Annotated in this window: 49 protein-coding genes and 2 pseudogenes (2 of these 51 running past the window's edge); 21 read left to right on the top strand and 30 right to left on the bottom strand. The window is 72.2% G+C overall.

Annotation, left to right across the window (positions count from 1 at the left end; all coding sequences use genetic code 11):
- A protein-coding gene (locus IPG65_RS05790; protein ID WP_293188303.1) for an acetoacetate--CoA ligase crosses the window boundary here: on the bottom strand, positions 1-1,791 show its 5' portion. 312 nt of this gene lie to the left of the window's left edge; the window shows 1,791 of its 2,103 coding nt (coding positions 1-1,791); its start codon is at positions 1,789-1,791; its stop codon lies beyond the left edge, outside the window.
- A gap of 93 nt (positions 1,792-1,884) precedes the next feature.
- Between IPG65_RS05790 and IPG65_RS05785 the strand changes: the two genes are divergently transcribed.
- From IPG65_RS05785 to fahA, 4 genes are all read left to right on the top strand, one after another.
- A complete protein-coding gene (locus tag IPG65_RS05785; protein WP_293188302.1) occupies positions 1,885-2,577 on the top strand; it encodes a TetR/AcrR family transcriptional regulator in 693 nt (230 codons plus the stop codon).
- Between the two features lie 106 nt (positions 2,578-2,683).
- Entirely contained in the window at positions 2,684-3,844 is a 1,161-nt protein-coding gene (locus IPG65_RS05780) for a tripartite tricarboxylate transporter substrate binding protein (RefSeq protein WP_293188301.1), read from the top strand.
- A gap of 28 nt (positions 3,845-3,872) precedes the next feature.
- Positions 3,873-4,682, top strand: coding sequence for a cyclase family protein (locus IPG65_RS05775; protein WP_293188300.1), 810 nt, complete (start codon positions 3,873-3,875; stop codon positions 4,680-4,682).
- 73 nt (positions 4,683-4,755) lie between these two features.
- Positions 4,756-6,087 (top strand): fumarylacetoacetase, encoded by a 1,332-nt coding sequence (gene fahA, locus IPG65_RS05770; RefSeq protein ID WP_293188299.1) that lies wholly within the window; start codon positions 4,756-4,758, stop codon positions 6,085-6,087.
- 74 nt (positions 6,088-6,161) lie between these two features.
- Here the strand turns inward: fahA and IPG65_RS19320 are convergent, their stop codons facing one another.
- The gene (locus IPG65_RS19320) at positions 6,162-6,371 is read right to left on the bottom strand and encodes a hypothetical protein (RefSeq protein WP_366820167.1); all 210 of its coding nucleotides are present in this window, start codon (positions 6,369-6,371) and stop codon (positions 6,162-6,164) included.
- A gap of 48 nt (positions 6,372-6,419) precedes the next feature.
- On the opposite strand from IPG65_RS19320, the gene IPG65_RS19315 reads away from it, so the two are divergent.
- The 3 genes from IPG65_RS19315 to IPG65_RS05755 all read left to right on the top strand — a co-directional run bounded on the left by IPG65_RS19315 (position 6,420) and on the right by IPG65_RS05755 (position 8,815).
- Positions 6,420-6,596 (top strand): hypothetical protein, encoded by a 177-nt coding sequence (locus IPG65_RS19315; protein WP_366820165.1) that lies wholly within the window; start codon positions 6,420-6,422, stop codon positions 6,594-6,596.
- 342 nt (positions 6,597-6,938) lie between these two features.
- On the top strand, positions 6,939-7,652 hold the full coding sequence (locus IPG65_RS05760; protein WP_293188298.1) for a 16S rRNA (uracil(1498)-N(3))-methyltransferase: 714 nt from the start codon (positions 6,939-6,941) through the stop codon (positions 7,650-7,652).
- The gene (locus IPG65_RS05755) at positions 7,649-8,815 is read left to right on the top strand and encodes an MFS transporter (RefSeq protein ID WP_293188297.1); all 1,167 of its coding nucleotides are present in this window, start codon (positions 7,649-7,651) and stop codon (positions 8,813-8,815) included. Before IPG65_RS05760 ends, IPG65_RS05755 begins: the two co-directional genes overlap by 4 nt.
- A 58-nt stretch (positions 8,816-8,873) precedes the next feature.
- Here the strand turns inward: IPG65_RS05755 and IPG65_RS05750 are convergent, their stop codons facing one another.
- Together IPG65_RS05750 and IPG65_RS05745 are read right to left on the bottom strand one after the other, a co-directional pair.
- Complete coding sequence (locus tag IPG65_RS05750; protein WP_293188296.1) at positions 8,874-9,764, bottom strand: alpha/beta hydrolase; 891 nt, start codon at positions 9,762-9,764, stop codon at positions 8,874-8,876.
- Between the two features lie 16 nt (positions 9,765-9,780).
- Positions 9,781-11,250 carry a M20 family metallopeptidase gene (locus tag IPG65_RS05745; RefSeq protein WP_293188295.1) on the bottom strand — a complete coding sequence of 490 codons (1,470 nt, stop codon included), beginning with the start codon at positions 11,248-11,250 and terminating at the stop codon, positions 9,781-9,783.
- Between the two features lie 98 nt (positions 11,251-11,348).
- Between IPG65_RS05745 and IPG65_RS05740 the strand changes: the two genes are divergently transcribed.
- Positions 11,349-12,053: a glutathione S-transferase N-terminal domain-containing protein gene (locus tag IPG65_RS05740; RefSeq protein ID WP_293188294.1), complete on the top strand. Its 705-nt coding sequence runs from the start codon at positions 11,349-11,351 to the stop codon at positions 12,051-12,053.
- Positions 12,054-12,156: 103 nt separating this feature from the next.
- Here IPG65_RS05740 and IPG65_RS05735 read toward each other — a convergent pair whose 3' ends face one another.
- The 9 genes and pseudogenes from IPG65_RS05735 to IPG65_RS05695 all read right to left on the bottom strand — a co-directional run bounded on the left by IPG65_RS05735 (position 12,157) and on the right by IPG65_RS05695 (position 22,563).
- Complete coding sequence (locus IPG65_RS05735) at positions 12,157-14,391, bottom strand: NADP-dependent isocitrate dehydrogenase (RefSeq protein WP_293188293.1); 2,235 nt, start codon at positions 14,389-14,391, stop codon at positions 12,157-12,159.
- A 194-nt stretch (positions 14,392-14,585) separates the two neighbouring features.
- Positions 14,586-15,203, bottom strand: a complete 618-nt coding sequence (locus IPG65_RS05730; RefSeq protein WP_293188292.1) for a DUF1439 domain-containing protein — start codon at positions 15,201-15,203, stop codon at positions 14,586-14,588.
- Positions 15,203-15,484 (bottom strand): DUF427 domain-containing protein, encoded by a 282-nt coding sequence (locus IPG65_RS05725; protein WP_293188291.1) that lies wholly within the window; start codon positions 15,482-15,484, stop codon positions 15,203-15,205. The genes IPG65_RS05730 and IPG65_RS05725 overlap by 1 nt, the downstream gene beginning before the upstream one ends.
- A 22-nt stretch (positions 15,485-15,506) precedes the next feature.
- Positions 15,507-16,477, bottom strand: a pseudogene (gene egtD / locus IPG65_RS05720) (L-histidine N(alpha)-methyltransferase).
- Complete coding sequence (gene egtB / locus IPG65_RS05715; RefSeq protein ID WP_293188290.1) at positions 16,474-17,736, bottom strand: ergothioneine biosynthesis protein EgtB; 1,263 nt, start codon at positions 17,734-17,736, stop codon at positions 16,474-16,476. The pseudogene egtD and the gene egtB overlap by 4 nt, the downstream one beginning before the upstream one ends.
- 81 nt (positions 17,737-17,817) lie before the next feature.
- The gene (gene otnI / locus IPG65_RS05710; protein WP_293188289.1) at positions 17,818-18,681 is read right to left on the bottom strand and encodes a 2-oxo-tetronate isomerase; all 864 of its coding nucleotides are present in this window, start codon (positions 18,679-18,681) and stop codon (positions 17,818-17,820) included.
- Positions 18,657-20,012: a UDP-glucose/GDP-mannose dehydrogenase family protein gene (locus IPG65_RS05705; protein ID WP_293188288.1), complete on the bottom strand. Its 1,356-nt coding sequence runs from the start codon at positions 20,010-20,012 to the stop codon at positions 18,657-18,659. The genes otnI and IPG65_RS05705 overlap by 25 nt, the downstream gene beginning before the upstream one ends.
- Complete coding sequence (locus IPG65_RS05700; protein WP_293188287.1) at positions 20,009-21,052, bottom strand: NAD-dependent epimerase; 1,044 nt, start codon at positions 21,050-21,052, stop codon at positions 20,009-20,011. The genes IPG65_RS05705 and IPG65_RS05700 overlap by 4 nt, the downstream gene beginning before the upstream one ends.
- On the bottom strand, positions 21,049-22,563 hold the full coding sequence (locus IPG65_RS05695; protein WP_293188286.1) for a glycosyltransferase family 39 protein: 1,515 nt from the start codon (positions 22,561-22,563) through the stop codon (positions 21,049-21,051). The genes IPG65_RS05700 and IPG65_RS05695 overlap by 4 nt, the downstream gene beginning before the upstream one ends.
- A gap of 90 nt (positions 22,564-22,653) precedes the next feature.
- On the opposite strand from IPG65_RS05695, the gene IPG65_RS05690 reads away from it, so the two are divergent.
- The gene (locus IPG65_RS05690; protein WP_293188285.1) at positions 22,654-23,688 is read left to right on the top strand and encodes a glycosyltransferase family 2 protein; all 1,035 of its coding nucleotides are present in this window, start codon (positions 22,654-22,656) and stop codon (positions 23,686-23,688) included.
- Positions 23,685-24,608 (top strand): lysylphosphatidylglycerol synthase transmembrane domain-containing protein, encoded by a 924-nt coding sequence (locus tag IPG65_RS05685; RefSeq protein ID WP_293188284.1) that lies wholly within the window; start codon positions 23,685-23,687, stop codon positions 24,606-24,608. Before IPG65_RS05690 ends, IPG65_RS05685 begins: the two co-directional genes overlap by 4 nt.
- A 69-nt stretch (positions 24,609-24,677) precedes the next feature.
- On the opposite strand, the gene hppD is transcribed toward IPG65_RS05685, so the two are convergent.
- The gene (hppD, locus tag IPG65_RS05680) at positions 24,678-25,811 is read right to left on the bottom strand and encodes a 4-hydroxyphenylpyruvate dioxygenase (RefSeq protein ID WP_293188283.1); all 1,134 of its coding nucleotides are present in this window, start codon (positions 25,809-25,811) and stop codon (positions 24,678-24,680) included.
- 242 nt (positions 25,812-26,053) lie between these two features.
- Here hppD and IPG65_RS05675 point away from each other — a divergent pair, with 242 nt between their 5' ends.
- Positions 26,054-26,632, top strand: coding sequence for a hemerythrin domain-containing protein (locus IPG65_RS05675; protein ID WP_293188282.1), 579 nt, complete (start codon positions 26,054-26,056; stop codon positions 26,630-26,632).
- Positions 26,633-26,645: 13 nt separating this feature from the next.
- Here the strand turns inward: IPG65_RS05675 and pdeM are convergent, their stop codons facing one another.
- The 6 genes from pdeM to IPG65_RS05645 all read right to left on the bottom strand — a co-directional run bounded on the left by pdeM (position 26,646) and on the right by IPG65_RS05645 (position 35,136).
- Complete coding sequence (pdeM, locus tag IPG65_RS05670; RefSeq protein ID WP_293188281.1) at positions 26,646-27,335, bottom strand: ligase-associated DNA damage response endonuclease PdeM; 690 nt, start codon at positions 27,333-27,335, stop codon at positions 26,646-26,648.
- Positions 27,336-27,369: 34 nt separating this feature from the next.
- On the bottom strand, positions 27,370-29,997 hold the full coding sequence (locus IPG65_RS05665) for a ligase-associated DNA damage response DEXH box helicase (protein WP_293188280.1): 2,628 nt from the start codon (positions 29,995-29,997) through the stop codon (positions 27,370-27,372).
- On the bottom strand, positions 29,994-31,640 hold the full coding sequence (locus IPG65_RS05660) for an ATP-dependent DNA ligase (RefSeq protein ID WP_293188279.1): 1,647 nt from the start codon (positions 31,638-31,640) through the stop codon (positions 29,994-29,996). The genes IPG65_RS05665 and IPG65_RS05660 overlap by 4 nt, the downstream gene beginning before the upstream one ends.
- Entirely contained in the window at positions 31,637-32,698 is a 1,062-nt protein-coding gene (locus IPG65_RS05655) for a ligase-associated DNA damage response exonuclease (protein ID WP_293188278.1), read from the bottom strand. The genes IPG65_RS05660 and IPG65_RS05655 overlap by 4 nt, the downstream gene beginning before the upstream one ends.
- 220 nt (positions 32,699-32,918) lie before the next feature.
- Positions 32,919-34,370: a sensor histidine kinase gene (locus IPG65_RS05650; protein ID WP_293188277.1), complete on the bottom strand. Its 1,452-nt coding sequence runs from the start codon at positions 34,368-34,370 to the stop codon at positions 32,919-32,921.
- Between the two features lie 58 nt (positions 34,371-34,428).
- A complete protein-coding gene (locus IPG65_RS05645) occupies positions 34,429-35,136 on the bottom strand; it encodes a response regulator transcription factor (protein WP_293188276.1) in 708 nt (235 codons plus the stop codon).
- A gap of 84 nt (positions 35,137-35,220) precedes the next feature.
- On the opposite strand from IPG65_RS05645, the gene IPG65_RS05640 reads away from it, so the two are divergent.
- From IPG65_RS05640 to fghA, 6 genes are all read left to right on the top strand, one after another.
- Positions 35,221-36,519 (top strand): TolC family protein, encoded by a 1,299-nt coding sequence (locus tag IPG65_RS05640; RefSeq protein WP_293188275.1) that lies wholly within the window; start codon positions 35,221-35,223, stop codon positions 36,517-36,519.
- Positions 36,516-37,724, top strand: a complete 1,209-nt coding sequence (locus tag IPG65_RS05635) for an efflux RND transporter periplasmic adaptor subunit (protein ID WP_293188274.1) — start codon at positions 36,516-36,518, stop codon at positions 37,722-37,724. Before IPG65_RS05640 ends, IPG65_RS05635 begins: the two co-directional genes overlap by 4 nt.
- Complete coding sequence (locus IPG65_RS05630) at positions 37,721-40,810, top strand: CusA/CzcA family heavy metal efflux RND transporter (RefSeq protein ID WP_293188273.1); 3,090 nt, start codon at positions 37,721-37,723, stop codon at positions 40,808-40,810. Before IPG65_RS05635 ends, IPG65_RS05630 begins: the two co-directional genes overlap by 4 nt.
- A 192-nt stretch (positions 40,811-41,002) precedes the next feature.
- A complete protein-coding gene (locus IPG65_RS05625; protein WP_293188272.1) occupies positions 41,003-42,112 on the top strand; it encodes an S-(hydroxymethyl)glutathione dehydrogenase/class III alcohol dehydrogenase in 1,110 nt (369 codons plus the stop codon).
- Positions 42,113-42,120: 8 nt separating this feature from the next.
- Entirely contained in the window at positions 42,121-42,804 is a 684-nt protein-coding gene (locus tag IPG65_RS05620; protein WP_293188271.1) for a nucleoside-diphosphate sugar epimerase, read from the top strand.
- 16 nt (positions 42,805-42,820) lie between these two features.
- Complete coding sequence (fghA, locus tag IPG65_RS05615; RefSeq protein ID WP_293188270.1) at positions 42,821-43,657, top strand: S-formylglutathione hydrolase; 837 nt, start codon at positions 42,821-42,823, stop codon at positions 43,655-43,657.
- Between the two features lie 81 nt (positions 43,658-43,738).
- On the opposite strand, the gene IPG65_RS05610 is transcribed toward fghA, so the two are convergent.
- Entirely contained in the window at positions 43,739-44,866 is a 1,128-nt protein-coding gene (locus IPG65_RS05610; protein ID WP_293188269.1) for an alkene reductase, read from the bottom strand.
- An 84-nt stretch (positions 44,867-44,950) separates the two neighbouring features.
- On the opposite strand from IPG65_RS05610, the gene IPG65_RS05605 reads away from it, so the two are divergent.
- The gene (locus tag IPG65_RS05605; protein WP_293188268.1) at positions 44,951-46,168 is read left to right on the top strand and encodes a YbfB/YjiJ family MFS transporter; all 1,218 of its coding nucleotides are present in this window, start codon (positions 44,951-44,953) and stop codon (positions 46,166-46,168) included.
- A gap of 70 nt (positions 46,169-46,238) precedes the next feature.
- Here the strand turns inward: IPG65_RS05605 and gstA are convergent, their stop codons facing one another.
- Entirely contained in the window at positions 46,239-46,844 is a 606-nt protein-coding gene (gene gstA, locus IPG65_RS05600; protein WP_293188267.1) for a glutathione transferase GstA, read from the bottom strand.
- Between the two features lie 246 nt (positions 46,845-47,090).
- Here gstA and IPG65_RS05595 point away from each other — a divergent pair, with 246 nt between their 5' ends.
- Both IPG65_RS05595 and infA read left to right on the top strand, forming a co-directional pair.
- Positions 47,091-47,261, top strand: coding sequence for a DUF1328 family protein (locus tag IPG65_RS05595; protein WP_293188266.1), 171 nt, complete (start codon positions 47,091-47,093; stop codon positions 47,259-47,261).
- A 361-nt stretch (positions 47,262-47,622) separates the two neighbouring features.
- Positions 47,623-47,886 (top strand): translation initiation factor IF-1, encoded by a 264-nt coding sequence (infA, locus tag IPG65_RS05590; protein WP_293188265.1) that lies wholly within the window; start codon positions 47,623-47,625, stop codon positions 47,884-47,886.
- 72 nt (positions 47,887-47,958) lie between these two features.
- Here the strand turns inward: infA and IPG65_RS05585 are convergent, their stop codons facing one another.
- From IPG65_RS05585 to IPG65_RS05575, 3 genes are all read right to left on the bottom strand, one after another.
- A complete protein-coding gene (locus tag IPG65_RS05585; protein ID WP_293188264.1) occupies positions 47,959-49,059 on the bottom strand; it encodes a 3-deoxy-7-phosphoheptulonate synthase in 1,101 nt (366 codons plus the stop codon).
- A gap of 12 nt (positions 49,060-49,071) precedes the next feature.
- Positions 49,072-49,308: a 4Fe-4S dicluster-binding protein gene (locus IPG65_RS05580; RefSeq protein WP_293188263.1), complete on the bottom strand. Its 237-nt coding sequence runs from the start codon at positions 49,306-49,308 to the stop codon at positions 49,072-49,074.
- 77 nt (positions 49,309-49,385) lie between these two features.
- Positions 49,386-49,973, bottom strand: a complete 588-nt coding sequence (locus tag IPG65_RS05575; protein WP_293188262.1) for an NnrU family protein — start codon at positions 49,971-49,973, stop codon at positions 49,386-49,388.
- Positions 49,974-50,084: 111 nt separating this feature from the next.
- Here IPG65_RS05575 and rocF point away from each other — a divergent pair, with 111 nt between their 5' ends.
- Positions 50,085-51,017, top strand: a complete 933-nt coding sequence (gene rocF / locus IPG65_RS05570) for an arginase (protein WP_293188261.1) — start codon at positions 50,085-50,087, stop codon at positions 51,015-51,017.
- A 176-nt stretch (positions 51,018-51,193) separates the two neighbouring features.
- Here the strand turns inward: rocF and IPG65_RS05565 are convergent, their stop codons facing one another.
- The 5 genes and pseudogenes from IPG65_RS05565 to IPG65_RS05545 form a co-directional block, all read right to left on the bottom strand.
- The gene (locus tag IPG65_RS05565; RefSeq protein WP_293188260.1) at positions 51,194-52,684 is read right to left on the bottom strand and encodes a wax ester/triacylglycerol synthase family O-acyltransferase; all 1,491 of its coding nucleotides are present in this window, start codon (positions 52,682-52,684) and stop codon (positions 51,194-51,196) included.
- A gap of 45 nt (positions 52,685-52,729) precedes the next feature.
- Positions 52,730-53,512 carry an alpha/beta hydrolase gene (locus IPG65_RS05560; RefSeq protein WP_293188259.1) on the bottom strand — a complete coding sequence of 261 codons (783 nt, stop codon included), beginning with the start codon at positions 53,510-53,512 and terminating at the stop codon, positions 52,730-52,732.
- 13 nt (positions 53,513-53,525) lie between these two features.
- A complete protein-coding gene (locus IPG65_RS05555; protein WP_293188258.1) occupies positions 53,526-54,512 on the bottom strand; it encodes a tripartite tricarboxylate transporter substrate binding protein in 987 nt (328 codons plus the stop codon).
- 34 nt (positions 54,513-54,546) lie between these two features.
- Positions 54,547-55,796: pseudogene (locus IPG65_RS05550) on the bottom strand (branched-chain amino acid ABC transporter substrate-binding protein).
- 43 nt (positions 55,797-55,839) lie between these two features.
- Positions 55,840-56,062, bottom strand: partial view of a TetR/AcrR family transcriptional regulator gene (locus IPG65_RS05545; RefSeq protein ID WP_293188257.1) — the 3' portion only. Its footprint extends 440 nt past the window's final position; the window shows 223 of its 663 coding nt (coding positions 441-663); its start codon lies beyond the right edge, outside the window; it ends in the stop codon at positions 55,840-55,842.

Raw genomic sequence — 56,062 nt, 5'->3', positions numbered from 1 at the left:
GTCGCGGTCCAGGTATTCGAGGTCCACCACCATCGAGTCCAGCACCTCGGGGATGCCCTCGACGGCGCTGTAGATCTCGCTGGTGCCCATGCGCAGGCCCTGGCGGTTGATGGTGGCGTCGCTGCGGCCGTAGATCACGCACCATTCGCCCTGGCCGTCTTCGCCCCCGATGCGCAGCCAGTCGCCGTGGCGCCAGACGCCGCCCGCGCTGGCATCGAGGTCGCCGCCGCCGGGCTTGCGGCCCACGCCGGCGGGGTACATCTCGAAGTAGCTGGCCAGGTAGCGGGCGTTGCCGGGGTCGCCCCAGAAGTGCAGCGGCATGGACGGGATGGGCTGGGTGCACACCAGCTCGCCCACCTGGCCCACCACGGGCTCGCCGGTGTCGCTCCAGGCCTCCACCGCCGCGCCCAGCATGCGGCACTGCATCACGCCGGGCTGCTGCGGCAGGTCTCGATTTCCCGCAATGAAACCGCCCGCGAAGTCGGTGCCGCCCGAGACGTTGTACCACCAGATATCTTCCTGGGCTTTCGATCTGGCGATGCGCTGGAACTGCTTGGTGCCCCACTGCTGCACCTCGGCCGACAGGGGCGAGCCGGTGCTGCCCAGCGCGCGCACGGCCGACAGGTCGCCGCATTGCGCCAGATCGACGCCGGCCTTCATGCAGCCGGCGTAGAAGGCGGCGCCGGAGCCCAGATACGTCACGCCGTGCCTCGCCGCGAAGCGCCACAGCGTGGTCCAGTCCGGCGCGTCGCGCGGGCCGCCGGGGCTGCCGTCGAAGATGACGCAGGTGGTGCCGCCCAGCAGGCCGGCGACCTGGGCGTTCCACATCACCCAGCCGGTGGAGCTGAACCAGTGGAAGCGCTCGCCGAAGCTGTTGGCCTCGTAGCTGCAGCCCACGTCGGTTTGCAGTCCGCTGGCCATGGCCACCACCACGATGCCGCCGTGCGAGTGCACGATGGGCTTGGGCAGGCCGGTGGTGCCGCTGGAGTAGACGATCCACAGCGGGTGGTCGAACGGCAGCCACTGCGGCTCGAAAGACGCGGTTTCAGCATCATTTCGGCCGGTAGCCAGCGTGAAATCTACGCTGTCCGCTATTGTTTCAGGAGTGCCCAGGTTGCGCAGCACGATCAGGTGCCGCACGCTGGGCAGGCCCGCGCGCAGTTCGCGCACCACGTCGCCGCGGTCGATGTCGCGCCCCGCCCAGGTCACGCCGTCCACGGCGATCAGCACCTTGGGCTCGATCTGCCTGAAGCGGTCGAGCACGGCGTGGGTGCCCATGTCGGGCGCGCACACGCTCCACACCGCGCCCACGCTGGCGGCGGCCAGGAAGGCGACGACGGTCTCGGGCACGTTGGGCAGGTAGGCGGCCACGCGGTCGCCGGGCTGCACGCCCTGCGCCTTCAGGTGCAACGCCAGCGCGGCGACCTGGCGCCGCAGCTCGGGCCAGTTCAGCTCGCGCACCTGGCCTTTCTCGTTCTCGCTGATGAGGGCCGGCAGGCCGGCGGCGTGGGCGGCCTCCACGTGCCGCAACACCTGCTGCGTGTAGTTGACCCGCGCGCCAGGGAACCACTCGGCGCCCGGCATCACGTTGCGGCCCAGCGCGGCGCTGTGCGGCATGGGCGAGCGCAGGTCGAAGTAGTCCCAGATGCTTTGCCAGAAGGCGTTTAGGTCGGTGATGGACCACTGCCAGAGCGCGCGGTAGTCGGCAAACTGCAGGCCGCGCTGATCGCGCAGCCAGTCCTGATAGAGGCGGATCTGGGGAACGTTGGGGGGCGTGGCGGTGGTGGTCATGCGGCCGATTATTGGGCCATCGGGGCACGGCTCGCCGTCAGGGTTGACCCCCGGATGACGCGGCCCGGCGCCGGTGGTGATTACCATCGCGGCATGGAAATCAAACGCACGTTCGACCTCTCTAACGACACGAAGGCCCGAGTCATCGCGGCCGCCACGCGCCTGTTCGCCGAGAAGGGCATGGAGAAAGTCGTCCTGCGCGAGCTGACCAGCGCGGCCGGCGTCAACCTGGCGGCGGTCAACTACCACTTCGGCTCGAAGGAGGCCCTGTGCGAGGCGGTGCTCGACAGTCTCTCCGAGCGCGTCAACGCGCGGCGGCTGGCCCACCTTCGCCAAGTGCTGGACGAAGCGCGGCGCGCCGGGCAGCGCCCCGCCCTGCGCGCCGTGCTGGACACCTTCATCGCGCCCTACCTGGACGCCGACGAGGCAGGCGAGGGCGCGGTGCTGGTGCAGCTGCTCATCAAGGACCGCGTCAGCCCCAGCGAGATGACGGCCCGCATCATCCGCAAGCATTTCGATCCCCTGGCCAGGGAATACATCGCCGCGTTTGCCCTGGCTTGCCCGGACGTGAGCCCGGACGATTTCTACTGGCGCTACGCCTTCACCTACTGCGCGGTGATCCTCACGGCCAGTGACCGCAGCAAGACCAACCGCATCTCGACGATGTCGATGGGGCGCTTCGACGGGGCGGACCGGGTCGCGCGGCGCGAGGCCCTGCTGGACTATCTGGTCGCCGCCATCGGCGCGCCCAGCCGCACGCCACCGCCCGGTTTGGCGCGGCGCTGATCCGCCAAAACCAGGGTAATCCCTGATTGGCTTCGATGGCTGGGTTTCGTATGCTTCGTTTCATACAACTGTTTGAAACCACTGTTTTCCTCTCTCCGATCACGCCATGACCCCAGCCAATCCCCTCGACCGCTTCGTCGTCGACCGCGCGAACGTTCGCCACGACCTGCAGCGCCCGAGTGCATCCTGGCCTGCCGATGGTTCACTGGCCAGTCGCTTCCTGAGCCCCTACCTGCACCACCCCAAGGAGACCACGATGAACTTTGCCCTTTCCCTTCGTGCCGCTGCTCTCGATGCGGCTTCGCCCCGGCGGCGCGCGCTCGCGGCCATCGCCGCAGGCGCGGCCCTGCTCATGCCGCTGGCCGCGCCGGCCCAGGGCGCCTTCCCGAGCAAGCCCATCCGCATCGTTGTGCCCTTCGGCGCCGGTGGATCGCCCGACGTCATCCTGCGCCTGATGAGCGAGCCGATGTCCAAGGCCCTGGGCCAGCCGGTGGTGGTCGACAACAAGGCCGGCGCCAGCACCATCATCGGCGCCCAGGCCGTGGCGACGGCGCCGGGCGACGGCCACACGCTGCTCTACACCGTCAACAACACCACGTCGATCAACCCTTACGTGTACAAGGCCCTGCCCTACAAGGCGGAGGACTTCGTACCGGTCATCCGGGTGCTCTCGGTGCCCTACGTGCTGGTCACGTCCGTCCAGTCTCCCTACAAGACGCTGGCCGACCTGCTGGCGGCGGCCAAGGCCAGCCCCGGCAAGCTGAGCTACGCCAGCTACGGCATCGGCCAGGGCACGCACGTGGCCATGGTCCGGCTGCTGAACGCCGCTGGCGCCGATATGCTCCACGTGCCCTACAAGGCCAGCGCCACGACCGACCTGATGGCCGGCCTGATCACCACGGTGCTGGAGCCGACCACCACGGCGATCCCCAACATCCAGGCCGGCAAGATGCGCGCCTTGGCCGTCACCGGGCCCCAGCGGGCCGAGGCGCTGCCCGACGTGCCGGCGGTGAACGAGACCTTCAAGGGCTTCGTGGGCGACTCCTGGCACGGCCTGCTGGCGCCCAAGGGCACGCCCCCGGCGGTGGTGGCGAGGATCAACGACGTGGCCCAGAAGATCATCGCCACCACCGACTTCCAGCGCCGCCTGAAGGACCTGGGGCTGGTGCCGGCCGGCGGCACGCCGGCGGACTTCCAGAAGTTCCTGAAGGACGACGCCCAGGCCTGGGCCAAAGTGGTGCGCGACAACCACATCACCGCCGATTGAACGCCTCGATAACCCCAAGGAGAAACCCATGCCCCGCCGATTCGTCGACTTGTCGATCTTTCTGGAAAACGACGTGGTGAGCGACCCGCCCGCCTTCGCGCCCAGGATCCAGTACTTCACGCACGAGCACACCTTCGAGCAGATCGCGCCTTTCTTCCCCGGCCTGAAAAAAGAGGACCTGCCCGACGGCGAAGGCTGGGCGGTGGAGCGGGTGCAGCTGTCCACCCACAACGGCACGCACCTCGACGCGCCCTACCACTTCCACTCCACCATGGACGCAAAAAGCGGGCAGAAGAAGCCCGCCATCGCCATCGACCAGGTGCCGCTGGAGTGGTGCTTCCAGCCCGGCGTGAAGCTGGACTTCCGCCACTTCGCCGACGGCTACGTGGTGACCGCCGCCGATGTGGAAGCCGAGTTGAAGCGCATCGACCATGAATTGAAGCCGCTGGAGATCGTGGTGGTCAACACCCGCGCCGGCAGCCGCTACGGCCACGACGACTTCGTGTCGGCCGGCTGCGGCATGGGCTACGAAGCGACCATGTACCTGCTGGAGCGCGGCGTGCGCCTGACGGGCACCGACGCCTGGAGCTGGGATGCGCCTTTCGTCCACACCGCGCAGAAGTACGCTGAATCGAAGGACGCCGGCCTGATCTGGGAAGGCCACAAGGCCGGCCGCGACATCGGCTACTGCCACATCGAGAAGCTGCACAACCTGGAGGCGCTGCCGGCCACGGGCTTCATCGTCAGCTGCTTTCCGCACAAGATCCGCGGCGCCTCGGCCGGCTGGACGCGCGCGGTGGCCATCTTCGACGACGCGCTGCTGCCGCAGCCGGCCTGAGCGGTTTTTCAAGCCTTTTTGGCCGTACGCCGGCGTGAAAATTACGCTTATAGCTACTTAAATAATAGCAACCATGACCCTCCTCGATGCCACCCACGACCCCGCCGCGCGCAGCTGGCTGGCCAGCGCCCAGGCCGCCGGCTGCGACTTCCCCATCCAGAACCTGCCCTTCGCCGTGCTGCGCCCGCGCGGCGGCGGCGCGCCCTGGCGCGGCGCCGTGGCCATCGGCGACCAGGCGCTGGACCTGGCCGCGCTGGCCGCCACCGGCCTGGTGACGGGCGCGGCGGCCGAGGCGCTGGCGCTGGCGGCCGAGCCCGCGCTGAACCGCTTCATGGGCGCCGGCCCCGCCGCCTGGCGCGCGCTGCGCCAGGCGCTGTTCGCGCTGCTGGCCGAAGGCGCCAGCGCCGACGCGCAGCGCCGGGTGCGCGCCTGCCTGATTCCGCTGGCCGAGGTGGAATACACCCTGCCCGCGCGCATCGGCGACTACACCGACTTCTACACCTCGCTCGACCACGCGCTCAACTGCATGCGCATCATGCGCCCCGGCGCCGACGTGACGCCCAACTTCCGCTGGCTGCCGCAGGCCTACCACGGGCGCGTGTCCACCCTGGGCGTGAGCGGCCAGCAGTTCCACCGGCCGCGGGGCCAGTGGGTGCCGCCGGGCGCCGGCGCGCCGGTGTTCCAGCCCTGCGTCCGCATGGACTACGAGCTGGAGCTGGGCGTCTGGGTCGGCCCCGGCAACGCCGCTGGCCGCCGCATCCCGCTGGAACAGGCCGACGCCCACATCTTCGGCATCAGCCTGCTCAACGACTGGTCGGCGCGCGACATCCAGGTGTGGGAGATGACGCCGCTGGGGCCCTTCCACGCCAAGAACTTCGCCACCACCGTGGCGCCCTGGATCGTGACGCTGGACGCGCTGGCGCCCTACCGCACGGCCTGGACGCGGCCGGCCGCCGACCCGCAGCCGCTGGCCTACCTTGAATCGGCGGCCAACCGCGCGGCCGGCGCCTTCGATGTCCAGTTGGAAGTCTGGCTGGAGAGCGAGGCCGCGCGGCGCGCGGGGCGCGGCCCGGCGCGGCTGTCGGGCACGAGCTTTCGGCACCAGTACTGGAGCATCGGCCAGATGGTGGCGCACCACACGGCCGGCGGCTGCAGCCTGCAGCCCGGCGACCTGATCGGCAGCGGCACCATCTCCGGCCCCGGGCCCGGCGAGGCCGGTGCCATGATCGAGCTGGCCCACGGCGGGCAGCGGCCGGTCGAGGTGGGCGGCGGCGAGCAGCGCGGCTTTCTGCAGGACGGCGACAGCGTGATCCTGCGCGGCTGGTGCGAAAAGCCCGGCGCCGCGCGCATCGGCTTCGGCGAATGCCGGGGCACGGTGCTGCCGGCGGTGGCCGAAGGCGGTTGAGCGTCGCCGGTTTCAAGCCGAATCGGGCCTCAGCCGGCTTCCATATTGGACCAATAGCTATTGAATATGCAGCGCTACCGGCGCGCCAACCAGTCCCACACCAGGTCCAGCCCCGCGGTCCACAGGTCGCCGCCACTGGCGGGCGTGGTGCCCTGCCGGCGCTCCTTCCGCGCCTCGCGTCGGGAGCGTTCCAGGCTGACCAGGGCATCGGCCAGGTCGGCGGGGCGCGGGCCGGCGTCGGCGCGCCGGGCCTGCGCGCCGTAGCCGGCCAGGGCGCGCTCCACCGCCTTCGGGTCCAGCAGCGAGAACGCCGCGCGGCAGTAGGGGCAGGCGTGGTCCTGGCGCAGGTCGACCGGGCACCGCAGCTGCCGCAGTGGATGACGCGCAGGCGCTCGGCCAAGTCGGCGATCTCGGGCGCGGTGAGCTGGCGCACGAAGCCCTTCTCGATCATGAACGACGAGAAAGTCGAGAAGTGCCCGTGCCGCTGCGGACAGCGGTACGTGATGTAGCGGCCCGAGCGCACCAGGTCCACCCCCTCGGCCAGCTCGCGCCGGCAGCGCGGGCAGGCCATGCGCCGGGCCAGCGGCGCCTGCGGGCCGTGGCGGTGCGCGTGCAGCTGGCGGAACAGCTCCACCACGCCGGCCGGGGCGATGCGCAGGTTTTCGTTGCCGTCGAACCACGGGCCGTGGCGGCGTGGCACAGGTCCAGTTCCACCGTGGCGCCGTTGTGGCTGGGCACGGTGCGCACGTCCATCGGCGCGCGGCAGGACGGGCAGGCGGTGGCGCTGGGGGCGAGGCGCTGGACCATGGCAGCGCAGCGTACCATCGGCGTGCCCCAGAATCGCCGCCGATATGCCCCGCTTCCACGTCTCCTTCGATCTCGTCGCCGGCGCCCGGCTGGCGCTGCCGCCCGGCGCCGCGCGCCACGCCCAGGTGCTGCGGCTGCAGCCGGGGCACGCGGTCACGCTGTTCGACGGGCGCGGCGGCGAGTGGGGCGCCACCATCGCCCGCATGGGCCGCAGCGAGGTCGAGGTGACCGTGGGCACGCACGATGGCGTCGAGCGCGAGGCCGCGCGCGCCGTGCACCTGGCCGTGGGGCTGATGGCGGCCGAGCGCATGGACTGGCTGGTGGAGAAGGCGACCGAGCTGGGCGCCGCCAGCCTGACGCCGGTGCTGACGGCGCGCAGCAGCCTGCGCCTGGCCGGTGAGCGCGCCGCCAGGAAGCGCGCGCACTGGCAGGCCGTCGCCGTGGCGGCGTGCGAGCAAAGCGGGCGCAACCGATTGCTGGACGTGCGCGAGCAGCTCTCATTTCAGGCGTATTTGAAGGACCATGAAGACGGCGCGCGCTGGCTGCTGTCGCTCGACGCGGCGGCGCCCGGCCTGCGCGCCGCCGCGGCGCCGCCGGGGCAGGCCGCGACCCTGCTGTCCGGCCCCGAGGGCGGCCTGGACGCGGCAGAGCAAGCCGCCGCGCGCGCCGCCGGCTTCGCTCCCGCCTGCCTGGGGCCGCGCGTGCTGCGGGCCGAAACCGCGCCGCTGGCGGCGCTGGCGCTGCTGACCGCGCCATGAACCGCCGCTTGCTGCTGCTGGCCCTGGCCCAGGGCCTGTTCCTGGTCAACAACATCACCTTCATCGCCATCAACGGGCTGGTGGGGCTGCAACTGGCGCCCTACGGCTGGATGGCGACGCTGCCGGTGATGGGCTACGTGGTGGGCGGGGCGCTGGCGGCGCCGCTGGTGGCGCGCTCGCAGGCGCGCTTCGGGCGGCGGGGGTCGTTCCAGATCGGGCTGGCGGTGGCGCTGGGTTCGGCGCTGCTGGCGGCGCTGGCGGCGCAGTGGCGGCACTTTCCGCTGCTGGTGCTGGCCACGGTGGTGGCGGGCTACTACAACGCCAACGGGCAACTCTACCGCTTCGCCGCGGCCGAGCTGGCGGCCCCGGCCTGGCGCGAGAAGGCCGTGTCGCTGGTGCTGGCCGGCGGGCTGCTGGGCGCGGCCATCGGCCCCAATCTGGCGGCGTGGACGCGCACCCTGCTGCCCACGCCCTTCGTCGGCGCGTACCTGGCGCTGGCGGCGGTGGCGCTGGCCGGCATGGCGGTGATGGCGCGCATCGATTTCCCGCGCGCGCCGGCGCCCGCCGCGGGAGCGCCAGCGGGGCGGCCGCTGGGCCAGATCATGCGCCAGCCGGTCTTCGTGGTGGCCACGGCCGCCGCGGCGCTGGGCTACGGGGTGATGAACCTGCTGATGGCGGCCACGCCGCTGGCCATGCAGGCGTGCGGCTTCGGCTTTGGCGACACGGCGTGGGTGCTGCAGTGGCACGTGATTGGCATGTTCGCGCCGGGCTTCGCCACTGGGCACCTGATCCGCCGCTTCGGCGTGCTGCCGGTGATGGGTGTGGGCGTGGCGCTGAATGCGCTGTGCGTGGCCATCGCGCTGTCGGGCGTGGCGCTGCACCAGTTCGTGGCGGCGCTGCTGGTGCTGGGCGTGGGCTGGAACTTCCTGTTCACCGGCAGCACGGCGCTGGCGCTCACCGCCTACCGGCCCGAGGAGAAGGACCGCGCGCAGGCGGCCATCAACTTCTGCGTGTTCGCCACCATGGCGCTGACTTCGTTCGCCTCGGGCGCGCTGGTCACGACCCAGGGCTGGGCCTGGCTGAACCTGGGCGCGCTGCCCGCGCTGGCGCTGGTGGCGGCGGCGCTGCTGTGGCTGGGCCCGCGGCGCCGCGCGGCAGCCTGATGCTACTATTTAGATAGCTTATAGCGCAATATCAGCACGGGCTTGCGGTCGATTTGATTCAAATCCGGCCGGCCAGCAGCGGCTCGCCCGTGAACGCCCGCAGGATCGGCGGAAAACGCGCCACCAGCCAGTCGTGCAGGACGTCGAACACCGGCTCGCGCTCCAGCTCGTTGAACAGCTCGTGGAAGTGCAGCGGAAAGGCGTGCGCCGTTACCCATTCGACCGGAGCGGCGGCGGTGAAGTCGCGGCTGCCGCCGGGGTCGATCAGCCGGTCCTGCCCGCCGTAGAGCACCAGGGTTGGCAGCCGCCAGCGCGGCGCGCACGCCAGCACGGCGGGGCCGGCGCCGAGGACGAAGTATCCCAGCCGCGCGCTGACGAGGCCGTGTGCCAGCGGGTCGCGGCGGAAGGCGTCGACCACGGCCTGGTCGTGCGTCAGGTAGCGCCGCCGCAGGCCGCTGGCCAGCCGCACCCGCGGCGCTACGCGGTGCAGCACGCGCACCAGCATCCGGCGTACCCAGGGCAGGTTCACCCGCAGCGCGGGCGAGGCCATCACCAGGCCCTCGGCGCGGCGCATCTTCAGCGTCACCAGGCGCGCCGCCACCAGGGCGCCGACCGAGTGGCCCATCAGGATCAGCGGCAGCCGGTCGTCCATGCGCATGCGCGTGTCGTCGATGACGGCGGCCAGGTCGGCCAGCAGCCGGTCGTCGGCCGGCAGGTCGCCGCGCACGCCCACCGATTCGCCGTGGCCGTACTGGTCGTAGCCGCGCACCGAGAAGCCCCACTGGTTCAGCCGCCTGGCCACGTCCTCGTAGCGCGCCGCGTGCTCGCCCACGCTGTGCAGCACCACCACCACGCCGCGGATCGGCGCGCCCAGGGGCACCGGCCAGTCGTGCATCGCCAGCGCGTCGCCCTGCGTGCTGGCGATGCTGGTCAGCGTCGGGTCGGCCATGCGGGCGCCTGTTCCTTCAGGGCATGCGGGCGATCACCTCGGCCACGGCGGCGGTCAGGCGCTTGGCATAGGGCACGTGCAGGAACTCGTTGGGGCCGTGGGCGTTGCTCTGGGGACCGAGCACGCCGCAAACCATCATCTGCGCGGCGGGAAAGCCCTGGCTGAGCTGGTTCATCAGCGGGATGGTGCCGCCCTGGCCGATGTAGCCGCAGGGCGCGCCGAAGTGGGCGCGGGACGCCGCGTCCAGCGCCTGCCCGAACCATGGCGCGAGGCCGGGCGCGTTCCAGCCGGTGGCGCCGCCTTCGCCGTCGAAGGTCACGCGCGCCTGGTAGGGCGCGTTGTCTTCCAGCAGGCGCTTCAACTCCTGCACGGCCTGCGCGGCATCGACCAGCGGCGGCAGGCGCAGGCTGAGCTTGAAGGCGGTGTAGGGCCGCAGCACGTTGCCGGCGTCGCGCAGCGCCGGCAGGCCCTCGGCGCCGGTGACGCTGAGCGTGGGCTGCCAGGTGCGCCGCAGCAGCGCCTGTACCGGGTCGGTGGTGGTGGGCAGGGTGAAGACGGTGCTGCCGCCGCAGTCGTGGTGCGCCCACGGGAAGCGCCGGTACACCTCGTCGCCCAGGATGGCGGCGGTGGCCTGGGCCTGCGCCAGGCGTTCGGCCGGCACTTCGCAATGGAAGCTGGCGGGCAGCAGGCGGCCGGTGGCGCTGTCCTCCAGCCGGTCGAGCAGCTGGCGCAGGATGCGGAAGCTGCTGGGCACCACGCCCGAGGCGTCGCCCGAGTGCACGCCTTCGGTCAGCACCTCCACCTTCAGCACGCCGGCGGCCATGCCGCGCAGGCTGGTGGTGAGCCACAGCTGGTCGTAGTTGCCGGCGCCCGAGTCCAGGCACACCACCAGGCCCACTTGCCCCAAGCGGCTTTTCAGCGCGTCGATGTAGGGCAGCAGGTCGGGCGAGCCGCTTTCCTCGCTGGCCTCGATCAGGCCGACGATGCGCGGGTGCGGCAGGTTCTGCGCCTTGACCGCCTGCACGGCGGCGATGGCGGCGTACACCGCGTAGCCGTCGTCGGCGCCGCCGCGGCCGTAGAGCTTGCCGTCCAGGTACTTGGGCGTCCAGGGCCCCAGGCCCGCGCGCCAGCCGGAGAACTCGGGCTGCTTGTCCAGGTGGCCGTACATCAGCGCCGTCTGGGTGCTGCCGGCCTTGGTGCCCGCGATCTCGAAGAAGATCACCGGCGTGCGGCCCTCCAGGCGCACCACTTCCAGCGTCAGGCCGGGCACCTTCCGCGCCTCGACCCACTGCGCGGCGCTTTGCACCACGCGGTCGATGTAGCCGTGCGCGGCCCAGTCGGGGTCGAACCCGGGCGACTTGGCGGGGATGGCGATGTAGTCGGTGAGTTGGCGCAGGATGTCGCCTTCCCAGGCCTGGTCGATCTGCCGGCGCGCGGCGGTGGCGTCCAGCACGGCGGGCAGGTCACGGTGCAAGGGGGCGTTCATGGTGGGCGGGGCCTCGGTGGGCGGGCGTGGGATCGATGAAAAGGGACTTTACGCCCATCGCCGCGATCGCGCACCCGCCGGTGGCTATAGTGCGCCGCATGAATGACCTCGGCACCTTCCCCATCACCCGCAAATGGCCCGCGCGCCACCCCGACCGGCTGCAGCTCTATTCGCTGCCCACGCCCAATGGCGTCAAGGTCTCGATCATGCTGGAGGAAACCGGCCTGCCCTACGAGGCGCACCGCGTCAGCTTCGACACGCAGGACCAGTTCTCGGCCGGGTTCCTCTCGCTCAGCCCCAACAACAAGATCCCCGCCATCCTCGACCCGCAGGGGCCGGGCGGCCGGCCGCTGGCGCTGTTCGAGTCGGGCGCGATCCTGGTCTACCTGGCCGACAAGACCGGCCAGTTGCTGCCCCGGGACCCCGCCGCGCGCTACCAGGCGCTGCAGTGGCTGATGTTCCAGATGGGCGGCGTCGGGCCGATGTTCGGCCAGCTCGGCTTCTTCCACAAGTTCGCCGGCAAGGACATCGAGGACAAGCGTCCGCTGGAGCGCTACGCCGCCGAGAGCGCGCGCCTGCTGGACGTGCTGGACCGCCACCTGAAGGGCCGCGCCTGGATGATGGGCGACGACTACACCATCGCCGACGTCGCCATCTTTCCGTGGGTGCGCAACCTGGTCGGCTTCTACGGCGCGGGCGAGCTGGTGCACTTCGAGGACTTCGCCGAAGTGCACCGCGTGCTCGACGCCTTCGCCGCGCGGCTGGCGGTGCAGCGTGGGCTGCAGGTGCCGGCCGCGCCGTGATTTCAAGCCGGATCGGGCGCTTGCCCGCGTCCCGATTTCGGCATCAGCTATCTTTTGAATAGCTATCCAGCCCGGATGGCGGCGAGGCCATCCGGGCTGGACCTCAACCCGCCGCCGCCAGCGCGTCGTTGAAGGTCTTGCTCGGGCGCATCACCGCCTTGGTCTTGGCGGGGTCGGCCTTGTAGTAGCCGCCGATGTCGGCCGGCTTGCCCTGCACCGCGGCCAGTTCCTCGACGATCTTCGGCTCGCCCGCGGCCAGCGCGTCGGCCAGCGGCTGGAAGCGCGCCGCCAGCTCCTTGTCCTCGGTCTGCGCCGCCAGCGCCTGCGCCCAGTACAGCGCCAGGTAGAAGTGGCTGCCGCGGTTGTCGAGCTGGCCGGTCTTGGGGCTGGGGCCTTTGTTGTTGTCCAGCAGCTTGCCGGTGGCGGCGTCCAGCGTCTTGGCCAGGATGGTGGCCTTGGCGTTGCCATACTTCAGCCCCAGGTCCTCCAGGCTCACCGCCAGCGCCAGGAACTCGCCCAGCGAGTCCCAGCGCAGATGGTTTTCCTCCACGAGCTGCTGCACGTGCTTGGGCGCCGAGCCGCCGGCGCCCGTCTCGTACATGCCGCCGCCGGCCATCAGCGGCACGATGGACAGCATCTTGGCGCTGGTGCCCAGCTCCATGATGGGGAACAGGTCGGTCAGGTAGTCGCGCAGGATGTTGCCGGTGGCGCTGATGGTGTCCAGCCCGCGCACCACGCGTTCCAGCGTGTAGCGCATGGCGCGCACCTGGCTCATGATCTCGATGTGCAGGCCGGTGGTGTCGTGCTCGTGTAGGTACATCTTGACCTTGGTGATCAGCTGCGCCTCGTGCGGGCGGTACGGGTCGAGCCAGAAGACCACCGGCGTGCCCGAGTTGCGCGCCCGCGTGACGGCCAGCTTGACCCAGTCGCGGATCGGCGCGTCCTTGACCTGGCACATGCGCCAGATGTCGCCCTGCTCCACGTTCTGGCTCATCAGCACCTCGCCGGTGGCCAGGTCGGTGATGTTGGCCACGCCGTCCTCGGTGATCTCGAAGGTCTTGTCGTGCGAGCCGTATTCCTCGGCCTGCTGCGCCATCAGGCCCACGTTGGGCACGGTGCCCATGGTCTTGGGGTCGAACGCGCCGTGCCACTTGCAGAAGTTGATCATCTCCTGGTAGATGCGGGCGAAGGTCGATTCGGGCATCACGGCCTTGACGTCCTTCAGGCGGCCGTCGGCGCCCCACATCTTGCCGCCGTTGCGGATCATGGCCGGCATCGACGCATCGACGATGACGTCGTTGGGCGAGTGGAAGTTGGTGATGCCCTTGGCCGAATCGACCATGGCCAGCTCGGGCCGGTGCTCGTGGCAGGCGTGCAGGTCGCGCTTGATCTCGTCCTGCGTGCTCTGCGGCAGGGCGGCGATCTTGTTGTACAGGTCGACCATGCCGTTGTTGACGTTGACGCCCAGCTCCTCGAACAGCTTGGCGTGCTTCTCGAACGCCTCCTTGTAGAAGATCTTCACGCAGTGGCCGAACACGATCGGGTGCGACACTTTCATCATGGTCGCCTTCACGTGCAGCGAGAACATCACGCCCGTCTTGTGCGCGTCCTCGATCTCCTTCTCGTAGAAGGCCACCAGCGCCTTCTTGCTCATGAACATGGAGTCGATGACTTCGCGGTCCTGCAGCGCCACCTTGGGCTTGAGCACGATGGTCTTGCCGCTCTTGGTGATCAGCTCCATCTTCACGTCGCGCGCCTTGTCCAGCGTCATCGACTTCTCGCCGTGGTAAAAGTCGCCGTGGTGCATGTGCGAGACGTGCGAGCGCGAGGCCTGGCTCCAGTCGGCCATGCTGTGCGGGTTCTTGCGCGCGTATTCCTTCACCGCCCTGGGCGCACGGCGGTCGGAGTTGCCCTCGCGCAGCACCGGGTTCACCGCGCTGCCGATGCACTTGTTGTAGCGCGCGCGGATGTCTTTTTCCTCGTCCGTCTGCGGGTTCTCGGGGAAGTCGGGGAGCTTGTAGCCCTTGTCCTGCAGTTCCTTGACGGCGGCCTTGAGCTGCGCCACCGACGCACTGATGTTGGGCAGCTTGATGATGTTGGCCTCGGGCGTCAGCGTCAGCCGGCCCAGCTCGCCCAGGGTATCGGGGACGCGCTGCGCCTCGCTCAACGCCTCCGGAAACAGGGCCAGCACGCGCGCCGCCACCGAGATGTCGCTGGTCTTCACGTTGACGTCGGCGGCCTTGGCGAAGGTGCGCACGATGGGCAGCAGCGAGGCCGTGGCCAACGCGGGCGCCTCGTCGGTCAGGGTGTAGATGATGGTTGGAGACGTCGTGCTCATGCGCGGATTTCCTTCAGGTGGTGGAGTGGGGTCGCTGGCGATTGTGGGGGTGCGCGGCCAATTGCGGCGCGCGCTTGAATGTTACGCGGTGCCGAGAGGATTGCTGAAGCTATTCTTCCAATAGCTGTTGGCGCAGCGTGAACGCCAGCCAGTGGCCGATTTGGCACTTAAAAAGCCGAAGGAGGCCCGGCGCCTCAGCGCAGCCCTTGCGGCACCAGGTCGATGCGCAGCCCCTCGGGCAGCACGCGCAGCGCGCCCACGCCCAGGCCCAGGTCGCGCGCCAGCGCCAGCTGCTCGGCCGGCAGGCGGTACAGCACCAGGTCGGCCAGCAACTGCTCGGCCACGCGCGGGGCGTATTGCGCCACCAGGGCGCGCTGCGTTGGCGGCAGGGGGTCGATGTCCAGCCGGTTCACGCGCACGTCGGCCATGCGGATGGCGCCCTGCTGGGCGTCGAAGCGCAGGCCGTAGTCCAGGTCCATGCCGCCGCCGAAGCGTCCGCCGGTGACGCGCTCGGCCAGCACCACGTCCAGCGCGGTGCCCAGGCGGTTGCTCTCGGGCAGCAGGCGCAGCCGGGGCGACTGCAGCGTCAGGTCGGCCAGGCCGGAGAAGCCGCGCGTGTACGGGAAGCTGCGCGCCAGCAGTTCGTTCAGCCGCTGCCGCGACAAGGTGATGCCGCGCATGCCGGCGGGGGCGGCGCAGGCGGCCAGCGCCGGCAGCAGGCTTGCCAGCAGCGCGCCGCCGGCCAGCACGCGGCGGCGGCTTGGTGCCGGGCGGGTGCCCGGCGCGGGATGGGGGCAGGCCGCGCCGCGCATCAGGGCCCGACCCTCACGCCCTTCCAGAACGCCACGCGGCCGCGCACCATCTCGGCCTCGGGCTTCGGGTCGGGGTAGTACCACGCGGCCTCGGGGTTGAGGTCGCCGTCGACCAGCAGCGACCAGTAGCTGGCCGTGCCCTTCCATGGGCAGACGGTGTGGTGGTTGCTGAAGGTGACGTATTCCCGCCGCAGCGACTCGACCGGGAAGTAGTGGTTGCCCTCGACGAGCACGGTGTCGTCGCTCTCGGCGATGGTCGCGCCGTTCCAGATGGCTTTCATGGCGGGGTCTCCTGGGAAGCGCCTATTGTGCGGCGGGCAGCCAGTGCACGCTGAACAGGCGCTCGGCGTCGGTCCACACCGGCCCGATGCCGAAGCCCGCGCGCGCCGCCAGCGCGCGCAGGCCGTCGATGGTGTACTTGTGCGAGGACTCGGTGTGCAGCGCCTCGCCTTCGTCGAACCCGAAGCGGCGGCCGCGCACCGTCACGGCCTGGGCGCGGCGGCTGACCAGGTGCATCTCGACGCGCTGCAGCGGCGCGTTGTAGAAGGCCGCGTGGTCGAAGCCCCCAGGTCGAAGTCGGTGCCCAGCTCGGCGTTGGCGCGCGCCAGCAGGTTGAGGTTGAAGGCGGCGGTGACGCCCTGCGCGTCGTTGTAGGCCGCGTGCAGGATTGGCGGCGGCTTGACCAGGTCCACCCCCAGCAGCAGCCCGCCGCCGGCCAGCAGCCGCGCGGCCCGCCGCAGGAAGGCCAGCGCCTCGGGCGGATCGAAGTTGCCCAGCGTGGAGCCGGGGAAGAAGCCGACGCGGCGGCGCGATCCCGCCAGCGGCGCGGGCTGCGCGAAGGCGCGCGTGTAGTCGGCCACGATGGGCTGCACCGCCAGGCCGGGGTACTCGGCGCGCAGCGCGCGGGCGGCGCCTTCCAGGTGCTCGCCCGAGATGTCGATGGGCAGGTAACGCCGCGGCGCGCGCAGCGCCTGCAGCAGCCGCCGCACCTTGACCAGCGAGCCGGCGCCGAACTCGACGATCTCCGCGTCCGGCCCGACGTGCCGCGCGATCTCGCCGGCGCGCGCGCGCAGGATGCCCAGCTCGGTGCGCGTGGGGTAGTACTCGGGCAGCGCGCCGATGCGGTCGAACAGCCGCGAGCCGCGCGCGTCGTAGAACCACTTGGGCGAGATGCCGCGCGGGCGCCGCGCCAGCGCCTGCAGCAGCTCGCGGGCGAAGTCGCCGGCGGCGTCCTGGCCGGCGGCGGCGTCGGGCGGGCGGGCCGGCGCGGTCACGGCAGGTCCCGGGCCAGCCGCAGGCCGCTGAACTGCCAGCGCGCGGCCGGCGGGAAGAAGTTGCGGTAGGTGGGCCGCGCGTGGCCCGGCGGGGTGGCCAGGCTGCCGCCGCGCAGCACGATCTGGCCGACCATGAACTTGCCGTTGTATTCGGCCGCCGGGCCGGGCAGCGGCCGGAAGCCGGGGTACGGGTCGTAGGCCGAGCGCGTCCATTGCCAGGCGTGGCCGGTGGCCTGCGCGAAGCCGGGCAGGGCGCAGGCGGCTTCCCATTCGGCCTCGGTGGGCAGGCGGGCGCCGGCCCATTCGGCGTAGGCGGCGGCTTCGTAGAAGCTCAGTTGCGACACCGGCGCCTGGGCGTCCAGGGGCCGCGGGCCGTCGAGGCCGAACACGTGCCAGCCCTCGGCCGCGCCGATGCCGCGCAGGGCCAGGCGCGGGTCGCCGGGCGCCAGCCAGTAGGCCGGGTGGCGCCAGCCGCCGGCCTGCACCGTTGCCCAGCCGTCGGACAGCCACAGGCCAGACCGCTGGTAGCCGCCGTCGGCGACGAAGCGGGCGTACTCGCCGCAGCTCACCAGCCGGTCGGCGATGGCGAAGGGCCGCAGCAGCACGGCGTGGCGCGGGCCCTCGTTGTCGAAGGCGAAGCCGGGACCGGCGTGGCCGATGTGGACGGTGCCGCCGTCGTGCGCCAGCCAGCGCGGACCGGGGGCCTGGGCCGCCAGCCGCAGCGCGGGCGCGGACGGTTCGCGGTAGGCCGGCAGCAGCGGGTGGCAGGCGAAGGCGTGCAGGATGTCGGTGAGCAGCAGCTCCTGGTGCTGCTGCTCGTGGTGCAGGCCCAGCGTCAGGATGGGCCCGATCCGCGGCAGCGCGGCGGGGTCGGCCAGCAGCGCCTCGACCGCGGCATCGACGTGGCGGCGGTAGGCGTGCACCTCGTCCAGCGAGGGGCGGGTCAGCAGGCCGCGCTGCGGGCGCGGGTGGCGCGGGCCCAGCGCCTCGTAGTACGAGTTGAACAGGTAGTGCCAGCGCGGGTCGAACGCGCGGTAGCCGGGGGCGTGCGGCGCCAGCAGCAGCGATTCGAAGAACCAGGTGATGTGCGCCAGGTGCCATTTGGTGGGGCTGGCGTCGGGCATGGACTGCACGCACTGGTCCTCGGCCGACAGCGGCGCGGCCAGCCGCAGCGAATGCCGGCGCACCTGGCGGTAGCGGGCCGGCAGATCACCCAGCCCGGGGGCTCGCGGCGCCGGGTGGGTCGAGGGGGCGGGCATCCTGGCGGTCGAGGGCACGCCTGCAGGGTAGGCGCGCCAGCGGCGGCGCGGTGTAGGACGAGGGCCTGCGCGGGGACGGGATCAGCCCCCGGCCGCGCCCGCCGCCGCGTGGCGCCAGCCCAGGCCGCGCGAGGTGCCGCCGGGCTCGGCGCCCAGGCGCGGACGGTATTCGCAGCCGACCCAGCCGGGCCAGCCGCAGGCGGCGGCGACCTCGTCGATCACCTGGAACAGGTAGGGGTAGTTCAACTCGCCCACGTCGGGCTCGTGCCGCTCGGGCACGCCAGCGATCTGCAAGTGGCCGACGCGGCCGGTGGGCAGGTACTGGCGGATCTTGGTGGCCACGTCGCCCTCGACGATCTGGCAGTGGTACAGGTCCATCTGCACCTGCAGGCCGGGCGCGCCCACGGCCTGCGCGAGGGCGTGCGCCTCGTCCTGCCGGTTGAGGAAGTAGCCAGGCATGTCGCGCGGGTTGATCGGCTCGATCAGCAGGGTGCGCCCGGCCCGCGCCGCCTCGCGCGCGGCCCAGCGCAGGTTGCTTTCATAAAGAGAGCGTATGGCGCTTGCTGCATGCGGGCTGGAGCCGCTTTTATCCCATATTCCGGCCATGCAGTGGATGCGCGGGCAATCCAGCGCGTCGGCGTAGCGCAGCGCCAGTTGCACGCCGGCGCGGAACTCGTCCTCGCGGCCCGGCACGCAGGCGGTGCCGCGCGCGCCGGCGGCCCAGGCGGCATCGATGCCGGCCGCGTCCATCCCGCCGGGCGGCGCGTTGAACAGCACCTGGCGCAGGCCGTGGGCCTTCAGCCGCGCGGCCAGCTCCTGCGGCGCGAAGGCGTAGGGGAAGAGGTATTCCACCGCCTCGAAGCCGTCGCGCGCGGCCGCCTCGAAGCGGTCGAGGAAGGGCAGCTCGGGGTACAGCAGGCTCAGGTTGGCGGCGAAGCGGGGCATGGCGGGACGTCCGGCCGTCCGATGGAGGCGTAGCCGAGACCGTGGCGCGCCAGCACGGCGGGGTCGTAGAGGTTGCGGCCGTCGAACACCATGCGGTCCTTCAGCAGGCGCGCCATCTGGCCGAAGTCGGGCACGCGGAAGGTCTTCCACTCGGTGACGATGGCCAGCGCGTCGGCGCCTTCGAGCGCCTGCGCTGGGGTGTCGCACAGCGCCAGGTCAGGGCGCTCGCCGAAGAGGCGGCGCGCCTCGTCCATCGCCACCGGGTCGTGCGCGCGCACCTGGGCGCCGGCGGCCCACAGCGCGGCCAGCAGGGTGCGGCTGGGCGCCTCGCGCATGTCGTCGGTCTCGGGCTTGAAGGCCAGGCCCCACACGGCGATGGTCTTGCCCTGGAGCCGGCCGCCGTAGTGCGCGGCGATGCGCTCGGCCAGCACGCGGCGCTGGGCGTCGTTGCGGCGCTCGACGGCGCGCAGCAGCTCGGGGTCGAAGCCGATGGATTGCGCGGTGTGGATGAGCGCCTTCACGTCCTTGGGGAAGCAGCTGCCGCCGTAGCCCACGCCGGGGTAGATGAAGTGGTAGCCGATGCGCGGGTCGCTGCCGATGCCGCGCCGCACGGCCTCGATGTCGGCGCCCAGGCGCTCGGCCAGGCCGGCGATCTCGTTGATGAAGCTGATCTTGGTGGCCAGCATGGCGTTGGCGGCGTACTTGGTCAGCTCGGCGCTGCGCACGTCCATGACGACGATCTTGTCGTGGTTGCGGTTGAAGGGCGCGTACAGCTCGCGCAACTGGCGCTCGGCGGCGGGGCTGGCGGTGCCGATGACGATGCGGTCGGGCCGCTTGCAGTCGGCGACGGCGGCGCCTTCCTTCAGGAATTCGGGGTTGGAGACGACCTCGAACGGGATGTCCGCGCCGCGCGCCCGCAGCACCGCGCGCACCGCGCCGGCCACCTTGTCCGCCGTGCCCACCGGCACGGTGGACTTGTTGACGATGGTCTTGGGCGCGGCCATGTGGGTGGCGATGGTGCGGGCCACGGCCAGCACGTGCTGCAGGTCGGCGCTGCCGTCCTCGTCGGGCGGCGTGCCGACGGCCAGGAAGATCAGCTCGCCGTGCGCCACGCCCTCGGCGGCGTCGGTGGAAAAGCGCAGGCGGCGCGCGGCCTGGTTGGCCCGCACCAGCGCGTCCAGGCCGGGCTCGTGGATGGGGATGCGGCCGGCCTGCAGCGCGGCCACCTTGGCGGCGTCGATGTCCACGCACACCACGTCGTGCCCCACGTCGGCCAGCACGGCCCCTTGAACCAGACCGACATAGCCGGTGCCGAAGACGGTGACTTTCATGCTCGATAGAACTCCCGGTACCAATCGACGAAGCGCGCCACGCCGTCCCGCACCGGCGTGGCGGGCGCGAAGCCCACCCAGGCGCGCAGCGCGGCGGTGTCGGCCGCCGTGCTGTGCACGTCGCCGGGCTGGATCGGCAGCATGCGCTTGACCGCGCGCGTGCCCAGGGCGGACTCGATGGCGTCGATGTAGTCCAGCAGCAGCGTGGGCGTGCTGTTGCCGATGTTGAAGATGCGGTACGGCGCGCTGCTGGTGCCGGGGTTGGGCGCGAGGGCGTCGTGGGCCGGGTCGGGCGTGGCGGGCTTGTCCAGGACGCGCAGCACGCCTTCGACGATGTCGTCGATGTAGGTGAAGTCGCGCACCAGCCGGCCCTCGCCGTAGACGTCGATCGGCTCGCCGGCGAGCATGGCGCGGGTGAACTTGAACAGCGCCATGTCCGGCCGGCCCCAGGGCCCGTACACGGTGAAGAAGCGCAGGCCGGTGCACGGCAGGCCGTGGAGGTGGGCATGGCTGTGCGCCATCACCTCGTTGGCTTTCTTGGTGGCGGCGTAGTAGCTGACGGGGTGGTCCACCGCGTCGGTCTCGGCGTAGGGCAGCTTGGCGTTGCCGCCGTAGACGCTGGAGCTGCTGGCGAACACGAGGTGGCGCACCGCTTGCGCGCGGCAGCCCTGCAGCACGTGGGCGAAGCCGAGCAGGTTGGCGTCGGTGTAGTCGTCGGGCGCGTCGATCGAGTAGCGCACGCCCGCCTGCGCGGCCAGGTGCAGCACGTGGGTGGGGCGCACGCGGGCGAACAGCGCCGCCATGCCGGCGCGGTCGGCCAGGTCGAGCCGCTCGAAGCGGAAGGCCGGGTGCGCGGTGAGGCGCGCGAGGCGTGCCTGCTTCAGCGCGACGTCGTAATAGGCGTTGAGGTTGTCGATGCCGACCACCTGCTCGCCCCGCGCCAGCAGCCGCTCGGCGCAATGCATGCCGATGAAGCCGGCGCAGCCGGTCACGAGGAAGGTGGCCCCCTCGGGGCGGCCCGGCGTCGGCTCGGTGGTCATGGCTTTGCCTCCGCCGGCCGCCAGGCGAAGTGGTAGCGCGCCGGCGGCATGCCGTCCCGCACCATGTGGAAGGGCAGTTCGACCTTGCGCACCGCCGGCAGGCGCACCTGGGCGCCCGCCTTGTCCCACCAGCCGGCCTCGATGCGGTCGGCGCGCGACACCAGCAGCCAGCCCCGGCCGGCGGCGCGGGCGCGCGCGGCGTTGGCGGCCACGCAGGCGGGCACGCTCTCCTCCTCGGAGGTGCAGGCATCGACCTCGGCGCCCGGAAAGCGCGTGCGCAGCATGCCGGCCATCATGTGGTCGGACGCGATGATCAGCCCGCGGCCGTCGTAGCCGGCCTGGGCCAGGGCCACGGCCAGCTCGGCCGCGGGGTGGTTCAGCTCGTCCGGCTCGCCGCGCAGGCCGCTGAACCAGGGCCGCGCGCCCGCCGCCGCCAGGATGACGAGCGCCATGGCGATCAGCGCGCCGGTGTAGCGGCCGGCGCGCGGGTGCTGCTGCAGTTCCGGCCGCGCGGCGAAGGCGGCCAGCGGCGCCATGCACAGCAGGGGCAGCACCCAGCGGCCCTTGAAGTTGGTCACCCCCGCGAACAGCACCATGCCCAGCAGCGCCAGCAGCACCAGCGCCAGGTAGCGCGCGAAGACCCGGTGCGCCCACGGCGCCGCCGGCGCCAGCGGCCGGCGCCACCAGGCGGCGCGGAAGGCCCACAGCGCCGCCAGCACCCACAGCGCCAGCGTGCCCAGCGCGCCGTCCAGCAGGCTCAGCAGGCCCTTGCCCAGGCGCCGCTCGGGGTGGATCTGCATCTTGTTCAGCGTGCCCGTCGTCGCCTCCGCCAGGTGCGACAGCAGCCAAGTGGCGTGCGGCAGCACCACCAGCGCGCCCACCACCAGCGCCCACCACCAGCCGCGCGACAGCAGCGCGCGGCGCGACTCGGGCACCGACAGCGCCGCCGCCAGCATGGCGCCGGCCACCAGCGCGAAGCTGTACTTGGCCAGCAGGCCCAGGCCGCATACCAGCCCCAGCCACGCGAAGTCGGCCGGCCGCCGGTGCCGCACGATGCGCAGCAGCAGCCACCAGGCGCCGCAGGCCATGGCGGTGACCAGGATGGTGTGCGTCTGGTCGCGGATCGAGTACCAGCCCAGCGGCGGCAGCAGCATCATGCTGGCCGACGCCCACCAGGCGCCGCGCGGGCCCAGCAGCTGGCACCCGGCCAGGTACATCAGCACGTAGGTCAGCGCCAGCAGCGCGTGCTTCAGGAAGGACAGCGCCAGCACGCTGGGGCCGGCGACCTGGTTCACGCCCCACTGCAGCCAGGTGTAGAGCGGCGGCTGGGCGCCGTAGCCCAGCGCGAGCTGCTGCGACCACAGCATCTGCTCGGCCTCGTCCCACTTCAGCGCCGGCGACACGGCCACGCGCACCGCCACGTGCGCCAGCGCCAGCAGCAGCAGCCAGGCCAGGGGGCGGTCGAGCGGGAAGCGGGGCGTCGGCGCGGCGGCTGCGGCGGTGGCGGTCATGGGCGTGAGGAGGGCGGCGCGTCGCGCCGGCGGGGCGAGGCACAATCGTCGGTGCCCATTATCCAGTCTGAAGAGCCGAGCCCACCCGCCATGACCGACGCCCCCCGCGCCGCCGCGCCCGATGTCTCCATCGTGGTGCCGATCTACAACGAGGTCGACAACCTGCCCGACCTGGTGGCGCGCATCGGCGCGGCCATGGCGCGCCAGCCGCTTCGCTTCGAGTTGCTGGCGGTGGACGACGGCTCGACCGACGGCAGCGCCGCCCGGCTGCGCGAGCTGGCCGCCGCCACGCCCTGGCTGCGGCCGGTGTTCCTGGCGCGCAACTACGGGCAGTCCAGCGCGCTGCAGGCCGGCTTCGACCGCGTGCGCGGCCGCTACGTGGTGACGCTGGACGCCGACCTGCAGAACGAGCCGGACGACATCCCGCTGCTGCTGGAGCGCCTGGAGGTGGACCCCGACGTGGACATGGTCTCCGGCTGGCGCAAGGACCGGCAGGACGCCGAGCTGTCGCGCAAGCTGCCCTCGCGCATCGCCAACCGGCTGATCTCGCGCGCCACCGGCGTGTACCTGCACGACTACGGCTGCGCGCTGAAGGCCTACCGCCGGCCCATCATCGACCGGCTGCGCCTGTACGGCGAGCTGCACCGCTTCATCCCCTCGCTGGCCAAGGAGGCCGGCGCGCGCATCACCGAGGTGCCGGTGCGCCACCACGCGCGCACGCGCGGCGTGTCCAAGTACGGCATCGACCGCACCTTCCGCGTCATCCTGGACCTGATCCTCGTCGTCTTCTTCATGCGCTACCGCCAGCGCCCGCTGCACGCCTTCGGCGGGCTCGGGCTGTGGCTGGCGGCGCCGGGGGTGCTGATGCTGGGGTGGCTGTTCGTTCTCAAGCTGTTCGGCGAGGACATCGGCGGCCGGCCGCTGCTGCTGGTGGGCGTGATGCTGGTGCTGATGGGCGTGCAGCTCATCGCCGCCGGGCTGATCGGCGAGCTGCTCACGCGCATCTACCACGAGGCCGGCGGCGTGCCCCAGTTCCACGCCGAGGAGTACGTGCCAGGCGATGAGAAAAATGGCGGCCTAGCCCGCGCCGATACTGCGCCACCAGCTACATCTTTAATAGCGTGAAGCGCGCCCGCAAGGCCCTGTGGCGCGGCCTGCTGGGCCTGGCGCTGCTGGGCGCGGTGCTGGCGCTGGCCGACCCGGCGCGCGTGTGGGCGCAGTTGCGCCAGGCCGATCCGGCCTGGCTGCTGGCGGCGCTGCTGGCCGCCATCGCCTCCAACCTGGTCTCGGCCCTGCGCTGGCGCGCCCTGGCGCGCTGGCTGGGCGCCGACGTCGGCGTGCGCGACGCCTGCCGCTGGTACTTCCAGGCCATCGGGCTGAACGCGCTGCTGCCGGGCGCGGTGGTCGGCGGCGACGTGTACCGCGCCGTGGTGCTGCGCCGCGCCGGGCAGGACACGCTGGCCTCCACCTGGTCGGTGGTGCTGGACCGCGTGAGCGGGCTGTGGATGCTGTGCGCGCTGGGCGGCCTGGGCGCCGCCGCCTGCGCCGGGCCGCTGGGCGCGGCGCTGCGGCTGCCGCCCACCGGGCTGGCCGCCGCCGCGCTGGCTGGCACGGCGCCGTGGCTGGCGCTGCCCTGGGCCTTGCCGTGGCTGCTGCGCCGCTGGGCGCCGGGCTGGCTGGCGCCGCTCGGCGCGGCGGCGGCGCGGCCGGACTTCGCCGCCCAGGTGGGCCGGCAGGCGCTGGCCTCGGCGGCGGTGCAGGTGCTGTCGGCGGCGGCGCTGGCCGCGGGCGCGCTGGCGCTGGGCGTGCGGCAGCCGCCGGCCGTGTGGGCGTTCGCCAGCGCGCCCATCTTTCTGATGGCGGCGCTGCCGGTCAGCGTGGGCGGCTGGGGCACGCGCGAGGCGGCGGCGGCGGCGGCGCTGGCGCCCTTCGGCGTCGCCGCGCCGGCGGCCGTGGGCGCGGCGATGATCTACGGCGCCTGCGCGCTGGTGCAAGGCGCGCTGGGGGCCCTGGCCTTCGGGTTGCCGCGGGATACTATCAAATAGAGAGCTGTTAACGCAATGTCGGTGCGGGCTACGGGCCGATTCGACTTGAAGTCTGGCCCTGCGGCGCCGTCAACCCGGCGCCTTGGCCGGGATCACGCCGCGCCGCATCTGATCCAGCTCCATGGTCTCGAACAGGGCCTTGAAGTTGCCTTCGCCGAAGCCCTCGTTGCCCTTGCGCTGGATGAACTCGAAGAAGATCGGGCCGAGCTGGTTCTCGCTGAAGATCTGCAGCAACAACTCGCCCTCGTGCCCGTCCACCAGGATGTTGCGCGACTGCAGCTCGCCGATGGGCTCGGCCAGGCCCGGGATGCGCCCCGGCAGCAGTTCGTAATACGTCTCGCTGGTCTGCAGCAGCTTCACGCCCGCCATCTGCAACTGGTCCACCGCGTGGTACAGGTCCTGGGCGGCCAGCGCGATGTGCTGCACGCCCTCGCCGTGGTAGCGGTCCAGGTACTCCTGGATCTGGCCCTTCTGGTCGTTGCCCTCCTCGTTGATGGGGATGCGGATCTTGCCGCAGGGGCTGGTCATGGCCTTGCTCTTGACGCCGGTGGCTTGGCCCTCGATGTCGAAGTAGCGCACCTCGCGGAAGTTGAACAGGCGCTCGTAAAACCCCGCCCACTCGTCCATGCGGCCCTTGTGCACGTTGTGCGTCAGGTGGTCGATCAGCTTCAGGCCGAAGCCCTCGGGGTGGATGGCGGCGGCGCCGCTCACGCCCGGCAGCGGCTCGAAGTCCACGTCGTAGAAGCCGATGTTGCCGATGTCGCCCTCCCGGGCGCCGTTCTTGCCGCGCCAGCGGTCGATGAAGTAGATGATCGAGTCGCCGATGCCCTTGATGGCCGGGATGTTCAGCTCGCCCGGCCCGGCGTGGCCGGCGTAGCCCCAGGCGCCCAGCGCGATGGCGCGCTCGTGGGCGGCCTTGGCGTCCCGCACGCGGAAGGCGATGGCGCAGATGCTGGGCCCGTGCAGGCGGGCGAAGCGCTGGGCGAAGCTGTCGGGCTCGGCGTTGAGGATGAAGTTGATCTCGCCCTGGCGGTACAGCAGCACGTTCTTGTGGCGGTGCCGTGCCACGGCGGTGAAGCCCATGCGTTCGAACAGCGCGCCCATGGCGGCGGGGTCGGGCGCGGCGTACTCGATGAACTCGAAGCCGTCGGTGCCCATGGGGTTGTCCCACAGGGTGCCGGGCTGGGCGGTGGCGGTGGACATGGCGGGCTCCTTCGGTTGGCGCGGGCGATGCGCCACTGTACGAGGGAACGCGGGGCGCCGAAAGCCGCGGCGGCGCTGCCGGTTTCAAGCAATATTGGCCTCAAGCCCGCATGGATATTGAGACAAAAGCTAGTTAAATAATAGCAATCTGGCGTCCCTGGGCGGCCCCGCCTTTCTTGATCCACGTCAGCGCCGCCGCCCCGCCCCGCGCCTAGACTGGCCTGAACGCGAGGACCACCGCCATGACCCACCGCAGCCTGCAGATCATCCGCGACGAGCATTTGTCCCTGGCCGCCATGCTGCGGTCGATGCGCCTGCTGGTCGAGCGCGGGCTGGAGGACGACCCCAAGGGCTTCTTCGACGTGCTGCGCGCCATGCTGTTCTACATCAGCGAGTTTCCCGAGCGCCTGCACCACCCGAAGGAGACCACGCTGCTGTTCCCGCGCGTGGTGCGTGCCGCGCCCGACACCGCCGCGGCCGTGGCGCGGCTGGACCGCGACCACGCCTACACCGAAGGGGCCGTGCACGAGCTGATGCACCTGCTGCTGGCCTGGGAGCTGCTGGGCGAGTCGCGCCAGGGCGCCTTCGTGCGGGCGTTCATGCGCTACGTCGACCTGTACCTGGCGCACATGCGGCTGGAGGAGCAGGAGATCCTGCCCGCCGCCGAGCGGCACCTGAGCGAGGCCGACTGGAAGACGCTGGACGCCGCCTTCGAGGCCAACCGCGACCCGCTGACTGGCCAGCACCGGCCCGAGGCGGCCTACGAACGGCTGTTCTCCCGCATCGTGAGGGCGACGCCGGCGCCGATCGGGCTGGGCTGAGCGTCGCGGGCGCTCACGGAGCTGCGCTCGCCGGCAGCGCCCACACCCCCGCGCCGCCCACGACGTGCAGGCGACGGCCCGGCGCGGCGTCCATCGGCGCGCCGCCGGTGAACTCGCCGAAGGCCGGCAGCAGCGCCAGGCCGGGCTCGCTGACGAAGCACGGCAGGCGCAGGCTGTCGCGGCCGGGCCCCTGCAGCCGGCACACCGGATGCACGTGGCCGGCCAGCACGAAATGCGTGGCGTGCCGCTGCGGATGGTGGCAGCAAGCGAAGGGGCCGAGCAGGTGCGGCTCGTTCACCACGGCGATGCCCAGCTCGGGCGGCGGGTCGCCGGCGCGGCGGTCGTGGTTGCCGCGCACCAGCGTCATGGCGATGCCGGCGTGCCGCGCGCGCCACGCCGCGGCCGCCCGCAGCAGGGCCGGCGTGCGCGCCTCGGGCGCGTGCAGGAAGTCGCCGAGGAAGACGATGGCCTGCGGCGCCTGCGTGGCGATCAGCGCGTCCAGCCGCGCCAGGTTCTGCCGCGTGGTGCCGCCGGGCACCGGCTGGCCCAGCGCGCGGTAGGCGGCGGCTTTGCCCAGGTGCAGGTCGGCCACGAACAGCGTGCGGCGCGCCGGCCACCACAGCGCCCGCCCGGCCAGCAGGAGCACGCGCTCGCCGGCCCAGACGGCTTCGCAGGAAGAGGGGGGCGGGACGGCGCGGGTCACGGGGAAGACAGTGTCCCGGAAGACCCCGTCGCGTTCATGCGCGCCCGCGACGGCGACGCGGCGGACGCGGGCCGGCGGCGGCGTCGGGCGCGTCCTGCCCGAAGGCCAGCCGCGCGCGCACGCCTTCGGCCGTGGCCGAGGCCACCTCGCCCGGCGCCACGCCGCCGCCGGCAGCCTGCTCCAACTGCGCCACCATGCGGGCGATGCGGGCGGCCACGCTCTCGTTGGACAGCTTCTCGCGGAAACGCTCCACCATCAGCGGGAAGGCGAAGGGCGAGGGCCGCGCCAGCGGCTGCAGCACGAGGCGCTGCCCGGCCATGCGCGCCAGGCTGGCGGCCAGGCGGCCGATCTCCAGCTCCTGCGCCAGCAACTCGGCCTCGGCCTGGGCCAGCAGGCGGTTGGCCGGGTCGTACTTGCGCAGCACCTCCCAGAAAAGCGACGACGAGGCCTGCACCTGCCGGCTGCTGCGCCGCTCGCCGGGGTAGCCCAGGAAGATCAGGCCCGCCACGCGCGCGATCTCGCGGAAGCGCCGCTGCGCCAGCTCGCCGGCGTTGAGGCTGGCCAGCACCTCGTGCAGCAGGGCGTCGCGCCCGTCCGGCGGCTGGCCATGGCGCAGCACCTGGGGCAGCGGCTCGGCCCAGTCGATCGGCGTGGCGCTCAGCAGCTCGAAGCCGTAGTCGTTGACGGCGATGGAGAAGGTGCGCGGCGCGTGCCGCGCCACGCGCCAGCCGATCAGGCTGGCCAGGCCCATGTGCACCGGCCGGCTGGCGAAGGGGTAGAGGAACAGGTGCGTGCCCTCGCGCGAGGCCAGCACCTCGGCCAGCAGCGTGCCGGGCGTGGGCAGGTGCGACCAGCGCTGCTGGATCTCCAGCAACGGCCGCACGCACCGCAGCTCGGGCGAGTCCCAGCGGCCGGCGTCGGCGCGGGCGAGCTGGTCCACCACCGCGTCGGCCAGCGTGGTGGACAGCGGCATGCGCCCGCCGTTCCAGCGCGGCACCGCCGGGCGGCGGCCGGTGGCGCGGCGCACCCAGGCCGTCATCTCGTGCACGCGCACCAACTCCAACTGCCGGCCGCCGAAGAGGAAGCAGTCGCCCGGCTTCATGCGCGCGACGAAGCTCTCCTCCACGCTGCCGATGCGCGCGCCGCCGACGAACCGCACGCTCATGCTGGCGTCGCTGACGATGGTGCCGATGTTCATGCGGTGGCGCCGCGCCAGGCGCGCATCGGGCACGCGCCACACGCCCTCGGCGTCGGGCACGGCGCGGCGGTAGTCGGGGTAGGCCGCCAGCGAGGGGCCGCCCTGGCGCACGAAGTCCAGGCACCACTGCCAGTTCGCGTCGGACAAGTGCTCGTAGGCGGCCGTGCGGCGCACTTCCGCCAGCAAGTCGTCGGGCCGGAAGCCGCCGCCCAGCGCCACCGTGACGAGGTGCTGCACCAGCACATCCAGCGGCTCCCGCGGCGAGTGGCGCGACTCGATGTGGCCGGCGGCGATGGCGTCGCGCGCCGCGGCGCCTTCCATGATCTCCAGGCTGTGCGTGGGCACGATCGTCACGCGCGAGGGCCGCCCCGGCGCATGGCCAGAGCGGCCGGCGCGCTGCAGCAACCGCGCCACGCCCTTGGGCGATCCGATCTGCAGCACACGCTCGACCGGCAGGAAGTCCACGCCCAGGTCCAGGCTGGAGGTGCACACGACGGCTTTGAGTGTCCCGTTCTTCAAGCCCTGCTCCACCCACTCGCGCGCCGCCTTGTCCAGCGAGCCGTGGTGCAGCGCGACGATGCCGGCCCACTCGGGCTTGGCGTCCAGCAGCGCCTGGTACCAGAGCTCGGCCTGAGAGCGCGTGTTGGTGAAGACCAGCGTGGTGCCGCTGGCCTCGATCTCGGCCACCACCTGCGGCAGCATCGTCAGCCCCAGGTGCCCGCCCCAGGGGAAGCGCTCGGCGCGGCCCGGCAGCAGCGAATCGACGACCAGCTTCTTGGGCACGGCGCCCTGCACCAGCGTGCCGGGCGCGCCGGGCCCGAGCAGCGTGTGCATCGCCTCGCGCAGGTTGCCCAGCGTGGCCGACATGCCCCAGGTGAGCAGGCCCGCGTTCCAGCCGCGCAGCCGCGCCAGCGCCAGCTGCACCTGCACGCCGCGCTTGTTGCCCAGCAGCTCGTGCCACTCGTCCACCACGACCAGCGTCAGGTGCTGGAACACCTCGCGCGCATCGGCGCGGGCCAGCAGCAGCGACAGGCTCTCGGGCGTGGTGACCAGCACGGTGGGCAGGCGCCTGTCCTGCGCGGCGCGCTCGCTCGAGGGCGTGTCGCCGCTGCGCGCGCCGGCGCGCCAGTGCGGGGCCAGCGCTGCCAGCGGCTCGGCCAGCGCGCGCAGCGTGTCGGCCGCCAGCGCGCGCATGGGCGTGAGCCACAGCACCGCGAGCGGAGGCGCTACTTGTTTGATAGCTGTTGACGTAGATGGGTAGCGGGCTGGAGGCCGCTTTGTTTCGGATTTCCGGCCCGCGAAGGCTTGCAGCGCGCCCAGCCACACCGCATGGGTCTTGCCCGCGCCGGTGGTCGCGTGCAGCAGGCCGCTCTCGCCTTGGCCGATGGCGCGCCACACCGCGCGCTGGAAGGCGAAGGGCTTCCAGCCGCGGGCGGCGAACCAGTCGGCCAGGGCACGCTTCATGGCGGCAGCAAGGCCTCCAGCGTCTGCAGCGTGTCGGCCTCCTCCACCGGCTTGTCCTCGCGCCAGCGCAGCATGCGCGGGAAGCGCACGGCGATGCCGCTCTTGTGGCGCGTGCTGCGGGCGATGCCCTCGAAGCCGAGTTCGAAGACGAGCGTGGGCTTGACCGAGCGCACGGGGCCGAAGCTCTCGACGGTGGTCCTGCGGATGACGGCGTCCACGCGCGCCATCTCGGCGTCGGTGAGGCCGGAGTAGGCCTTGGCGAAGGGCACCAGCTGGCGCTCGGCGTCGCCGGGCAGGCCGTTCCACACGGCGAAGGTGTAGTCGCTGTAGAGGCTGGCGCGGCGGCCGTGGCCGCGCTGGGCGTACACCAGCACGGCATCGACGCTGAGCGGGTCGATCTTCCACTTCCACCACACGCCCACGTCCTTGGTGCGGCCGACGCCGTAGCGCGCGTCGCGGCGCTTGAGCATCATGCCTTCCACGCCGCGCTCTCGGGCGGATTCGCGCAGGCGGGCCAAGTCGGCCCAGCCGTCGCCCCCGATCACGGGGCTGGGGACGAGCAGCGGATGGTTCACCTCGCGCAGCAGCGCGTCCAGCCGCGCGCGGCGCTGGTCCTGCGGCAGCGCGCGCAGGTCGCGGCCCGCGTGCTCGATCAGGTCGTAGGCCAGCAGCACCACGGGCAGCTCGCGCAGCAGCTTGGGGCCGAGGGTCTTGCGGCCGATGCGCCTCTGCAGTTCGGCGAAGGGCTGCACCGTGCCGTCGCGCCAGACCACGATCTCGCCGTCGAGCACGCTGTCGTCGGGCAGCGCCTCGCCCATGGCGGCGAGTTCGGGGAAGCGCTCGGTCACCAGCTCCTCGCCGCGCGACCACAGCCACACCTGGCCGGCGCGCTTGACGAGCTGGGCGCGGATGCCGTCCCACTTCCATTCGACCAGCCAGCCGGCGGTCGGGCCCAGCAGCGCGTCGAACTGCGCGATGTCCACGTTGAAGGGATGCGCCAGGAAGAAGGGGTACGGCTGGCCGCTGGTCTGCGCCGCGCGCTCCTGCGCGGCCTCGGGCGCGACGAGGGCGGCGTAGGCGGCGGCATCGGGCCGCGCGCCGAGGTGGGTGTAGCCCATCAGGCGCTGCGCGACGCGCTTGGCGTCCACGCCGCCCACCGCCGCCAGCGCCTGCGTGACCTGCAGCTTCGACACGCCGACGCGGAAGGCGCCGGTGATGAGCTTGAAGTAGACCAGGCGCTCGTCCGGCGCGAGCCGGCGCCACTGGGTGCGCAGGCGCTCGGGCAGCGCGTCGGCGGGTGCGCCGCGCAGGGGCAGCAGGTGGTCCTGGACCCACCGCGCCAGGCCCAGGTCGTGCGCTTCGCCGGGGGGCGGCAGCAGCAGCGCGATGGTCTCGGCCAGGTCGCCGACGGCCTGGTAGCTCTCCTCGAACAGCCATTCGGGCAGGCCGGCCGCCTCCTGCGCCAGCAGGCGCAGCAGCTTGACGGGCACCAGCTGGCGCGGTTTGCCGCCGGCCAGGAAGTAGACGGCCCAGGCCGCGTCCTGCGGCGGCGCGGCGCGCAGGTAGCGCTGCAGCGCGGCCTGCTTGGCCAGGCTGGAGGTGCTGGCGTCCAGGTCGCGGTAGAGGGCGGCGAAGGCTTTCACGCGGCGGCGCCTTCGCCTTGCGCGGTGGCGGCCGGCTCATCCTCGTCCCCGTATTCGGTGGCGAAGCCCTGCGCCTGCAGCCCGCGCTCGCGCAGCCAGCGCACCATCACCGCCACGCTGCCGTGGGTGACGAAGACGCGGCTCGCGCCGGTGGCGGCGATGGCCTGCTGCAGGCCGGGCCAGTCGGCGTGGTCGCTCATGACGAAGCCGCGGTCCACGCCGCGCCGCCGGCGCGTGCCGCGCAGCTGCATCCAGCCGCTGGCGAAGGCGTCGGCATAGGGGCCGAAGCGGCGCAGCCACGGCGTGCCCTGCGCCGAGGGCGGCGCCAGCACCAGCGCGCGCTTTAGCAGCGCCGCATCGACGCCCGGGTCTGTCACACGCAACGTCGGCGGCAGCGCCACGCCGGCGGCGCGGTAGACGGCGTTCAGCGGCAGGACGGCGCCGTGCGCGACGATGGGGCCGATGGAGGCATCGACGCCGTGCAGGATGCGCTGCGCCTTGCCGAAGGCGTAGCAGAAGAGCACCGAGGCGCGGCCCTCTTCCGCGTTGCGCCGCCACCAGGCGTCGATCTCGGCGAACAGCTGCGGCTGCGTCGGCCAGCGGTAGATCGGCAGGCCGAAGGTGGACTCGGTGATGAAGGTGTCGCAGGGCACCGGCTCGAAGGGCGCGCAGGTGCCGTCGGGCTCGGTCTTGTAGTCGCCCGAGGCCACCCACACGCGGCCGGCGTGTTGCAGCCGCACCTGGGCCGAGCCCAGCACGTGCCCGGCCGGGTGCAGCGAGAGGCGCACGCCATGGTGCTCGATCGTGTCGCCGTAGGCCAGGGTCTGCAGCGTGATGTCCGCGCCGAGGCGCGCGCGCAGCACGCCGGCGCTGTCGGTGTGGGCGAGGTAGTGCGCATGGCCCCGGCGCGCGTGGTCGGAATGGCCGTGGGTGATGACGGCGCGCTCGACCGGCTTCCAGGGGTCGATGTAGAAGTCGCCGGGCGGGCAGTACAGGCCTTCGGAGCGGGCGACGACGAGGTCGCCGGCGCCGGGGCCAGGCAGGTCGGGGGAGGCCATGGCCCGGCCATCTTATGCCGCGCGGGACTTTCGCACCGGCCCCATCATCCGTGCGCCTTGACGCCGTGCGGGGCATGCCGATCCATGACCCTCGCCCCTTGCTCTCGTGTCCCCGCTCGTCCTGGCCGCGCCGCCCGGCGGCTGAAAACCGTGAGTTGAGAAAGAAATGAGCCTGAAGCCGGCGTCCATATTGCGCAGGATGCTACTCAAAGCATAGCAATCACGGACAGGCATCCAACCACACCCGCGCCACCAGCCCCGGTGGGCGCGGCGCGGCCTCCAGCACGAAGCGCGCGCCCAGCAGCGCGGCGTAGCGGCGCACGATGGCCAGGCCCAGGCCGGCGCCCTGGCCCGGCGTGGCCCTGTGCGGCGCCGGGCTGGCGCCCTGCGCGCCGCGCGCCAGCACGCGCTCGTGCTCGCCGGGAGGCAGGCCGGGGCCGTTGTCGAACACGGCCAGCATGATCCGCCCGGCCGCGCCGTCGCCGGCCGCGGGTTGCCGCGCCAGCTCCACCGTCACCCGCGGCGCGGCGGCGCGGCCATGGCGCAGCGCGTTGTCCAGCAGGTTGTTGAGGATGCCGTCGATCAGCGTGGCGTCGCCCCGGACGAGCACCGGGCGCTCGGGGCCGGTGCCGTCCAGGTCCACGCCCAGGTCCACGCCCAGCGCGTCGGCGCGCGGCAAGAAGCGCAGGATGGCGTCTTGCACCAGTTCGTCGAGCGCCACGGCCTTCAACCGCAGCGCGGTCTGCGCCTCGTCGGCGCGCGCCAGCGCCAGCAACTGGTCGACGAAGTGGCTGGCGCGTGTCTCGCTGCGCAGGATGCCCTCGAGCTGCGCGCGCCACTGCGCGGGCTCGTCCTGCGCCAGCGCGAATTCGGCCTGCGCGCGGATGCCGGCCAGCGGCGTGCGCAATTCGTGCGCCACGTTGCCGCTGAATTCGCGCTGCGCCGCCAGGCTGCGCGCCAGCTTGGCCAGCAGCGCGTCCAGCGCGCCGCCCAGGTGCGCGATGTCGCGCGTCGCGGCGTCGGCGGCCAGCGCCGCCGGCAGGGGCGAGAGGTCGTCGGCATCGCGCTGGCTGACGGCGTCCTGCAACTGGCCCAGGGGCTGGAGCTGCCGCCCGATGGTGCGGCGCAGCCACCAGGCCGTCAGCAGCAGGAAGGCGACCTGCACCGGCGCCGAGGTCGTGAGCAGGTCGCGCAGCAGCCGACGGCGCGCCTCGGTGGTCTGGGCGATGACGACGATGAAGGGGTCGTCCGGCCGGCGGCGCAGGGTGACCACGCGCACGGGGCGGTCGCGGATATGGTCGTCGCCAAAGGCGTAGGGCGCGTCGGCCAGGGGCGGCGCGTCCGGCACGCCGGCCTGGCCGGCCAGGAAGCCGCCTCCGGGGGTGCGCAGGGCGAAGTACAGGCGCTCGCTGTGGTCGTACAGCAGCGTCTCCAGCTCGTGCGAGGTCAGCGCCACGCGCGGCCGGCCGTCCACGACGGTGACTTGCGCGGCGATGGCGTAGGCGTCGTCCAGCAGGGCGCGGTCGTAGGCGCCCTGCACGTAGCGGCTGGCCAGCCACAGGGCGGTGACGGAGCCCAGGCCCCAGCTCAGCACCAGCGGCCACACCACGCGCCAGACCAGTTGGCTGCGCAGCGCGGGCTTGGCGCCGGTCGGGCCCGGCGCGGCGTTCACTGGACGGCCCTCCGCGCGACGCGCTTCGGGACGAGCGCTTGGGAGCGGCCCGGCGCGCTCATGGCGCCGGCGGGGCCGGGGCCACCGCCTCGATGAGGTAGCCGAGCCCGCGCAGGGTGCGGATGTGCGCGCCGCTGCCGGCGAGCTTGCGGCGCAGGCGCGAGATGAAGGCCTCCAGCGCGTTGTCGCCCAGCAGGTCGTCGCCCTCGGACAGCTTGTCGGCGAGCATGCGCTTGCTGACCACGCGCCCCGGCGGCGTGAGCAGCTCCCACAGCACCTCGAACTCGCGCGCGGGCAGTTCGCAGGGCGCACCGTCCAGCGCCAGGCGGCGGGCGCGGCGGTCGAGCCGTAGCCGGCCCAGGCGCACGTGGTCGTCGGTGGCGTGGGCGCGGCGCAACAGCGCGCGCAGGCGCGCCTCGACCTCGGCCAGGTCGAAGGGCTTGCCGAGGTAGTCGTCGGCGCCGGCGTCGAGGCCGGCGATGCGCTGCTCGGTGCGGTCGCGGGCGGTGAGCACCAGCACCGGCGTGCGGTCGCCGCGCGCGCGCGCCTCGCGCACCAGGTCCAGGCCGTTGCCCATGCCGCCGCGCGCGGCGCCGCAGACGGGCAGGTTCAGGTCGAGCAGGACGGCGTCGAAGGGCTGCGTCCGCCACCAGTGGCGCGCGGCGTCGAGGGTGGCCGCCGCGTCCACCCGGCAGCCGTGCTGGCGCAGGCTGCGCTGCATGACGTCGCTGAGCACGGGATCGTCTTCGACCAGCAGGATGCGCATGGCGGCAGCGGGGTGGACGGGCTGTGGTTTCTACGGAGGGCGGCGGTCAGGTGGCGGTCAGGCGGGCCGTGCGACAAACGGATCATGCTGAAATCCTCGTTCGCGGCGCGCCTGGCGGCCCCGGTATTGTGCGCGTGCCTGGCCGCGGCGCCAGCCCGGGCGCAGGTTCAGGCGCTGACGCTGCCGCAGGCACTGCGGGAGGCGCGCGACAACCTCGACGTGGCGCTGGCCCGAGGCGGTTTGGCCGCCGCGCGCGCCGACGTGCTGGCGGCCAACCGGGCGCCGTTTCCGGTGCTGTCCGGCAAGCTGTCGTCGATCGACCTGCAGAACGGCGTCGGCAGCGGGCCCTGGCACAGCAAGCGCATCGACAAGGGCATCGGCATCGACTGGACCTGGGAGCGCGGCGACAAGCGCGTCCTGCGCACGCGCGGCGCCGAGGAGACGGCCGGCGCGGCGGCGCAGGACCTGGACGAGGTCGTGGTGCGGCAGATGCTGGCGGCGCAGGGGGCCTTCTACGACCTGCTGGCGGCGCAGCAGCGCCTGGCGCTGACCGAGGCGCTGGCGGACGATGTGCGCCAACTGGCCGACAGCAGCGGACGCCGGGCGCGGGCGGGCGATCTGGCGCGGCAGGACGCCACCCGCATCGAGATCGAGGCCGAGCGTGTGCGCGCCGACGCCGAGGCCACCGTCCTGGAGCGCCAGCGCGCCGCCCTGGCGCTGGGGCTGCTCACCGGGCGCGCGCAGCAGGCCGAGCGGCTGGCCGTGGCGGGCGACTGGCCGCCGCTGGCGTCCGCGGCGGCGTCCGCCGATCTGGCCGCGCTGGCCCAGGCCCGACCGGACGTGCGTGCCGCCGCCCGGCGCGTGCAGGCCGCGCAAGCCGCCGCGGACGGCGCGCGGGCGCTGCGCAAGGCCGACGTGACCTGGGGCGTGTCCCTGAACCACTACCCCGGCACCTCCACCCGCCTGGTGGAGCTGCGCGCGCAGCTTCCGCTGCAATGGGGCCACGGCTTCGAGGGCGAGGTCGGCCGCGCGCTGGCGCAACTGCGGCAGGCCGAGGACGGCCACGAGCAGGTCCAGCGCGCCGCCCTGGCCGACCTGCGCCGGCTGCAACTGGAGGCCGGTACCGCCGGCGAGCGCATGCGCCGCTACGACCAGGACATCCTGCCGCGCGCGCGCCAGGTGGCGCAGTCGGCCGAGTTCGCCTACCAGAGGGGCGCGCTGTCGCTGACCGACCTGCTCGACGCCCGCCGCACGCTGCGCGCCACGCTGATGGAGGCGCTGGCCCTCCGCGCCGAGGCCGCCAAGGCCGCCGGTGCCTGGCGCCTGCGCACCTCACCGCCGGCGGCCGATCCCCTTTCCCACACTTCCGAAGGCACGCCGTGAAGCCGTTCCGCTTCGTCCCCTCCCTCCTTCTCGCGGCTCTGCTGGCGGGCCTGGCCGGTTGCGGCAAGGACGCGCCCGCGCCCGCCGCCGAGGCGCCCGGCCCCGTGCTGCAGGGGGAGCAGTTGCGCTATCCGGCCGGGCATCCGCACCTCCAGCTCATCGACGTGATGGCGGCCGAGCAGGTCATCAGCATCCCCGCGCAACTGCCCGCCAAGCTGGTGTGGAACGAGGAGCGCACCCAGCGCATCTACCCTGCCTTCGCCGGCCGGGTGGTGGCCATCCAGGCGGACGTGAGCCAGCCGGTGGCGGCCGGCGCGGTGCTGGCGCGCATGGCCTCGCCCGACTTCGCCGTGGCCCAGGCCGACACGCTCAAGGCCGGCACCGACGCCGATCTGGCGCGCAAGGCCCTGGCGCGCCAGCGCGAGCTGTTCGAGGCGGGCGTCGTCGCGCGCAAGGACCTGGAGCAGGCCGAGGCCGACGCCGCCCGCGCCCGGGCCGAGGTGGCGCGCGCCGGCGCCCGCACCCGCCTGTACGGCAGCGACGCCGGCGTGGACCAGCAACTGGCGCTCCGCGCCGGCATCGCGGGCGTGGTGGTGGAGCGCAACCTCAACCCCGGCCAGGAACTGCGGCCGGAGCAGTTCGGCCCCGGCGCGCCGGCGCTGTTCACCATCACCGATCCCACGTCCCTGTGGGTGCAACTGGACGCGCGCGACATCGACGTGAACGCGCTGCGGCCCGGCCAGACCTTCGTGCTGCGCGTGGCGGCGCTGCCCGACCTGCCGTTCGAGGCGCGGGTGGCGGCCATCGCCGACGTGATCGATCCGGCCACCCGCACCATCAAGGTGCGCGGCGTGGTGGCCAACGCCGACCGGCGCCTGAAGGCCGAGATGCTGGGCACGGCCTACATCGAGCGCGGCAACCAGCGCGGCGTGTCGGTGCCGGCCAGCGCGGTGATCCTGCGCGGCGCCGAGCACCTGGTGGTGGTGCAGGTGGCGCCGGGCGTGTTCGAGCGGCGGCGGGTGCAGACCGCCGACGAAGGCGCGCGCGACGTGGTGGTGACCAGCGGCATCCAGCCGAACGAGCGGGTGGTGACCGAGAACGCCCTGCTGTTGCTGCAGCAGTTCCGCATGGCCCAGCAGGACGCCGCCCTGCGCGCGCCGCCCGCATCGGCGCCGGCCAGCCAGCCGGAGGCTGCGCGCCCATGAAGCGGCTGATCCACTACGCGCTGCACCAGCCGCTGTTCATCGTGCTGGGCACGCTGCTGTTCGTGCTGGCGGGCGTGTTCACGTTCAAGAACCTGTCGGTCGAAGCCTTCCCGGACGTGACCGACACCCAGGTGACGGTGATCACGCTCTACCCTGGCCGCGCCGCCGAGGAGGTGGAAAAGCAGGTCACGCTGCCGGTGGAGGTGGCGCTGTCGGGGCTGCCCAACGCCATCCGCCTGTTCTCGCACACGCAGTTCGGCCTGTCGTACACCGTCATCACCTACGACGACAAGGCCGACGTGCTGCAGGCGCGCGCGCAGGTGAACGAACGCCTGCGCGCGGCGGACCTGCCGCCGGGCGTGGAGGCCGACATCGCCCCCAACGCCACGCCGGTGGGCGAGGTGATGCGCTACCGGCTGCGCGGCGACGGCAAGACCCCCACCGAACTGCGCACCCTGCAGGACTGGACGGTCGAGCGCGCCCTGCGCCAGGTGCCGGGCGTGGCCGACGTGGTGTCCATGGGCGGCTTCATCAAGCAGTACGAGGTGCAGCCCGACCTGGAAAAGCTGCGCGCCCACAAGCTCACCCTGCAGAACCTGCTGGACGCGCTGGGCCGCGGCAACGCCAACGCCGGCGGCAGCTACGTGGCGCAGGGCGCGCAGCAGTACGCCATTCGCGGCATCGGCTTCCTGCGCTCGCCGGACGACATCGGCCACATCGCCGTCAGCGCGCGGCACGGCACGCCGGTGCTGGTGCGCGACGTGGCGCGGGTGACGGTGGGCGCCGTGCCGCGGCTGGGCATCGTGGGCCAGGACGACGCCGACGACGTGGTGACCGGCATCGTCATCATGCGCAAGGGCGAGAACCCCAGCGTGGTGCTGCAGGGCGTGAAGGAGCGGATCGAGCAGCTCAACACCCGCGAGCTGCCCAGGGGCGTGCGGATCGTGCCCTTCTACGACCGCACCTGGCTGATGGGCAAGACCATGTCCACCGTGTTCCGCAACCTGGTGGAAGGCGCGCTGCTGGTGGCGCTGGTGCTGTACCTGTTCCTGTCGAACCTGCGCGCCAGCCTGGCGGTGGTGGTGGTGATTCCGCTGGCGCTGCTGTCCACCTTCATGGGCCTGAAGGTCATGGGCGTGCCGGCCAACCTGCTCAGCCTGGGCGCGATGGACTTCGGCATCATCGTGGACGGCGCGGTGATCGTGATCGAGAACATCATGCACCGCCTGGCGCAGAAGGGCGAGAACCTGCGCGACGACGAGCGGCGCGAGGTGGTGGCGCGGGCCGCCAACGAGGTGGGGCGGCCGACGCTGTTCTCCATGCTCATCATCATCGCGGCGCACATCCCCATCTTCGCGCTGCAGCGGCACGAGGGGCGCATCTTCCAGCCCATGGCGCTGTCGGTGACCACGGCCCTGATCGGCGCGCTGGCGTTCTCGCTGACGTTGGTGCCGCTGCTGGCCTACTGGATGCTGCGGCGCCGGCTGCCGCACGATGACAACCGGCTGGTGGCCGCCTGCAAGCGCGCCTATCGCCCGGTGCTGGACTGGGCGCTGGCGCACCGGCGCAAGGTGGTGGTGCTGGCGCTGGCGGCCTTCGGCCTGTCGCTGGGGGTGGCTTCGCGGCTCGGCTCGGAATTCCTGCCCGAGCTGAACGAGGGCACCTTCTGGGCCAACTGGGACATGCCCGCCAGCGTGTCGCAGGACGAGGCCGCCAGGATCCTGCGCCAGGCGCGCCTGGCGCTGCGCGACATGCCCGAGGTGCGCACCGTGGTGTCCAAGGCCGGCCAGCCCGAGGACGGCACCGACCCGAAGACGCTCAGCATGGCCGAGATGTTCATCGACATCAAACCGGCCGAGGAATGGCGCAAGGGCCTGACGCGCGACGCGCTGATCGCCGAGATGGACCGGCGCCTGGCGGCCATCCCGGGCATCGACCCGGCGTTCTCGCAGCCCATCCGCGACAACGTGCTGGAGTCGATCTCGCAGATCAAGGGCCAGATCGTGGTGAAGGTGTCGGGCGACGACCTGGCGGTGCTGCGCAGCGTCATGGAGCAGATGCAGGCGCAGTTCAAGCAGGTGGCCGGCGTGCAGCGCGCCGAGGTGGACCGCCTGGGCGAGCTGCCGCAGCTGCAGATCGAGATCGACCGCGAGGCCGCCGGCCGCGTGGGCCTGAACATCCAGGACGTGCAGGACGTGATCGAGACCGCGCTGGCCGGCAAGGCGGCCACGCAGATCTGGGAGGGCGAGCGCAAGTTCGCCGTCGCCGTGCGCCTGCCGCAGGACCGGCGCGGCATCGCCAGCCTGCCGCTGACGCTGGTGCCCACGCCCGACGGCGGCTCGGTGCCGCTGGGCAACATCGCCACGCTGACCGAGACGTCGGGCGCCATGAACATCGCGCGCGAGGCCGGGCGGCGCACCATGGCCATCGGCGTGTTCATCAAGGGCCGCGACATGGGCTCGGTGGTGCGCGACATGCAGCAGCGCGTGGCCGCGCACGTCAAGCTGCCCGAGGGCTACGCGGTCACCTGGTCGGGCGAGTTCGAGAACCAGGAGCGCGCCATGAAGCGGCTGTCGGTGGTGGTGCCGATCTCGCTGCTGCTGATCTTCGTGCTGCTGTTCGACGCCTTCAAGTCGTTCAAGATGGCGGCACTGATCCTGCTCAACGTGCCGCTGGCGCTGATCGGCGGCTTCGTGGCGCTGTGGCTGCTGGGTATTCCGCTGTCGGTGTCGGCGGCCATCGGCTTCATCGCGCTGTCGGGGCAGGCGGTGCTCAACGGCGTGGTGATGCTGTCGGGCTTCCAGCAGTTGCGCGACGAGGGCTGTTCGGCACTGGAGGCGGCGCGCCTGGGCTCCATGCAGCGCCTGCGCACGGTGCTGATGACGGCGCTGCTGGCGGCGCTGGGCATGCTGCCGATGGCGCTGTCGCGCGACATCGGCTCGGAGACGCAGCGCCCGCTGGCGGTGGTGATCATCGGCGGCCTGGTGACGGCCTGCCTGCTGACGCTGGTGGTGCTGCCGGCGCTGTACGTGGCGTGGTTCGGCAAGGCGCAGCCCCGGCCCGCCGACGCGCCGGCGGCGGCATGACGGCGCTTGTGCTCGATTTTCTGAAAGAAATGGGCCGGTAGCCGGCGTCGGTATTGCGGAGTAAGCTATTAAATATATAGCTTAACACCGTCTGGAAATCGCTGCGCGCGGCCTCGGGGGCCAGGGGGGTGTGAATGTTCAGTAAGCTCGCGGCCAGCCGCTTCTTTTCACACCATTCGCACGAGGAACCCCATGAAATCACGCGCCGCCGTCGCCTTCGCAGCCGGCCAGCCGCTGCGGATCGCCCTGATCGACGTCGAACCGCCCCGCAAGGGCGAGGTGCTGGTCCGCATCACCCACACCGGCGTGTGCCACACCGACGCCTTCACGCTCTCGGGCGACGACCCCGAGGGGCTGTTCCCTGCCGTGCTGGGCCACGAGGGCGCGGGCATCGTGGTGGAGGTGGGCGAAGGCGTCACCAGCGTGCAGCCGGGCGACCACGTGATTCCGCTCTACACCGCCGAATGCGGCGAGTGCCTGTTCTGCCAGAGCGGCAAGACCAACCTGTGCGTGGCCGTGCGCGCCACCCAGGGCAAGGGCGTGATGCCCGACGGCACGACGCGCTTCTCGTACAACGGCCAGCCGGTGTACCACTACATGGGCTGCTCCACCTTCAGCGAGTACACCGTGGTGGCCGAGGTGTCGCTGGCCAAGGTCAGCCCCGAGGCCAACCCCGAGCAGGTGTGCCTGCTGGGCTGCGGCGTGACCACCGGCCTGGGCGCGGTGAAGAACACCGCCAAGGTGCAGGAGGGCGACAGCGTGGCCGTGTTCGGCCTGGGCGGCATCGGCCTGGCGGTGATCCAGGGCGCCCAGCTGGCCAAGGCTGGCCGCATCATCGCCATCGACACCAATCCGTCGAAATTCGATCTGGCGCGCACCTTCGGCGCCACCGACTGCGTGAATCCCAAGGATTTCGACAAACCCATCCAGCAGGTGATCGTCGAGATGACCGGCTGGGGCGTGGACCACAGCTTCGAGTGCATCGGCAACGTGCAGGTGATGCGCGCCGCGCTGGAGTGCGCGCACCGCGGCTGGGGCCAGTCGGTGGTCATCGGCGTGGCGGGCGCGGGGCAGGAGATCAGCACCCGCCCGTTCCAACTGGTGACGGGCCGCAAGTGGCTGGGCACGGCCTTCGGCGGCGTCAAGGGCCGCTCGCAGCTGCCCGGCATGGTGGAGGACGCGATGGCCGGCCGCATCCAGCTGGCGCCCTTCGTCACGCACACCATGCCGCTCACCGGGATCAACGAGGCCTTCGAGCTGATGCACGCCGGCAAATCGATCCGCTCGGTGGTCCACTACTGAGGCCCGCCATGGCGAACGCTGCCGCACCCTCCCCGCCGGCACGCCACGTGGCCGTGGCCGGCGCCAGCGGCCTGGTGGGCCGCTGCCTGGTCGCGCGGCTGTGCGCCGACCCTTCGGTTGCGCAGGTGCACGCGCTGGTGCGGCGCGCACTGCCGCTGACGCACGCCAAGCTGCGCACGCATGGGGTGGACTTCGCGGCGCTGCCGGCCCTGCCGGCGATCGACGAGGTCTACCTGGCCCTGGGTACCACCATCAAGGTCGCGGGCAGCCAGGCGGCCTTCCGCGCGGTGGATTTCGACGCCAACCTCGCCGTGGCGCAGGCCGCGCGGGCGGCCGGGGCGCGCCGCTGCGGACTGGTGAGCGCCCTTGGCGCCAGCGCGCGCTCGGCGGTGTTCTACAGCCGGGTCAAGGGCGAGCTGGAAGACGCGCTCGCCGCCCTGCCCTTCGAGGCGCTGGTGATCGCCCGGCCGGCGATGCTGCGCGGCGACCGCCAGGCGCTGGGGCAGCCGGTGCGCAGCGGCGAGGTGCTGTGGGGCGGCTTCGACGACGCCCTGCGGCTGTTCATCCCGCGCGGCCTGCGCGCCATCGCGGCGGACGACGTGGCGGCGGCGCTGGTCCGCGCCGTCCCCGCCGCCCGCGGGCGCGAGGTGCTCGACTCCTCGGCCATGCAGGGCGCGGCCGCCATCTCCTGAACGAAACACCGACGACATGGAACGCATCGAGCACCACGCCAGCTTCGGCGGCCGGCAGGAAGTCTGGCGGCACACCTCCGCCGCCCTCGGCTGCGAGATGAAATTCGGCATCTACCTGCCCGAGGCCGCCCTGCGCGGCGAGCGCTGCCCGGTGCTGTACTGGCTCTCGGGCCTGACCTGCACCGAGCAGAACTTCATCACCAAGGCCGGCGCGCAGGCGCACGCGGCGCGGCACGGCTTGATCGTGGTGGCGCCCGACACCAGCCCGCGCGGCGCGGGCGTGCCTGACGATGCGGCCTACGACCTGGGCCAGGGCGCGGGGTTCTACCTCAACGCCACGCAGGCACCGTGGGCGGCGCACTACCGCATGCAGGACTACGTGGCCGAGGAGCTGCCGGCGCTCATCGAGCGGCACTTCGCCGCCAACGGCGCGCGCGGCATCTTCGGCCACTCGATGGGCGGCCACGGCGCGCTGGTGACGGCGCTGCGCCATCCGGGGCGCTGGCGCAGCGTCTCGGCCTTCTCGCCCATCGTCGCGCCCACCCAGGTGCCGTGGGGGCAGAAGGCGCTGGCCGCCTACCTGGGCGAGGACCGCGCCGCGTGGAAGGCCTGGGACGCGGTGGAGCTGGTCCAGGCCGCGAAGGAACGCCTGCCGCTGCTGGTGGACCAGGGCGAGGCCGACGAATTCCTGGCCGGGCACCTTCGGCCCGAACTGCTGCGGGCCGCATGCGCCGCCGCCGGCCACTCGCTCACGCTGCGCCTGCACCCCGGCTACGACCACAGCTACTACTTCATCGCCAGCTTCCTGGGCGATCACTTCGCCCACCATGCGAAGGCGTTGGGCGAAGACTGAAATAGCTACTCTATTTGTAGCGTCAGACTCAACACCCGCGCGGGCTGAAGGCCAAAATCACTTGAGAAACGGTGATGCTCCTCAATCCGCCAGCGCCGGGTAGTCCGTGTACCCCGCCGCGCCGCCCCCGTACAGCGTGCGCTTGTCCAGCCCCTGGTAGGGGCCGCCGCGGCGCAGGCGCTCGGTCAGGTCGGGCATGCTGATGAAGGACCGACCGAAGGCCACCAGGTCGGCGCGGCCGGTGTCGATGGCCTCGTGCGCCAGGGCCGGGTCGTAGCCGTTGTTGGCCATCCAGGCGCCACGCCCGCCGGCGGCGCGGTAGGCGGCCTTCAGCCGCGCGTTGTCGAAGGGGCGGCCCTCGACCTCGCGCGCGCCGCCGGTGGCGCCCTCGATCACGTGCACGTAGGCCAGGCCCAGCGGAGCGAGCTGGCGGGCCAGGTGCTCGAACAGCGGCTGCGGATCGTCGTCCACGATGTCGTTGGCCGGCGTCACGGGCGACACGCGGATGCCCACGTGCTCGTGGCCCACGGCGTCGCACACGGCGCGGGCCACTTCCAGCATCAGCCGCGCGCGGTTGGCGATGCTGCCGCCGTAGTCGTCGATGCGGCGGTTGGCGCCGGTCTTGAGGAACTGGTCCAGCAGGTAGCCGTTGGCGCCGTGGATCTCGACGCCGTCGAAGCCGGCCGACTGCACGGCGTTGCGCGCGGCGGCGGCGTAATCGTGCACGATCTGCGGGATCTCGTGCCGGTGCAGGGCGCGCGGCTCGCTGGTGAGGGCGAAGCCGCCCTGGCCCTCGTTGTCGATCAGGTAGGTCTTGGTGTTGGCGCGGATGGCCGAGGGCGCGACGGGCGCGCCCAGGTCGGGCTGCAGCAGCTGATGCGAGACGCGCCCGACGTGCCAGAGCTGGCAGAAGACGTGGCCGCCGCGCGCGTGCACGGCGCGGGTGACCTGCTTCCAGCCGTCGATCTGCTCGCTGCCGTACAGGCCGGGCACGTCGGCGTAGCCCTGGCCCTGCGGGCTGATGGCGGTGGCCTCGCTGACGATCAGGCCGGCGCCGCGCTCGGGGTCGGCGCGCTGGGCGTAGTACTCGGCCATCAGCGGCGTGGGGATGGCCTCCGGCGCGCGGTTGCGCGTCAGCGGTGCCATGACGACGCGGTTGGGAACGGTGAGGGCGCCGACGCGCATGGGCGAGAACAGAAGGCGGGACATGGGAGAGGGCCTTTCCTTGCGGCTGCTTGCAGGCCGATTGTGCGCGTGCGCCGGCACGGCCGGGTGCTGTCCCACAATGCCCTCATGACGCCTCCTGTCGCCCCGCCCGGCCCGCGCCACCCGCTGCTGATGGCGCTGGCCCTGTCGCTCGGCGCGGCGGTGTCGCTGGGCGTCACGCGCTTCGCCTACGGGCTGCTGCTGCCGGTGATGCGCGACGACCTGGGCTGGAGCTACACCCTGGCCGGCGCCATGAACACCGCCAACGCGCTGGGCTACCTGCTGGGCGCGCTGGCCACGCCGGCGCTGATGCGGCGCCTGGGTGCGGCGCGGGTGCTGCTGGGCGGGGCGGTGGCGGCCAGCGCGTTCATGGCCGCGTCGGGCTTTTTCACCGACGCGGCGATGCTGCTGCTGCAGCGCCTGCTGGCCGGCGTGGCCAGCGCCTTCGTGTTCGTGGCCGGCGGCCTGCTGGCGGCGCGGCTGGGCGCGCAGGCGCCCGAGCGGGCCGGGCTGCTGCTGGGGCTGTACTATGGCGGCACGGGCTGGGGCATCGCGGCCTCGGCGTTGGGCGTGCCGGCGCTGCTGGGCGCGGCGCGGGGGGTGCCGCACGGCTGGGCCTGGGCCTGGTGGGGGCTGGCGCTGCTGTGCCTGGCGGCCACGGCGGTGCTGGCCTGGCCAGCGGAATTGCTACGTAAAGAAGAGCGGATGGTGCAAGATGCAAGCGGGCTGGAGGTCGATTCGGCCCCAAGGATGCCATGGCGCGCCATGGCCCCGGCGCTGGCCGGCTACACGCTGTTCGGCGTGGGCTACATCGGCTACATGACCTTCGTGATCGCGCTGCTGAGCGAGCAGGGGGTGGGCGCGCCGGCCATCACCGGGTTCTACGCGCTGCTGGGGCTGGCGGTGGTGGCGTCGGCGCGCATCTGGGCGCGGCTGCTGGACCGCGCGCGCGGCGGCGGGGCGCTGGCGCTGCTGAACGCGCTGCTGGGCGTGGCCACCATCGTGCCGGCGCTGACCGGCGCGTGGCCGGTGGTGCTGGCGTCGGGGTTGTTGTTCGGGGCGGTGTTCCTGTCGGTGGTGGCCTCGACCACGGCCTTCGTGCGCCACAACCTGCCGCCGGCGCGGTGGGCGACGGGCATCAGCGCCTTCACCATCCTGTTCGCCTTCGGCCAGATCGTGGGGCCCACCGTGGTGGGCCGGATCGCCGACGGGCCGGGCGGGCTGGCGCGTGGGCTGCTGTACTCCGCCGCCGCGCTGTGGCTGGGCGCGCTGCTGGCGTGGCGGCAGAAGCCCCTGGTGTCCTAGAAGCGAAAAAGGGCGCCATGCCGGCGCCCCTGTTGTGGTGATCGCTATCGAACAGATAGCGTTCGGTGGTTCAGATCAAGCCTTCGGCCTTCATCGCCGCCTGCACGGCCGGGCGCGCGGCGATGCGCTCGCGGTAGGCGGCCAGGTTCTTCAGGCCGGAGATGTCCAGGCCGACGGGCTTGGCCCAGTTGGTGACGGTGAACAGGTAGCCGTCGGCCACGGTGAAGTCGTCGCCCATCAGGTAGGGCTTGCCGGCCAGCTCGCCATCGACCCAGGTCAGGCGGCTGATCAGGCGGTCCTTGGAGGCCTGCTTGGTTTCCTCGGGCGTGCCGGGCATGAACAGGGGGCTGAAGCTCTTGTGCACCTCGGTGGCGACGAAGTTGAGCCAGCTCTGCAATTGATAGCGGGCGATGGTGCCGTTGGCCGGCGCCAGGTTCTTGCCAGGCACCTGGTCGGCGATGTACTGGACGATGGCCGGGCCTTCGCGCAGGCCGGTGCCGTCGTCGAGCACCAGGTAGGGCACGTAGCCCAGCGGGTTGACCTGGCGGTAGTCCGAGCCGTCGGGCAGCACCTTGGTCCTGACGGGGGCGGAGATGGCCTCGTAGGGCAGGCCGGCTTCTTCGAGCGCGATGTGGGGCGAGAGCGCGCAGGTCCCGGCGGAGTAGTAGAGCTTCATGGACGGATGGGGGATGGATGTGGGCGGAAAAAGAGGTGGCGCCGCCCGCTTCGGCCGGCGCCGGGGCAGCGTAGCAGAAAGGCGCCTGGCGCGCAGGGCGTAGGGCGCGGCGCCGCCCGGCCAGGGCGTTCGTCCGACACCCCTTCGCGGGGCACGCCGACCCCTGGCCGGCCGGCGCGGGCGCAAGCTCGCGACAGCGCTGGCGGGGCCGTGGGGCTGCCGCCCGATGCGCATCAGGAGAATCACATGCTGAAATGGGCCATCATCTTCGCCATCATCGCGGTCGTGTCCGGGGCGCTGGGCTTCGGCGGCGTGGCGGGCGCGGCGGCGGGCATCGCCAAGGTGCTTTTCGTCCTGTTCCTGGTCGTCGCTGTCGTCTTCGTGGTCCTGGGGCTGCTGGGCATCAGCGCGCTGTAGCGGCCGCCGCCGGCGCAACGCCCGTGGGTGCGCCGGCCCGCCCGGCCGTTCGCGCCCTGGGTTGCATCTGGCGGAAAAACGGCGCACGCGGTAAAATCCGGCGTTTTGCCTCGACGTCCGGTGACGGTCAGGCCATGGCGGGCTCCATGCCCGCACCGCGTGGCCTTTCTTGGATTTCCCGCTCCTCGGGCGGCCCCTCGCGCAACCCGCGCCGGCCGCCACCGCCCTTGCCGAGGGCGGCCGAGCGTTCTTTCAGCCACCGCCCCGGCCCGCCGCGCCTGAAACGCGCGCATGCCGCATCGCCCGCCGGGCGCCGCGCCGCGTGCGCCGCCCCCGGTCCAACGCACACAGGAGTATTCGCATGGCCAAGGAAGAACTGATCGAGATGCAGGGCATCGTCAACGAGGTGCTGCCCGACACGCGCTTTCGCGTGACGCTGGACAACGGCCACGAGCTGGTGGCCTATTCGGCCGGCAAGATGCGCAAGAACCACATCCGCATCCTGGCCGGCGACCGCGTGTCGCTGGAGCTGTCGCCCTACGACCTCTCCAAGGGCCGCATCAACTTCCGCCACCTGGAGCGGCGCGGCCCGCCGCCCGCCGGCGGCGGCCAGCGCCGGCGCTGAGACATTCTTGAATCAAAAAAGGCCTGTAGCCGGCGCCGATATTGCGCTGGTAGCTATATAAGATATAGCAAATCAGGCCGCTCGCCTGGCCCGCACCGCCTCGGCCAGGCCGCGCAGCACTGGCACGGTCTGCGCGAAGCTGATGCAGGCGTCGGTCACCGACACGCCGGGCTTGAGCGGCTGACCCGGCACGATGTCCTGCCGGCCTTCCTCCAGGTGGCTCTCGATCATCACGCCCACGATGCGCGCGTCGCCCGCGGCCACCTGCGCCGCCACGTCCTCGGCCACCACGATCTGGCGCGCGTGCTGCTTGGACGAGTTGGCGTGCGACAGGTCGATCATCACTTGCTCGCGCAGGCCCGCGCCCTTCAGCAGCGCGCAGGCCGCGTCCACGTCGGCCCTCGAATAGTTGGGCGCCTTGCCGCCGCGCAGGATGACGTGGCAGTCGTCGTTGCCGCGCGTCTCGAACACGGCCGCCTGCCCCATCTTGGTCAGGCCCAGGAAGGCATGCGGCGCCTGCGCGGCGACGAGGGCGTCGGCGGCCACCTTCACGCCGCCGTCGGTGCCGTTCTTGAAGCCCACCGGGCAGGAGAGGCCGCTGGCGAGTTGGCGGTGGCTCTGGCTCTCGGTGGTGCGCGCGCCGATGGCGCCCCAGCTCACCAGGTCGCTGATGAACTGCGGGCTGAGCAGGTCCAGAAACTCGCAGCCCACCGGCACGCCGAGCGCCAGCACGTCCAGCAGCAGGCGGCGCGCCATCTCCAGCCCGTCGTTGATGGCGCAGCTGCCGTCCAGGTGCGGGTCGTTGATGTAGCCCTTCCAGCCCACCGTGGTGCGGGGCTTCTCGAAGTACACGCGCATCACCACCAGCAGCTCGCCCGCCAGGGCGTCGGCCTCGGCCTTCAGGCGCCGGGCGTAGTCCAGCGCCTGGCCGTGATCGTGGATGGAGCACGGCCCCACCACCACCACCAGCCGGTCGTCCCGCCCGTGCAGCACGCGCGAGAGGGCGGCGCGGCTGTGTTCCACCAGGTCTTCGGCGGCGGCCGGCGCGGGCAGCCATTCCTGCAGCAGCGCGGGGGTGACGAGCGGCCGCACGGCGCGAATGCGTGTGTCGTCGATGCGGGTGACGTCGTGGGTGGACAGGTCGATGGCTTGGGGATGGGTCGTGGGGGTCATGGATCCATTCGATCAGGGATGGTGCGCCGCGCTGGCCGCCGCGCGCACCATGCGGATGGCGTCGAACGGACAGCGCAGCGCGCACAGCGCGCAGCCGGTGCAGCCGGCCGCGTCGTCGAGGGTGGAGGTTTTGCGCCCGCCCGCCGCGTGCAGCGACAGCACGTGCGGCGCGCACGCCCCCACGCACCAGCCGCAGCCAGTGCAGCGTTCGGGCGCGATGGCGGGCAGGGCCTTGCGGGGGGTGGGCATGCCGGGATTACGAATGTCTTCGGCTTCCAGTCAGCGTGGATATTGCGTCGAAAGCTATCTAAATAATAGCAAATGGCTCAGGCCGTCACACCCAGCGGCGCCACGCCGATCCAGGCCGCGTGCAGCCAGAAGGCGAACAGCGCCCAGCCGGCCGCGCCCGCCGCCACGGCCAGCGCGGTGCCGCCCGCGGTGCCCGTCGGGTAGCGCGTGCCCTGCGCGCGGTCGCGCCGGCGCGCGGTGCGGAAGTCCAGCACCGCCCACAGCAGGAAGGCGCCGAACAGCACCGCCGCCGCCAGCGTGCCGGTCGCCAGCAGGTGGCCGAAGGCCCACAGCTTCACGCTCAGCACCATCGGGTGGTGCAGCCGCGCCTTGACGGCGTTGCGCGGCACGTAGGCGGCGGCGATCAGCACGAAGGCCGCCAGCGTGAACAGCGCGTTTACGTGCCGCAGCGCCACTGGCGGCTGCCACAGCACCACCGGCTGCTGCCGCGCCAGGCCCCAGCCCCAGACGATGAGCGCGAAGCCCGCCAGCGACACCAGCGAATACAAGCCCTTCCACGCCCCCGGTCCCAGGCGCGCGATGGTGCGCGCGCGCCAGCCGTCGGCGACGATGCGCACCGAGTGCGCGCCGAGAAACAGCAGCAGGCCGAGGATCAGAACGGACATCGCGGGTACTCCTTCATGCCGCGCCATGGGGTCGCGCGGCGCTTGCGCCGATTATGGACGCGGCGCATCCGTGGGCGCATACTGCGCGCCCCACCTGCCTGGAGATGGCCGATGCACCCGCCAGCCCCGCCCATCGTCGCCCTCGTCGGCGCGCCCACCGACGTCGGCGCCAGCGCGCGCGGCGCCAGCATGGGGCCGGAGGCGCTGCGCGTGGCCGGCCTGGCCGAGGCGCTGCGCGGCCGGGGGCTGCGGGTCGTCGATACCGGCAACCTGGCCGGGCCGCCCAACCCCTGGCAGCCGGCGCGGGGCGGTTTTCGCCATCTGCCCGAGGTCCTGGCCTGGAGCCGCGCCGTGCACGACGCCGTGTCGGCGCAGTTGCGCGCGGCGCGCCTGCCGGTGCTGCTGGGCGGCGACCACGGCCTGGCCATGGGCTCCATCAGCGCCGTGGCGCGCCACTGCCGCGCGCGCGGCCAGCCGCTGCGCGTGCTGTGGCTGGATGCCCACGCCGACTTCAACACCGCCGCCCTCACCCCCAGTGGCAACTTGCACGGCATGCCGGTGGCCTGCCTGTGCGGCCACGGGCCGGCCGAGCTGGTGGGCCTGGGCGGCTTCTCGGCGCAGGAGCCGGCGCTGCGCGCGGGCGAGCTGCGCCAAGTCGGCATCCGCAGCGTGGACGAGGGCGAGAAGCGCCTGGTGCGCGAGGCCGGCATCGAGGTGTACGACATGCGCAGCATCGACGAGTGGGGCATGCGCACCGTCATGGAGCGCGCCCTGCACGGCCTGCCGCCGGGCGCGCACCTGCACGTCAGCCTGGACGTGGACTTCCTCGACCCCGACATCGCCCCCGGCGTGGCCACCACGGTGCGCGGCGGCCCCACCTACCGCGAGGCGCAACTGTGCATGGAGATGCTGGCCGACACCGGCGCCCTGGGCTCGCTCGACATCGTCGAGCTCAACCCCGCCTGCGACGTGCGCAACCGCACGGCCGAGCTGGCGGTGGACCTGGTGGAGAGCCTGTTCGGCAAGAGCACGCTGATGAAATGAGCCCACCCCAGGCTCCACACGCTTCGCGTTGTTTCTCCACCCCCCTCCAGGGGGCGACGCCAGCGGCCGGGCCAAGCCCGGCCGCGGCGTCTGCCGGCATGGCTTGCTCCGCGGCCGTCGGGCTCTGGGGGTTTTGGGCGCTGGGGGCGGTGGCAGCGCCATGGATCCCTGGATGCCTACTTCGCGCGCGCCGTGGTGGCGGCCTTGCGTCGGGGGGCCTGGGCGGGCACGGGCGCGGGTTGGGCCTCGCCTATGCTGGGCAACTGCTCGATTTCCTTGAGCGCGTCCTTCAGGTAGCCGATCAGCTCGTGCGACTCGTCCTGCGACAGCACGCGCCGGCAGCAGGTCACGCCGAATTCGAGCACCTTGCCGGCGTAGCTCTGCACGGTCATGTTCAGCGCGGTGCCGTGGTAGGGGATGGACACCGGGTAGAAGCTCATCATCGGCGCGCCGCAGATGTAGAGTTGCTGGACCGGGCCGGGCACGTTGGAGATCGTGACGTTGGCCATCGGCGGCAGCTGGCGGGCCAGCGTGGAGCGCCCGTACAGCGAGGCCATGCTGCTCATCAGCCATGGCGAGCCGGTCAGGGGCAGATCCACGCCCAGCACGGGCTTGAGTTCGCGCACCACGGCCTTGGCCGCCTCCGAGGAGGCGTGGATGGCCTTGAAGCGCTCGGCCACGTCCTCGATGTCGGTCGCCAGGTCCACCCGCACCATCGACACCTGGTTGTTCATCGAGTCGTCGCCTTCGGCGCGCAGGCTCACCGGCACGGCCGCGATCAGCGCCTCCTTGGGCAGCTCGCCGCGCTCCTTCAGGAAGCGGCGCAGCGCGCTGGCGCACATGGCCATGACGATGGTGTTGACCGTGCCGCCCACGCGCTTGCCCAGGGCCTTGAGTTCGGGGAAAGGCAGCGACAGCGTGGTGAAGGAGCGCTGGTTGGTGATCGAGTCGTTGAAGAGCGTCCTGGGCGCCGCGCCCAGGGTCAGGGGGCGTTCGCCCGGTTTGGTGCGTTGGCTGGCCAGCACGTTGCCGGCCGTGCCCAGCGCCTTGGCCGCGGAGGGCAGCAGCTCGGCCAGCTTGCGGTACTGCGTCGCCTGGTTGGACACGGCGGCCCGCATCAGCTCCGCCACGCCGAGCTGGTAGCCGCCAGCACCGCGCCGGCGCCGCGCCGGCGGTACCTGGCGCATCTGCGGCGTGGTGTCGTAGAGCACCTTGAACATCTCCGTGGCCGACTTGCCGTCCACGCCGCTGTGGTGGGCCTTGAAATAGATGGCCGCCTGGCCGTTTTGCAGGCCCTCGATCACGTACATCTCCCACAGCGGCCGGCTGCGGTCCAGCAGGCTGGAGTGCAGCCGCGCGACGAGCTGCTCCAGTTGCGCCATGCTGCCGGGCCGGCGCAGCACGAGGCTGCGCACGTGGTAGTCCAGGTCGATGTCGTCGTCCTCGATCCACACCGGATCGGACAGCTCGAAGGGCATCGGCGCCAGCTTGCGCGTCAGGATCGTGGCCAGGTGCAGGCGCTGGCCGATCATGGCCTTGAAGTCCTCGTAGTAGTCGCCCGCGCGGTCCTTGGGCAGGTCGACGAGCAGCAGCGTGCCCACGTGCATCGGGGTTTCGGGGGTTTCGAGGTGCAGGAACGAAGCGTCCAGACTGCTCAGGTGGTCCATGGTTGTCTCCTTGTTGGGGTGTGAGATTGTGGCGCAGCGCGGCGTTCAGGCCGCGGCCGGCGCGGGCCGTTGCGGGTCGCGGTAGATCAGGCGCCGCGCGCCGGTGCGCTCGAAGGGCCGCCACCGCCCCTCGGGCTGCGCCAGCCGGTCGGCCACGGCGTACAGGACCGCGGGATTGACGGCCATCCCGCAGTGGCTGGCCTCGACCTCGATGTTCTCGGATCGCGGGCTTTTCTGCTCCAGGCATCCCTGCCAGGCCACGATGCCGTCGCTGCGGGTGTAGATCGCGGTGCTGGGCAGCGGTGGCGGCGTGCGCAGGCGGTCGCGGTCGGGCCAGTCCTCGGCCACGCTGCGCCCGCACAGCGCCTCGTACATCCCGCCCACGCTGGTCCAGCCGGGCTCGCCGCCGAAGAGGCTGCCCAGCGTGATGACGCAGCGCGCCGGCGCCGGCTCGGCGCGCACCAACTCGCGCGCCATCACGCCGCCCAGGCTCCAGCCGATGACGCTGACCTTGCGGCCGTGGCGCGCCGCAAGCGTCGCCAGCCGCTCGCGCAGCCGCCCTTCGACGCCCTCGCGCGGGCCACGGTTGGTGCCCAGTTGCCAGCCGTGCACGGCGTAGCCGAGATCGCGCAGGTACGCGCGCAGCGGCCAGGTGGACGCGTCGTCGGCGCCCAGGCCGGGCAGCACCAGCACCGGGTGGCCGTCGCCGCGCGGCGCGCGGCGCAGCAGCGGGTAGGCGGCGACGAAGGCGCCGAACTCGGCGAAGGCGCGCGCCTCCAGCATCATCAACAGAGGGGAGGGCCGATGGGCCGCGTCGTGGGTCGTCATGGTCTCGTTTTCATCAGTCCAGCCGGATGTTCAGGTTCTTGATCAGCGGGTGCCAGCGCTTGACTTCGCCGCGGATCAGGGTCTGGAATTCTTCCGGGGTGTTGCCGACGGGCTGGATGCCGAATTCCCCGTACCTGCGGCGCACCTCGGGCGAGAGGATGGCGCGGCGCACGGCCTGCTGCAGGGTGTTGACGAGGCCCACGGGGGTGCCCGAGCGCACGGCCACGCCCACCATGGTGGGCGCCTCGGCGCCTTCGATGCCCAGCTCCCGGAGGGTGGGCACGTCGGGCATGGACGGGTGGCGCACGCTGTCGTTCACGGCCAGCGCGCGCAGCTTGCCGGACTTGAAGAAGCCGCCGGCCGCCGCGTAGTCGGTGACGGCCGCCAGCACCTGGCCCCCGGCCAGGTCGCTCAGCGCGGGAGAGGATCCCTTGTAGGGGATGTGGGTCATGTCCAGCCCGGCCTGCTTCTTGATCAGCTCCATCGACAGGTGCTGCGGCGTGCCCGCGCCGGCCGACGCGAAAGCGAACTTGCCGGGCTGCGCGCGCACCTGGGCGAAGAATTCGCGCGCGTCCTTGGCGGTGCTGGCCGGGCCGACGGCTAGGAACATGGGCCCCTTCACCAGCAGGGTGACGAGCTGCAGGTCGCGCTCGGGGTCGTAGCCCAGCTTCTGGTACAGCGCCGCGTTGAAGACCAGGATGCCGTTGTCGATGTTGATGAGGGTGTACCCGTCGGGCGGCGAGCGCATGAGGTCGGCCACCGCGATGGCGCCGTTGGCGCCCGGCTTGTTGTCCACCACCACGGGCTGCTTGAGGTCGGCCGACATGACCTGGGCGGCCACCCGCGCGAGGAAGTCCGAACCGCCGCCGGCCGGATAGGGCACCACCCAGCGGATCGGCTTGGACGGGAAGTCGCCGGCCTGGGCCATGGCCCGGCGCAGCGGGAGGCCGGCCATCGCGCCGGCGCAGGCCATCAGCCGGAGGGCGGTGCGTTTGTTCATCGGCATCTCGTGCGGCTCCTGCGGGATCGCGGGGTCACCGCGGCCGCGCCATCTTGCACTCGCTGCCCTGGGCCAGTTCGTTGCCGGTGTACACGGCTTCGGTGCGGAAGCCGTAGTTGGTGCCTTCCCAGCCGGCCTTGACCGCCTTGCCGTCCACCGGCGCGATCGTGTTGACCACCTGCGGCAGCAGCAGTTGATGGTCCTCGGCGCGCATGCGCAACAGGCCGACGGTCGAGTCGAATTCCAGCCCTTCCATCGCGCGCGCCACTTTCACGGTGTCGGTGCTGCCGGCCTTGGCGATGGCGGCGGCCAGCAGGCGCGGCGTGAGGTCGATGCGCGGGGCCATGAAGTCCTTGCCCGTCTTGGCCTTGTAGGCCCTGGCCAGCGCGTCCACCTTGGGCGTGCCGGCTTGGCCGGGGTGCCATTCGGCCACCCAGGTGAGTTGGCCCAGCTTGGCCTGCGACACCGCCGTCACCGTGCCGGGCACGCCGCCCGCGCTGTGGTTGAAGTAGCGCAGGTTGTAGCCGGCGTCGCTGGCGGCCTTGAGCAGCAGCGACAGATCCTGGCCCCAGTTGCCGGTGATCACCGAGTCGGCGCCGCTCTGCTTGATGTTGGCCACGTAGGGCGCGAAATCCCGCACCCGGCCAATGGGGTGCAACGTCTCGCCGACGAACTGCACGTCCGGCCGCGCCGCGCCCACCAGCTGGCGGCCGTAGCTGGCCCACTGCTTGCCGTGCGCGTAGTCCTGGTTGAGCAGGAAGACCTTCTTGATGTCCGGCGTCTTCTTGGCGAAGTTGGCGATGGCCTTCATCTTCATCGCCGTGTTGGCCTCGGTCTGGAAGTGCCAGAAGCTGCACAGCTTGCCCGTCATCTCCGGGTCGATGGAGGAGTGGTTGAGCACCAGCACCTCCTTGCCCGGGTTGCGCTGGTTCCAGCGGTTGACGGACTGCACCAGCGCCGTCACCACCGACGAGCCCGAGCCGCCGGTGACGATGGCCTTGGCGCCTTGGTCGATGGCGGCCTGCAGCGCGCTCTGGGCCTCCTGCGCGGAGAGCTTGCTGTCGAACTGCAGCAACTGCATCTTCATGCCGCCGGGCAGGCCGCCCTGGCGTTGATGTCCTCCACCGCGTAGCGCGTGTGCAGCAGCATCATCTCGCCGACGTTGGCGAAGGGGCCCGACAGCGGGTCGATGTAGGCGAGCTTGTAGGTCTCCTGCGCCTGGGCGCCGCCGGCGGCAAGGACGGCGGCCAGGGCCAGGGGCGTGAGCATGCGTTGCGGGATCATGATGGCGAAGTCTCCTCTTGGGGGGTGAAAGCGAAAAGTCGGGTCAGCGGCGCAGGCCGATGACGCGCGAGGCCAGCTCGGTCAGCTCGGCCGCCACCTCGTCGGGCGAGAGGCGGCCGTCCGGCCGGTACCAGTTGTAGAGAAAGCCCGGCAGGCTGCAGGCCGCCAGGGCGGTGATCTTGGTTTCCCGGAAGTCGAGGTCGCCGTCGCGCCGCGCCTGGTCGAGCAGCGGGCACAGCTGGTCGTAGAAGTGGTTCGCCAGCTTC

The sequence above is a fragment of the Ottowia sp. genome, from assembly GCF_016703145.1.
Classification (GTDB): Bacteria; Pseudomonadota; Gammaproteobacteria; order Burkholderiales; family Burkholderiaceae_C; genus Ottowia.
Note: the sequence above shows the minus strand (reverse complement) of the source record. Positions and strands in the feature narration are given on the sequence as shown.

Coding starts and splice junctions, on each gene's coding strand:
- IPG65_RS05785 (WP_293188302.1), top strand. CDS start 1,885: ATGGAAATCAAACGCACGTTCGACCTCTCTAACGACACGAAGGCCCGA.
- IPG65_RS05780 (WP_293188301.1), top strand. CDS start 2,684: ATGACCCCAGCCAATCCCCTCGACCGCTTCGTCGTCGACCGCGCGAAC.
- IPG65_RS05775 (WP_293188300.1), top strand. CDS start 3,873: ATGCCCCGCCGATTCGTCGACTTGTCGATCTTTCTGGAAAACGACGTG.
- fahA (WP_293188299.1), top strand. CDS start 4,756: ATGACCCTCCTCGATGCCACCCACGACCCCGCCGCGCGCAGCTGGCTG.
- IPG65_RS05760 (WP_293188298.1), top strand. CDS start 6,939: ATGCCCCGCTTCCACGTCTCCTTCGATCTCGTCGCCGGCGCCCGGCTG.
- IPG65_RS05755 (WP_293188297.1), top strand. CDS start 7,649: ATGAACCGCCGCTTGCTGCTGCTGGCCCTGGCCCAGGGCCTGTTCCTG.
- IPG65_RS05750 (WP_293188296.1), bottom strand. CDS start 9,764: ATGGCCGACCCGACGCTGACCAGCATCGCCAGCACGCAGGGCGACGCG.
- IPG65_RS05745 (WP_293188295.1), bottom strand. CDS start 11,250: ATGAACGCCCCCTTGCACCGTGACCTGCCCGCCGTGCTGGACGCCACC.
- IPG65_RS05740 (WP_293188294.1), top strand. CDS start 11,349: ATGAATGACCTCGGCACCTTCCCCATCACCCGCAAATGGCCCGCGCGC.
- IPG65_RS05735 (WP_293188293.1), bottom strand. CDS start 14,391: ATGAGCACGACGTCTCCAACCATCATCTACACCCTGACCGACGAGGCG.
- IPG65_RS05730 (WP_293188292.1), bottom strand. CDS start 15,203: ATGCGCGGCGCGGCCTGCCCCCATCCCGCGCCGGGCACCCGCCCGGCA.
- IPG65_RS05725 (WP_293188291.1), bottom strand. CDS start 15,484: ATGAAAGCCATCTGGAACGGCGCGACCATCGCCGAGAGCGACGACACC.
- egtB (WP_293188290.1), bottom strand. CDS start 17,736: ATGCCCGCCCCCTCGACCCACCCGGCGCCGCGAGCCCCCGGGCTGGGT.
- otnI (WP_293188289.1), bottom strand. CDS start 18,681: ATGCCCCGCTTCGCCGCCAACCTGAGCCTGCTGTACCCCGAGCTGCCC.
- IPG65_RS05705 (WP_293188288.1), bottom strand. CDS start 20,012: ATGAAAGTCACCGTCTTCGGCACCGGCTATGTCGGTCTGGTTCAAGGG.
- IPG65_RS05700 (WP_293188287.1), bottom strand. CDS start 21,052: ATGACCACCGAGCCGACGCCGGGCCGCCCCGAGGGGGCCACCTTCCTC.
- IPG65_RS05695 (WP_293188286.1), bottom strand. CDS start 22,563: ATGACCGCCACCGCCGCAGCCGCCGCGCCGACGCCCCGCTTCCCGCTC.
- IPG65_RS05690 (WP_293188285.1), top strand. CDS start 22,654: ATGACCGACGCCCCCCGCGCCGCCGCGCCCGATGTCTCCATCGTGGTG.
- hppD (WP_293188283.1), bottom strand. CDS start 25,811: ATGTCCACCGCCACCGCCCAGCCCGGCACCCTGTGGGACAACCCCATG.
- IPG65_RS05675 (WP_293188282.1), top strand. CDS start 26,054: ATGACCCACCGCAGCCTGCAGATCATCCGCGACGAGCATTTGTCCCTG.
- IPG65_RS05665 (WP_293188280.1), bottom strand. CDS start 29,997: ATGAAGCGTGCCCTGGCCGACTGGTTCGCCGCCCGCGGCTGGAAGCCC.
- IPG65_RS05655 (WP_293188278.1), bottom strand. CDS start 32,698: ATGGCCTCCCCCGACCTGCCTGGCCCCGGCGCCGGCGACCTCGTCGTC.
- IPG65_RS05645 (WP_293188276.1), bottom strand. CDS start 35,136: ATGCGCATCCTGCTGGTCGAAGACGATCCCGTGCTCAGCGACGTCATG.
- IPG65_RS05640 (WP_293188275.1), top strand. CDS start 35,221: ATGCTGAAATCCTCGTTCGCGGCGCGCCTGGCGGCCCCGGTATTGTGC.
- IPG65_RS05630 (WP_293188273.1), top strand. CDS start 37,721: ATGAAGCGGCTGATCCACTACGCGCTGCACCAGCCGCTGTTCATCGTG.
- IPG65_RS05625 (WP_293188272.1), top strand. CDS start 41,003: ATGAAATCACGCGCCGCCGTCGCCTTCGCAGCCGGCCAGCCGCTGCGG.
- IPG65_RS05620 (WP_293188271.1), top strand. CDS start 42,121: ATGGCGAACGCTGCCGCACCCTCCCCGCCGGCACGCCACGTGGCCGTG.
- fghA (WP_293188270.1), top strand. CDS start 42,821: ATGGAACGCATCGAGCACCACGCCAGCTTCGGCGGCCGGCAGGAAGTC.
- IPG65_RS05610 (WP_293188269.1), bottom strand. CDS start 44,866: ATGTCCCGCCTTCTGTTCTCGCCCATGCGCGTCGGCGCCCTCACCGTT.
- IPG65_RS05605 (WP_293188268.1), top strand. CDS start 44,951: ATGACGCCTCCTGTCGCCCCGCCCGGCCCGCGCCACCCGCTGCTGATG.
- gstA (WP_293188267.1), bottom strand. CDS start 46,844: ATGAAGCTCTACTACTCCGCCGGGACCTGCGCGCTCTCGCCCCACATC.
- IPG65_RS05595 (WP_293188266.1), top strand. CDS start 47,091: ATGCTGAAATGGGCCATCATCTTCGCCATCATCGCGGTCGTGTCCGGG.
- infA (WP_293188265.1), top strand. CDS start 47,623: ATGGCCAAGGAAGAACTGATCGAGATGCAGGGCATCGTCAACGAGGTG.
- IPG65_RS05585 (WP_293188264.1), bottom strand. CDS start 49,059: ATGACCCCCACGACCCATCCCCAAGCCATCGACCTGTCCACCCACGAC.
- IPG65_RS05580 (WP_293188263.1), bottom strand. CDS start 49,308: ATGCCCACCCCCCGCAAGGCCCTGCCCGCCATCGCGCCCGAACGCTGC.
- IPG65_RS05575 (WP_293188262.1), bottom strand. CDS start 49,973: ATGTCCGTTCTGATCCTCGGCCTGCTGCTGTTTCTCGGCGCGCACTCG.
- rocF (WP_293188261.1), top strand. CDS start 50,085: ATGCACCCGCCAGCCCCGCCCATCGTCGCCCTCGTCGGCGCGCCCACC.
- IPG65_RS05565 (WP_293188260.1), bottom strand. CDS start 52,684: ATGGACCACCTGAGCAGTCTGGACGCTTCGTTCCTGCACCTCGAAACC.
- IPG65_RS05560 (WP_293188259.1), bottom strand. CDS start 53,512: ATGACGACCCACGACGCGGCCCATCGGCCCTCCCCTCTGTTGATGATG.
- IPG65_RS05555 (WP_293188258.1), bottom strand. CDS start 54,512: ATGAACAAACGCACCGCCCTCCGGCTGATGGCCTGCGCCGGCGCGATG.